52 protein-coding genes, 1 tRNA gene and 1 pseudogene (2 of these 54 running past the window's edge) are annotated in these 56,754 nt (G+C 71.0%); 31 read left to right on the plus strand and 23 right to left on the minus strand.

The genetic code is table 11. The annotated features are described in order from the left end of the window. Positions 1-186, minus strand: the 5' portion of a protein-coding gene (locus tag EDF33_RS05265; RefSeq protein WP_131846964.1) for a GNAT family N-acetyltransferase. The gene continues 99 nt to the left of window position 1, outside the view; only the first 186 of its 285 coding nucleotides appear in the window; its start codon is at positions 184-186; the stop codon falls past the left edge of the window. A 55-nt stretch (positions 187-241) separates the two neighbouring features. On the opposite strand from EDF33_RS05265, the gene EDF33_RS05270 reads away from it, so the two are divergent. The 3 genes from EDF33_RS05270 to EDF33_RS05280 all read left to right on the plus strand — a co-directional run bounded on the left by EDF33_RS05270 (position 242) and on the right by EDF33_RS05280 (position 3,556). After that, complete coding sequence (locus EDF33_RS05270) at positions 242-1,096, plus strand: site-specific DNA-methyltransferase (protein WP_207906629.1); 855 nt, start codon at positions 242-244, stop codon at positions 1,094-1,096. Between the two features lie 995 nt (positions 1,097-2,091). Beyond that, on the plus strand, positions 2,092-3,009 hold the full coding sequence (locus EDF33_RS05275) for an alpha/beta hydrolase (protein WP_132099459.1): 918 nt from the start codon (positions 2,092-2,094) through the stop codon (positions 3,007-3,009). A 40-nt stretch (positions 3,010-3,049) separates the two neighbouring features. Further along, on the plus strand, positions 3,050-3,556 hold the full coding sequence (locus EDF33_RS05280) for a hypothetical protein (protein ID WP_132099460.1): 507 nt from the start codon (positions 3,050-3,052) through the stop codon (positions 3,554-3,556). A gap of 107 nt (positions 3,557-3,663) precedes the next feature. On the opposite strand, the gene EDF33_RS05285 is transcribed toward EDF33_RS05280, so the two are convergent. The 3 genes from EDF33_RS05285 to EDF33_RS05295 all read right to left on the minus strand — a co-directional run bounded on the left by EDF33_RS05285 (position 3,664) and on the right by EDF33_RS05295 (position 8,541). Beyond that, positions 3,664-6,090, minus strand: coding sequence for an MDR family MFS transporter (locus EDF33_RS05285; protein ID WP_279388049.1), 2,427 nt, complete (start codon positions 6,088-6,090; stop codon positions 3,664-3,666). 146 nt (positions 6,091-6,236) lie between these two features. Beyond that, positions 6,237-7,481, minus strand: coding sequence for a glycosyl hydrolase (locus EDF33_RS05290; protein WP_132099462.1), 1,245 nt, complete (start codon positions 7,479-7,481; stop codon positions 6,237-6,239). Positions 7,482-7,494: 13 nt separating this feature from the next. Further along, on the minus strand, positions 7,495-8,541 hold the full coding sequence (locus EDF33_RS05295; protein ID WP_111085521.1) for a LacI family DNA-binding transcriptional regulator: 1,047 nt from the start codon (positions 8,539-8,541) through the stop codon (positions 7,495-7,497). Between the two features lie 121 nt (positions 8,542-8,662). On the opposite strand from EDF33_RS05295, the gene EDF33_RS05300 reads away from it, so the two are divergent. Genes EDF33_RS05300 through EDF33_RS05320 form a run of 5 tightly spaced genes read left to right on the plus strand, consistent with a single transcriptional unit; the run spans position 8,663 to position 15,428 of the window. Further along, complete coding sequence (locus EDF33_RS05300; RefSeq protein ID WP_123937564.1) at positions 8,663-9,952, plus strand: ABC transporter substrate-binding protein; 1,290 nt, start codon at positions 8,663-8,665, stop codon at positions 9,950-9,952. 30 nt (positions 9,953-9,982) lie between these two features. Continuing rightward, entirely contained in the window at positions 9,983-10,921 is a 939-nt protein-coding gene (locus tag EDF33_RS05305) for a sugar ABC transporter permease (RefSeq protein WP_123937565.1), read from the plus strand. 33 nt (positions 10,922-10,954) lie between these two features. Further along, positions 10,955-11,809 carry a carbohydrate ABC transporter permease gene (locus tag EDF33_RS05310; RefSeq protein WP_123937566.1) on the plus strand — a complete coding sequence of 285 codons (855 nt, stop codon included), beginning with the start codon at positions 10,955-10,957 and terminating at the stop codon, positions 11,807-11,809. After that, complete coding sequence (locus EDF33_RS05315) at positions 11,806-14,157, plus strand: glycoside hydrolase family 3 N-terminal domain-containing protein (RefSeq protein WP_132099463.1); 2,352 nt, start codon at positions 11,806-11,808, stop codon at positions 14,155-14,157. The genes EDF33_RS05310 and EDF33_RS05315 overlap by 4 nt, the downstream gene beginning before the upstream one ends. Beyond that, positions 14,154-15,428, plus strand: coding sequence for a glycoside hydrolase family 125 protein (locus EDF33_RS05320; protein ID WP_243692362.1), 1,275 nt, complete (start codon positions 14,154-14,156; stop codon positions 15,426-15,428). Before EDF33_RS05315 ends, EDF33_RS05320 begins: the two co-directional genes overlap by 4 nt. A gap of 39 nt (positions 15,429-15,467) precedes the next feature. Here the strand turns inward: EDF33_RS05320 and pgm are convergent, their stop codons facing one another. The 7 genes from pgm to EDF33_RS05355 all read right to left on the minus strand — a co-directional run bounded on the left by pgm (position 15,468) and on the right by EDF33_RS05355 (position 21,880). Further along, complete coding sequence (pgm, locus tag EDF33_RS05325; protein WP_123293700.1) at positions 15,468-17,087, minus strand: phosphoglucomutase (alpha-D-glucose-1,6-bisphosphate-dependent); 1,620 nt, start codon at positions 17,085-17,087, stop codon at positions 15,468-15,470. A 104-nt stretch (positions 17,088-17,191) separates the two neighbouring features. Next, positions 17,192-17,437, minus strand: coding sequence for a hypothetical protein (locus tag EDF33_RS05330; RefSeq protein ID WP_131846972.1), 246 nt, complete (start codon positions 17,435-17,437; stop codon positions 17,192-17,194). 59 nt (positions 17,438-17,496) lie between these two features. Next, positions 17,497-18,159 (minus strand): methyltransferase domain-containing protein, encoded by a 663-nt coding sequence (locus EDF33_RS05335; RefSeq protein WP_123293702.1) that lies wholly within the window; start codon positions 18,157-18,159, stop codon positions 17,497-17,499. Beyond that, the gene (locus EDF33_RS05340; protein WP_131846973.1) at positions 18,156-18,788 is read right to left on the minus strand and encodes a DUF2064 domain-containing protein; all 633 of its coding nucleotides are present in this window, start codon (positions 18,786-18,788) and stop codon (positions 18,156-18,158) included. The genes EDF33_RS05335 and EDF33_RS05340 overlap by 4 nt, the downstream gene beginning before the upstream one ends. Then, positions 18,785-19,570, minus strand: coding sequence for a glycosyltransferase family 2 protein (locus EDF33_RS05345; protein ID WP_323742915.1), 786 nt, complete (start codon positions 19,568-19,570; stop codon positions 18,785-18,787). The genes EDF33_RS05340 and EDF33_RS05345 overlap by 4 nt, the downstream gene beginning before the upstream one ends. Before the next feature lie 298 nt (positions 19,571-19,868). Further along, the gene (locus EDF33_RS05350) at positions 19,869-20,939 is read right to left on the minus strand and encodes an NAD-dependent epimerase/dehydratase family protein (RefSeq protein ID WP_132099465.1); all 1,071 of its coding nucleotides are present in this window, start codon (positions 20,937-20,939) and stop codon (positions 19,869-19,871) included. Further along, complete coding sequence (locus tag EDF33_RS05355; protein WP_132099466.1) at positions 20,936-21,880, minus strand: MTAP family purine nucleoside phosphorylase; 945 nt, start codon at positions 21,878-21,880, stop codon at positions 20,936-20,938. The genes EDF33_RS05350 and EDF33_RS05355 overlap by 4 nt, the downstream gene beginning before the upstream one ends. Positions 21,881-21,985: 105 nt before the next feature. Here EDF33_RS05355 and glp point away from each other — a divergent pair, with 105 nt between their 5' ends. The 8 genes from glp (at position 21,986) to EDF33_RS05400 (ending at position 28,564) form a co-directional block, all read left to right on the plus strand. Beyond that, positions 21,986-23,212 (plus strand): gephyrin-like molybdotransferase Glp, encoded by a 1,227-nt coding sequence (gene glp / locus EDF33_RS05360; RefSeq protein ID WP_132099467.1) that lies wholly within the window; start codon positions 21,986-21,988, stop codon positions 23,210-23,212. Continuing rightward, positions 23,209-23,724, plus strand: a complete 516-nt coding sequence (gene moaC / locus EDF33_RS05365; protein ID WP_132099468.1) for a cyclic pyranopterin monophosphate synthase MoaC — start codon at positions 23,209-23,211, stop codon at positions 23,722-23,724. The genes glp and moaC overlap by 4 nt, the downstream gene beginning before the upstream one ends. Then, entirely contained in the window at positions 23,721-24,233 is a 513-nt protein-coding gene (locus EDF33_RS05370) for a molybdopterin-binding protein (RefSeq protein ID WP_132099469.1), read from the plus strand. The genes moaC and EDF33_RS05370 overlap by 4 nt, the downstream gene beginning before the upstream one ends. Then, positions 24,230-24,697, plus strand: coding sequence for a molybdenum cofactor biosynthesis protein MoaE (locus tag EDF33_RS05375; protein WP_132099470.1), 468 nt, complete (start codon positions 24,230-24,232; stop codon positions 24,695-24,697). Before EDF33_RS05370 ends, EDF33_RS05375 begins: the two co-directional genes overlap by 4 nt. 34 nt (positions 24,698-24,731) lie before the next feature. Further along, positions 24,732-25,355, plus strand: a complete 624-nt coding sequence (locus tag EDF33_RS05385) for a hypothetical protein (protein WP_165918720.1) — start codon at positions 24,732-24,734, stop codon at positions 25,353-25,355. 75 nt (positions 25,356-25,430) lie between these two features. After that, a complete protein-coding gene (locus tag EDF33_RS05390; RefSeq protein WP_132099473.1) occupies positions 25,431-25,829 on the plus strand; it encodes a PLDc N-terminal domain-containing protein in 399 nt (132 codons plus the stop codon). 65 nt (positions 25,830-25,894) lie between these two features. Next, complete coding sequence (locus EDF33_RS05395; protein WP_132099474.1) at positions 25,895-26,506, plus strand: hypothetical protein; 612 nt, start codon at positions 25,895-25,897, stop codon at positions 26,504-26,506. 210 nt (positions 26,507-26,716) lie between these two features. Then, positions 26,717-28,564 (plus strand): ABC-F family ATP-binding cassette domain-containing protein, encoded by a 1,848-nt coding sequence (locus EDF33_RS05400; RefSeq protein WP_132099475.1) that lies wholly within the window; start codon positions 26,717-26,719, stop codon positions 28,562-28,564. Positions 28,565-28,570: 6 nt separating this feature from the next. Here EDF33_RS05400 and EDF33_RS05405 read toward each other — a convergent pair whose 3' ends face one another. From EDF33_RS05405 to EDF33_RS05415, 3 genes are all read right to left on the minus strand, one after another. Continuing rightward, on the minus strand, positions 28,571-29,011 hold the full coding sequence (locus EDF33_RS05405; protein WP_132099476.1) for a VOC family protein: 441 nt from the start codon (positions 29,009-29,011) through the stop codon (positions 28,571-28,573). A 10-nt stretch (positions 29,012-29,021) separates the two neighbouring features. Further along, positions 29,022-30,347, minus strand: coding sequence for a D-alanyl-D-alanine carboxypeptidase/D-alanyl-D-alanine-endopeptidase (dacB, locus tag EDF33_RS05410; RefSeq protein WP_243692363.1), 1,326 nt, complete (start codon positions 30,345-30,347; stop codon positions 29,022-29,024). 102 nt (positions 30,348-30,449) lie between these two features. Then, positions 30,450-30,944: a MarR family transcriptional regulator gene (locus EDF33_RS05415; protein ID WP_131921214.1), complete on the minus strand. Its 495-nt coding sequence runs from the start codon at positions 30,942-30,944 to the stop codon at positions 30,450-30,452. Between the two features lie 79 nt (positions 30,945-31,023). On the opposite strand from EDF33_RS05415, the gene EDF33_RS05420 reads away from it, so the two are divergent. After that, positions 31,024-31,095 (plus strand) — tRNA-Gln (locus EDF33_RS05420). 174 nt (positions 31,096-31,269) lie between these two features. Here the strand turns inward: EDF33_RS05420 and EDF33_RS05425 are convergent. From EDF33_RS05425 to EDF33_RS05435, 3 genes are all read right to left on the minus strand, one after another. Beyond that, positions 31,270-32,520, minus strand: coding sequence for a sugar ABC transporter permease (locus tag EDF33_RS05425; protein WP_131846981.1), 1,251 nt, complete (start codon positions 32,518-32,520; stop codon positions 31,270-31,272). Positions 32,521-32,573: 53 nt separating this feature from the next. Then, positions 32,574-33,338, minus strand: a complete 765-nt coding sequence (locus tag EDF33_RS05430; RefSeq protein WP_131847029.1) for an ATP-binding cassette domain-containing protein — start codon at positions 33,336-33,338, stop codon at positions 32,574-32,576. 104 nt (positions 33,339-33,442) lie between these two features. Next, on the minus strand, positions 33,443-34,552 hold the full coding sequence (locus tag EDF33_RS05435; RefSeq protein WP_131846982.1) for a substrate-binding domain-containing protein: 1,110 nt from the start codon (positions 34,550-34,552) through the stop codon (positions 33,443-33,445). Positions 34,553-34,767: 215 nt separating this feature from the next. Between EDF33_RS05435 and EDF33_RS05440 the strand changes: the two genes are divergently transcribed. The 10 genes from EDF33_RS05440 (at position 34,768) to EDF33_RS05485 (ending at position 46,928) form a co-directional block, all read left to right on the plus strand. After that, a complete protein-coding gene (locus EDF33_RS05440) occupies positions 34,768-36,246 on the plus strand; it encodes a sugar porter family MFS transporter (protein ID WP_131846983.1) in 1,479 nt (492 codons plus the stop codon). A 21-nt stretch (positions 36,247-36,267) separates the two neighbouring features. After that, on the plus strand, positions 36,268-37,299 hold the full coding sequence (locus tag EDF33_RS05445; RefSeq protein ID WP_165901473.1) for a LacI family DNA-binding transcriptional regulator: 1,032 nt from the start codon (positions 36,268-36,270) through the stop codon (positions 37,297-37,299). A gap of 119 nt (positions 37,300-37,418) precedes the next feature. After that, positions 37,419-38,648, plus strand: a complete 1,230-nt coding sequence (locus tag EDF33_RS05450; RefSeq protein ID WP_279387371.1) for a Gfo/Idh/MocA family oxidoreductase — start codon at positions 37,419-37,421, stop codon at positions 38,646-38,648. Beyond that, entirely contained in the window at positions 38,645-39,547 is a 903-nt protein-coding gene (locus EDF33_RS05455) for a sugar phosphate isomerase/epimerase (RefSeq protein ID WP_131846985.1), read from the plus strand. Before EDF33_RS05450 ends, EDF33_RS05455 begins: the two co-directional genes overlap by 4 nt. After that, complete coding sequence (locus EDF33_RS05460) at positions 39,544-40,599, plus strand: Gfo/Idh/MocA family oxidoreductase (protein WP_131846986.1); 1,056 nt, start codon at positions 39,544-39,546, stop codon at positions 40,597-40,599. The genes EDF33_RS05455 and EDF33_RS05460 overlap by 4 nt, the downstream gene beginning before the upstream one ends. 59 nt (positions 40,600-40,658) lie before the next feature. Further along, positions 40,659-41,669, plus strand: coding sequence for an inositol 2-dehydrogenase (gene iolG / locus EDF33_RS05465; RefSeq protein ID WP_131846987.1), 1,011 nt, complete (start codon positions 40,659-40,661; stop codon positions 41,667-41,669). After that, the gene (locus EDF33_RS05470; RefSeq protein ID WP_131846988.1) at positions 41,666-42,553 is read left to right on the plus strand and encodes a sugar phosphate isomerase/epimerase; all 888 of its coding nucleotides are present in this window, start codon (positions 41,666-41,668) and stop codon (positions 42,551-42,553) included. The genes iolG and EDF33_RS05470 overlap by 4 nt, the downstream gene beginning before the upstream one ends. 92 nt (positions 42,554-42,645) lie before the next feature. Then, complete coding sequence (gene iolB / locus EDF33_RS05475; RefSeq protein ID WP_131846989.1) at positions 42,646-43,485, plus strand: 5-deoxy-glucuronate isomerase; 840 nt, start codon at positions 42,646-42,648, stop codon at positions 43,483-43,485. Between the two features lie 24 nt (positions 43,486-43,509). Next, positions 43,510-45,426, plus strand: a complete 1,917-nt coding sequence (gene iolD / locus EDF33_RS05480) for a 3D-(3,5/4)-trihydroxycyclohexane-1,2-dione acylhydrolase (decyclizing) (RefSeq protein ID WP_131846990.1) — start codon at positions 43,510-43,512, stop codon at positions 45,424-45,426. Next, positions 45,423-46,928: an NAD-dependent succinate-semialdehyde dehydrogenase gene (locus tag EDF33_RS05485; protein WP_131846991.1), complete on the plus strand. Its 1,506-nt coding sequence runs from the start codon at positions 45,423-45,425 to the stop codon at positions 46,926-46,928. The genes iolD and EDF33_RS05485 overlap by 4 nt, the downstream gene beginning before the upstream one ends. Positions 46,929-46,981: 53 nt before the next feature. On the opposite strand, the gene EDF33_RS05490 is transcribed toward EDF33_RS05485, so the two are convergent. Together EDF33_RS05490 and EDF33_RS05495 are read right to left on the minus strand one after the other, a co-directional pair. Next, complete coding sequence (locus EDF33_RS05490; protein ID WP_131846992.1) at positions 46,982-47,752, minus strand: IclR family transcriptional regulator; 771 nt, start codon at positions 47,750-47,752, stop codon at positions 46,982-46,984. After that, entirely contained in the window at positions 47,745-48,530 is a 786-nt protein-coding gene (locus EDF33_RS05495) for an IclR family transcriptional regulator (protein WP_131846993.1), read from the minus strand. Before EDF33_RS05495 ends, EDF33_RS05490 begins: the two co-directional genes overlap by 8 nt. A gap of 114 nt (positions 48,531-48,644) precedes the next feature. Between EDF33_RS05495 and EDF33_RS05500 the strand changes: the two genes are divergently transcribed. Genes EDF33_RS05500 through EDF33_RS05515 form a run of 4 tightly spaced genes read left to right on the plus strand, consistent with a single transcriptional unit; the run spans position 48,645 to position 53,410 of the window. Beyond that, positions 48,645-49,535: a transketolase gene (locus EDF33_RS05500; RefSeq protein ID WP_131846994.1), complete on the plus strand. Its 891-nt coding sequence runs from the start codon at positions 48,645-48,647 to the stop codon at positions 49,533-49,535. Further along, positions 49,532-50,482, plus strand: a complete 951-nt coding sequence (locus EDF33_RS05505; RefSeq protein WP_131846995.1) for a transketolase C-terminal domain-containing protein — start codon at positions 49,532-49,534, stop codon at positions 50,480-50,482. The genes EDF33_RS05500 and EDF33_RS05505 overlap by 4 nt, the downstream gene beginning before the upstream one ends. Next, positions 50,479-51,522 (plus strand): PfkB family carbohydrate kinase, encoded by a 1,044-nt coding sequence (locus EDF33_RS05510; RefSeq protein ID WP_131846996.1) that lies wholly within the window; start codon positions 50,479-50,481, stop codon positions 51,520-51,522. The genes EDF33_RS05505 and EDF33_RS05510 overlap by 4 nt, the downstream gene beginning before the upstream one ends. A gap of 46 nt (positions 51,523-51,568) precedes the next feature. Continuing rightward, positions 51,569-53,410: a phosphoenolpyruvate carboxykinase (GTP) gene (locus tag EDF33_RS05515; protein ID WP_131846997.1), complete on the plus strand. Its 1,842-nt coding sequence runs from the start codon at positions 51,569-51,571 to the stop codon at positions 53,408-53,410. Positions 53,411-53,433: 23 nt separating this feature from the next. Here EDF33_RS05515 and EDF33_RS05520 read toward each other — a convergent pair whose 3' ends face one another. The 4 genes and pseudogenes from EDF33_RS05520 to EDF33_RS05535 all read right to left on the minus strand — a co-directional run. Continuing rightward, positions 53,434-54,372 carry an ABC transporter substrate-binding protein gene (locus EDF33_RS05520; protein ID WP_131846998.1) on the minus strand — a complete coding sequence of 313 codons (939 nt, stop codon included), beginning with the start codon at positions 54,370-54,372 and terminating at the stop codon, positions 53,434-53,436. Continuing rightward, positions 54,372-55,151 (minus strand): ABC transporter permease, encoded by a 780-nt coding sequence (locus EDF33_RS05525; RefSeq protein ID WP_131880800.1) that lies wholly within the window; start codon positions 55,149-55,151, stop codon positions 54,372-54,374. The genes EDF33_RS05520 and EDF33_RS05525 overlap by 1 nt, the downstream gene beginning before the upstream one ends. 136 nt (positions 55,152-55,287) lie before the next feature. Then, positions 55,288-55,779: pseudogene (locus EDF33_RS05530) on the minus strand (ABC transporter permease subunit); the annotation flags it as partial. A 178-nt stretch (positions 55,780-55,957) separates the two neighbouring features. Further along, a protein-coding gene (locus tag EDF33_RS05535) for an alpha-L-fucosidase (RefSeq protein WP_132099478.1) crosses the window boundary here: on the minus strand, positions 55,958-56,754 show its end. It continues 805 nt past the right edge of the window; only the last 797 of its 1,602 coding nucleotides appear in the window; the start codon falls outside the window, past its right edge — the gene reads right to left on this strand; it ends in the stop codon at positions 55,958-55,960.

Genomic DNA, 56,754 nt, shown 5'->3' on the forward strand with positions numbered 1-56,754 from the left:
GTCGAGCGCGTGCTGCACGAGGATCGACGCGTGCCCGCCACCGCGGTGCGACGGGTCGACTTCGGTGTGCACGAAGCGGATTTCGTCGCCGTCGACCTCGTACGCCGCGAAGCCGATGACCTCGCCGTCCTCGACCAGGGAGTACTGCTGCTTGTCGGTGTCGTTGCGGACCTCGGGTGCTGCCATGCGGTGAGGCTACGCCGCGAGGCCGAGTCGCCGCTGGCTGCGCCAGAATGGTCCCGTGCACACGGGAGACGACCGAGGCCCGGACCGCGTCGTCCTCGGCGACGCCCTCGACGTGACCCCGGCGCTCGCCGACGGCACGTTCACCCTCGTGTACCTCGACCCGCCGTTCAACACGGGGCGGTACCAGCGTCGGCATGCTTCGTCCGCGGTACCCAGCGCCGACGGGCCGGTGATGGGGTTCCACGGACGGACCTACGAGCGGGTCCGCGGCGACCTGATGCGGTTCGACGACCGGTTCGAGGACTACTGGACGTTCCTCGAACCCCGGCTGATCGAGGCCTGGCGACTCCTCACCACCGACGGCACCCTGTACCTGCACCTCGACTACCGCGAGTCGCACTACGCGAAGGTCCTGCTCGACGCGCTGTTCGGCCGCGAGTCATTCCTCAACGAGATCGTCTGGGCCTACGACTACGGCGCCAAGTCCAAGTCGCGGTGGCCGACCAAGCACGACACGATCCTGGTCTACGTGAAGGACCCGTCGCAGTACTGGTTCGACTCGTCGGCGGTCGACCGCGAGCCCTACATGGCACCCGGGCTCGTCACGCCCGAGAAGCGGGAGCGCGGCAAGCTCCCCACCGACGTCTGGTGGCACACGATCGTGTCGCCGACCGGCAAGGAGAAGACCGGCTACCCGACGCAGAAGCCCGAGGGGGTGCTGCGGCGGATCGTGCAGGCGTCGTCGCGCGAGGGGGACTGGGTGCTCGACTTCTTCGCCGGCAGCGGGACGACCGGCGCGGTGGCGTCGGCGCTCGGGCGGCGGTACGTGCTGGTGGACGACAACCCGGCGGCGATCGACGTGATGCGGAAGCGCTTGCCGGGGGCGTCGTTCGAGGCAGCGGCAGTCTGAGGCCGACGGCGGGTTCCGGGACCGGAACGTCCGCCTCTCGTCGTCGATGGGTATGGTGGGGAGTCTCGGCCGTGGATGGACGGACGCGAGCATCACGGGGGCGATGTTGGGGACCATACCGTTCGACGAAGGCGCGGCGAAGAGCCTGATCAAGGCGGCGACGGCAGCGGACATCACGTTGCTGTTCGCAGCGTCCGCCCGTCGATCAGCCGCCGAGGACGCCGCAGCCGACTTCTCCGGCGCCTACGCGGACCGCTTCGCCGACGCCGCGGTGGCCGAAGCCGGTGACCGTGTCCGCCTCGCCGGGGCGCTCGGTCGACTCGCCGACGCGGTGCAGGTCGTCATCGGTGAGGCCCAGCGAGAGCGCGAACGGCTGGCGAACGTCGACGCCTGGCAGGGGCGCGAGACCGCGCGACAGCAGGCCGACGACGAACCGCTGGGGATCTTCGAGGTCGAACCGACACCGATGTTCGACCCGAAGCCCTCGGACGTCCCGATCCGGCCCACACCGATCTCGGCGTCGTTCTCCGCGTCGGACCGCCCGCGAACCGCCGGCGGGTCGAGCATGGGCCGGAGTTCGGCGGACCCGGAGCGGCTCCGGACCTTCGTGGCGTCGGCGCGCGCCTCGGATCGCGGGTTCTCGGAGCGTGCGGAGCAGCTGCGGACGGCGTGGTCCGGCTTCACGGCCAACTGTTCCTGGGCGGAGGTGTCCAGTTCGACGCTCCTCACGGGGTTCGACCGGTACCTGCAGGAGAACGCTTCCGATGCCGATTGGATCGAACGGATCGCGTCCGCGTTCGAACGCGCCGGCGGGAGCAACGGTCTCTCGAACACCGTCCTCGACTTCGCTGCGGCCGCGACGATCCCCCCCGTCGTTCCGGACCCTGCTCACACCAGGGGCCACGCCGGTCGAGGTCGCGGCGACCTGGGCGGGTCTCGGCCTGACGAAGGGGGACGAGGCGGACCTCCAGGCGTTGCCGCTCGAGGTGCTCGCCATGCTCGGGAACCTCGAGGGGATCCCGTACTGGGCGCGGGACACCGCGAACCACGAGGTCCTCGACGACCGACTCGCACGGAAGAACCTCGATCCCGACGAGCGCGAAGCGCTGAAGAGCATCCGGGCCAGCTTGGGGGAGAACCGGTTCCTCATCTCCTTGACGGGAGACGTCCCGCCCCTGGCCGCCGTCTCGATCGGCGACCTGGACACCGCGACCAACGTCACCTGGGCCGTTCCCGGCATGGCATCCAGTACCAAGACGATGACGGGGTGGGTCCAGGCCGCGCAGAACGTCGCGGACGAGCAGTTCAAGGTGGACGGCCCGGGAAACCGTGCGGTGATCGCCTGGATGGGCTACGACGCACCGCCAGCACCGCCCGACCTCGGCGTCTTCAACGAGGACGCGGCCGAGAGCGGCGGGGCGAAGCTCGCGGCATCGATCCGTGGGCTCGACGCCGCTCGTGCGGGCGACATGCCCTGGACCAACGTCCTGGCGCACTCGTACGGCACCACGACGGCATCGATCGGGCTCACGGCACCTGGCGTCCACGTCGACTCGTTCACGTCGATCGCTTCCGCCGGCATCCCGCAGACCATCCCGACGGCGGAGGACATCCATGCCGACCACGTCTACGCAGGGCAGGCCCAGGACACGATGGTCGGCATCCCCGGGCTGGGCGACCAGTACGCGTACATCGGCAGAGGGTTCAGCATGCCCTACCGACTGGACCCGACGAATTCCAGCTTCGGCGCGGAGACCTTCGGCGCGGACGGCACCGACGGCTTCGAGCCGGTGAAGGACCACGGCGTGCACACGGAGAGCGGCAACGGCTACCTCGACCCGGGAACCGAGTCGCTGCGGAACGTGGCGAAGACGACGACCGGGCACGGCGACCGAGTGACACCGGCAGAGTGACATGCTGGACACCCGACGACCGGACGGAGAACCGACACCGATGACCGCTCTGAAGCAGTGGATCGCAGTCACCGTGACCACGATCGCGATCGTCGGCGCAACCGCCGGCTGTTCTGGAGGACAGATGCAGAACCAACCGACCCAGGAGCCGGCGGATGCGAAACGCAGCATCCAGCAGCTCGTCGACGACACGACCGACGCGCTCGGCGGGACGTGGCAGGTCGAGGAAGGGCCGCGGCTCGGCACGTGCGAGGACGAGCGCGGCGTCGGCGAGGGCGTGAACTACACGTACATCAAGTCCCGTGCCGATCGCGGCGACGTCGAGCAGGGGATCCGAACGGTCGAGAAGCTGTGGGGCGAGCGCGGACTCGACACGAAGCGGTTCTCCGATGCCGACGGGTCCTACAGCGGTGTCGACGGCAAGGGGGACGGCGTGGCGAACATCGGTTTCCAGTCCTCCGACCTCGGCGGGGGTGACACGGTCAGCGGTACCTCGGCGTGCGCTGCCGGTGACTACGTCGAGATGCGCGAGCGAGAGCGCTCCTAGCGTCCGCTCCGTTCACGACGTTCCACGAGTCGTTCGACGCGTGGAACGTCGGAACGGGCGCATCACGAGCGCTGGCAGGCGTGCGGGCAGACCAGCCCGCCCGCGCACTACTCCGCCGAGTGCCGCCCGTGCGGGTGCTCCGCGTCAGCGTCCGGGTCCACTGCCGCATGGGCAGCCCTGGTCCGGATCGCACCGGTCGTCGTCGGGGGCTCGTCCACCGGCGCGGCCGCCGAGTGGGCGCCGTGCGTCGTGGCGTCGGGCAGCGGCGCGCGGGTGCCGTCCGTGGCGACGTCGTTCGGCAGCACCGACACGTCTGACGATCCCGCAGCGCGTGCTGACCGGGGCTGGGCGGGCACGTCGGGCGAGGTCGGCACCGAGTCCGACGACGCGACCGCGGCTGAACCCGATCCGTCGCCGGCAGCCGAACCGGCACCGGCACCGGCAGCCGCAGCCGCAGCGTCAGCGGTCCGTGCGGCGTCCGCCTGCTCCTGCAGCGCCGAGGTCTTGCGCAGCGGCGGCACCCGGAAGAACCAGGTCAGCACGAACGCGAGCAGGATCACCGCGAGGCCGACGTAGTACACGCGAACGGCCGAGTCGCTGAAACCGACCAGGAACGGACGGGTGAGTCGCTTGTCCGCGCCGTTCAGGAACGAGGTGTCGCTCGTCGCCGCGGAACCGGACGAGCTCGCACTCGAGTCGCCGCTCTTCAGCTGCTTGATGAGCGTCGGGGCGACCTCGTCGACGACGTTCTCACGTTGCGCCTTGTCCGAGTAGTCGACCTGCAGCGTGCCGTCGACGACGGTCGCGTTCGCCTTGGCTGCAGCCGTCTCGAGGGCCTGCTGCTCCGCGGCCGGCTTGGCGTCGTCGACCTGCTGGGCGATGACGGTGTCGGCTGCGGCGGCGGGGAGCTTGCCGGCCGCGACCTGCTGCTGCACGGCGGCGGTGACCTGCTTCGTGACGGCGGCGTCGGCGGCTTCCTTCGCCTGCACGGCGCCGTCGTTCAGGCCGTCCTGCACGTTCTTCTGCACGGGATCGACGATCTTCGTCCAGATCTGGTCCATCACGCCCTTGTTCTCGGACGCGTTCGCGACCGAGGGGGTGAGCGCGGCGTTGAGGGCGCTCTTCAGGTCGGTCTCGTTCTGCATCGCCGCGGTGATGTTCGTCGGCATCAGGGTGAACAGGACGGACAGCAGCACGGCGGTGCCCATGGTGCCGCCGATCTGCCGGAAGAACGTCGCGGCGCTGGTGGCGACGCCGATGTCACGCGGGGACACCGAGTTCTGCGCCGCGAGGGTCAGCGTCTGCATGAGCTGCCCGAGCCCGAGCCCGATGCCGAACATGCCGAGCATCAGGAACCAGAGGGGGCGGTCGGCGGTCAGGAACGTCAGGACCGTGAAGCCGATGGCCGTGAACGCCGTGCCCGTGATCGGGAAGACCTGGTAGTTCCCGGTCCGCGAGATGATCTGGCCCGAGGCGATCGACGAGATCATCAGACCGAGCACCATCGGGAGCATCGCGAACCCGGACTCGGTCGGGGTGACGCCCTTCACGATCTGCAGGTACAGCGGGATGGTCAGCATCGCGCCGAACATGCCGAAGCCGACGAGCACGGACAGGATCGCGGACATCGAGAACACCCGCGAGCCGAACAGCTTCATCGGCAGGATCGCGTCGCTGCCCATCGCCCGTTCGACGATGATGAACGCGATCAGGCCGGCTGCACCGATGCCGTAGCAGGCGAAGGCGCCGGGGGAGCTCCAGCCCCACTCGCGACCCTGCTCGGCGATCAGCAGCAACGGCACGAGGGTGACGATGACGAGCGTCGCACCCCACCAGTCGATCCGGGGCTTGCCGCGGTCGCCGAACTTCGGCAGGTGCAGGAACGTCAGCACCATGAACAGCGCGATGACGCCGATCGGCACGTTGATCAGGAACACCCAGCGCCAGCCGGAGATGAACAGCAGCTCGCTCGCGCCGGCGAAGACGCCACCGACGAGCGGACCGATCACGGACGAGATGCCGAAGACCGCCAGGAAGTAGCCCTGGTACTTCGCCCGCTCGCGGGGAGCGAGCATGTCGCCCATGATCGCCAGCGGCAGGGACATCAGGCCACCGGCACCGAGACCCTGCAGCGCACGGAACCCGGCGAGCATGAGCATCGAGGTCGAGAACGACGCGAGGAACGACCCGACGATGAAGATGCCGATCGCCGTGATGAACAGCGGCCGCCGACCGAAGATGTCGGAGAGCTTGCCGTAGATCGGCGTCGTCACGGTCGAGGCGATCAGGTACCCGGTGGTGACCCAGGCCTGCTGGTCGAGGCCGTGCAGGTCGTCACCGATGGTGCGGATCGCGGTGCCGACGATCGTCTGGTCGAGGGCTCCGAGGAACATCCCGGCCATCAGGCCGTAGATCACCAACAGGATCTGTCGGTGGTTCATCACGACGTTGGACGCCGTGGTGGGGGCCGCGGGTGCGGTCGCCGTCTGGGTCATGAGCAGGGTCTCCCGGTACCGATGCGCTGGCGAAACGATTTTTGCGCTGCCTGCAAAGTTACATCTGCCGCAAGTGCTCGGTTGCTCAGGAGCGGCTTCCTGTGTGGATCGGCAGTCACGGTACGCCCGGATCGCGGGCTCGGTGACGATCTCGGTCCACGGCCAGGAGGCCCGGCTCGGCCCCGTCAGACCGCTGCGGTCTCCACGACCCGGGTCACACCGCGTGCCGCCAGCGCCGCGGGGTCGGCTGCGGTCCGGCTCGTCACGACGGTCACGGCCTCGCCGGCGGCGCGCAGGCGGTGCCAGCGCTCGAAGACGGTGCCGCCCGGTGCCAGGTCCGCCCGACGGATCGGCAGGTCGGCCTCGTCGACGTCGACCACCACGGCACTCGTCCGCGGGGTCGGGATCGGGGCGGAGCGCCGTGCGTCGGCGACGACCTCGGCGTAGCGGCGGCCGAGCGGCTTCACGCGGTTGTCGACGTCGAGCAGGCCGAGCGAGTACTCCAGGTCCTTGAAGTCCCCCAGGTCGCGGGAGACGTCGTGGGAGCACCACCACGTGACCGCGTGGAGGCGTTCGGTCGTGAGGGCTGCGGCGACCGTGCGTTCGAGGAACTCGGGCATCTCGGACTCGGCGAGGTGCCGGTCGGGCGCCCCGACCTCCTGCAGCCAGACGGGCCGCTCGAGGTCGGTGGCGAAGGCGCGAGCGAGCTCGATCATCCACTCGGCGTGCCGGACGGACTCGTCGGAGAGTGCGCCGTACCGACCGGCCACTCCGTTGAAGATCCAGGAGTGCACGGTCGTGACGTCGCCGAGCCGGCTGGCGTGCGCCGGCACGAACGGGTGGCCGTCGCGGTACCAGAGGTGGTCGTTCTCGGAGTGCGTGACGACGTGCCGCGGGTCCTTGTCGCGGGGTGCGCCGAGCAGGGACTCGAGCCAGTGCGTCACCTGCGCGGTGTCGGCGGGCATCGCGGCGGGGTTCGGTGGCTGGAACTGGTTGAGCTCGTTGCCCAGGGTCAACCCGGTGAAGTTCGGGCGGTCGCGCACCGCGTCGTACACGGCGGCGACCAGGGCGGCCTGCGCGTCGATCGCCGGCTGGTCCGTGAACATGTTGCCGTCGTGCCAGTTCACGAGCCACGCGGGGACGAAGTCGAAGCCGGACATGTGCCCCTGGACGACGTCGACGCTGGCGTCCAGCCCGAACTCGGCGGCGATGTCGACCACCAGGGCCACGTCGTCGAGGGCCCGTCGCCGGATGAGCGTGCGGTTCGGCTGCAGGGTCGGCCACAGCGGGAACAGCCGGACGTGGTCGAGGCCGAGGGCGGCGATCGCCTCGAGGTCGCGGCGGATCGCGGATTCCTCCACCGACTGCCACTGGAACATCCAGTCGGTCGAGGGCACGTAGTTCACGCCGAAGCGCGTGGCGGTGGTCATCGGTCTCCTTCGGTCAGGGAACGGTGGCGGCGGCTGGGGCGGGGCCGGTCGAGCCGCGGACGTGCAGGGCGCGCCCGCCGACCTCGGCATCGGTGACCTCGTCGCCGCGGACGAGTCGTTCGACCAGGGCGACGGCGGTGCGGGCGGACTCCTCGACGGGGGCGTCCAGGGCGGTCAGCGACGGACGCACGATCGACGAGACCCACGAGTCCTCCCACGCGACGACGGACAGGTCCTCGGGCACGCGGACGCCGAGCTCGGGGGCGTGCGCGATCACCTCGGCCGCGATCGCCTCGCCGTCCAGGACGATCGCGGTGGCGCGGTCCAGTCGGGCGAGCAGGTCGGCCACCGGGTCCTCGGCGTCGGCTCGCCACCCGAGCACGAGCGCGTCCACGCCCCGGCGCGCGGCTGCGGCGGTGAAGCGGGCGTCGCGGGCGCCGGTGTGCGCGAGTGCCGGGCCGTCCCCGACGCGGGCGATCCGGCGGTGGCCGAGCGAACCGAGGTGGTCGAGCAGGGACTCGGTCGCGTCGGCGTCGCCCACCGTGACCGCCGGGACGGTGCTGCCGGCGATCGGTGCGCCGAGCATGACGGCCGGGGCCGCCAGGTGCTGCAGCATCGGGATGCGGGGATCGTCGGTACGGACGTCGACGAGCAGGAAGCCGTCGACCCGCTGCTCGGTCCACCACTGCCGGTAGACGGCGGCTTCGTCGTCGGCCTGCACGAGGGTGACGGACAGCGACCACCCGATCGCGGCGAGGGGTTCGGTCAGCCCGGCGATCAGCCGCATCGTGAACGGGTCGCGCTGGAAGGTGTCGCGTGAGCGGGCGAGGACCAGTCCCAGGCTGTGCCCCGCGTTGCCGGAGAGCTTGCGGCTCGCCAGGTTCGGCCGCCAGTTCAGGTCGTCGGCGGCCTTGCGGATGCGGGCCGCGGTGGCGGCGGACACGTTCGGCCGCCCGTTGAACACGTGCGAGACCGCCGAGGTCGAGACGCCGGCGCGCTTGGCGACCTGCGCGATGGTCACGCGGCGTCGGTCGACGGCTCCGGCGGTGGTGTCGCTCATGCCGTCGAGCGTAGAGGCTTGACCACGTCGTGTAAAGCGGTATACGTTGCTCGTCACCTGAAGTACACCGCTGTACCAAATGCATCGCGATCGCTCCACCATCCACTGCCAGGGAGGCACCGTGACGGACGGCATCAGTAGGCGCACCCTCATCGGGGCCGGGCTCGGCGCCGGCATCCTCGCGCCGATCCTGGCCGGGTGCAGCGCCCTCACCCCGGCCTCGAGCGGCCCCGGCACGCTGAGCGTGCACACCCAGCTCAGCGGCGCGGTCGCGGGCGCGCAGACGTTCACGGACGTCGTCGCCGCCTACCGCCGCCGCACGGACCGCAAGGTCGCCCTGCTGTCGAACGGGTCCGACCTGCCGATCGTCTTCGAGACGAGTTCCCTCGCCGGCAAGGAAGCCGACGTCGCCATCGTGAACATGGTCGGGCGGACGTTGTCCTGGACGGGTGAGGACGCCACGATCGACGTCTCCCGGTACCTCGACGAGTGGGACCTGCGCGACAAGATCATCCCGGAGGCGCTCGAGGAGTGGACCGACGACCAGGGCCGGCTCCGGGCGTTCCCGTTCACCCGGACGAACTGGCCGGTGTCGTTCAACACGGCGCTGCTCGAACAGGCCGGTGTCAGCGAGATCCCGACGACCTCGGACGCGCTCATCGCCGCAGCCGACCGCCTGCGCTCCGCCGGCATCGGGCCGGTCACCGTCGGCGGGTCGGACTGGAGCGGGCAGAAGCTCCTCATGCAGGTGATCCAGGGGTTCGTGTCCCAGGACGAAGCGGCGAAGGTCTTCTCCACGGGCAGGATCTCGGAGAGCGCCGGTGCGGTCCGCGGCGTCGAGCACTTCGTCGAGCTCCGCGACGCCGGGGTCTTCGTGGACTCGGTGCAGGGGTTCACCTCGGACTCCGAACTGACGCAGTTCACCACGCGCAAGGCCGCGATCGTCCCCGCGATGTCCTCCGCCCTGGCGCTGGTGTCGAAGGAACGCGCGAAGGAGGTCACCGTGGGCGGCTGGCCGGTCCCCTCGCAGCACGCGGCCATCGCGCACCCGAGCGTCATCAAGAGCTACAACGGGCACGGCATCTGGATCAGCGAGAACGGGCGGGCGAAGCTCGACCTCATCAAGCCGTTCGTGCAGTACCTGTACTCGTCGGCGGTGACGACCGAGTTCGTCCTCGACTCCGGCCGCGACATGAGCCGGATCACCGACACCGTCAGCCGCGACTTCCCGCTCGTCGCCCAGGCGTCGAAGCTCACCGACGACCAGGTCACCCCGGTGATGCTGCCCGACCTGCTCGTGCCCGACTCGGCGTACGAGCCGATGATCCGTGCGACCAGCCTGGCGTACGGCTCGGGCACCTCGGCCGACCGCATCATCGACCTCTTCGAGCGCGCCTACACGGCCGCCTGACCCACCCGACCCTGCGAGAAGGAGCTCCCCATGGCAGTGCTCGTCGAGGAACCACCCGTCCGGTCGGCGTCGACCCCGCCCGGACCTGTCCGCCGCGGATCCCGCGCCGTCGGCAGCACCCGCGGCAGCTTCCCGACCTTCGCGATCCCGGCGCTGGTCTGGTACGGCCTGTTCATGATCGGGCCGGTCGTCGCGATGATCGTGATCGCCTTCCTGAGCTGGCCCGGCATGCTCGTCTCACCGACGTTCGCGGGGCTCGACAACTTCCGGGTGCTGTTCTCCGACGAGACGTTCTGGGCCGCGGTCCGGAACAGCACGGTGCAGATCGTGGTGGGGCTGCCGATCATGATCGTGCTGGCGTTCCTGCTCGCCTTCCACGTCGTGCAGAAGCCGCGCGGGCACAAGGTGCTCCGCTACCTGCTCTTCATCCCGGCGCTCATCTCGGCACCGGCCACGGCGATGATGTTCTACGCGATGCTCAACCCCGACGGCCTGGTCAACGGGGTGCTCGCGACGCTCGGCATCGGCGGCAAGGCCTGGCTGGCCGACCCCGCGACCGCCCTCGGCGCGCTCATCGTCGTCGACCTGTGGGCAGGCATCGGGTACTCGGCGGTGCTCATCGCGAGCCGGCTCGACGGCGTCGACACCGAGGTCGTGCAGGCCGCCCGCATGGACGGCGCCGGATCGTGGCGGCTGGCGTGGGGTGTGTACTGGCCGATCGCCCGCGACTTCATCGGGGTGGTGGCGATGCTGCAGTTCCTGTCGATGCTCTTCAGCTCGGCGCAGAACGTGCTCCTGCTGACCCAGGGCGGCCCGGGCACCGCGACCACGACGTTGTCGTACCTCGTGTACCAGAAGGCGTTCGTCGACACCGACCTCGGCTACAGCCAGGCCGTCGGCGTCGTCCTGTTCGTGCTCGGACTCGCCGGGATGTTCGTCATCCGCCGGGTCCTGCGCAAGACCCACTGACCGCCCCTGACCGACAGACCCCGGGAGACCACCATGGCGAAACCCACCGCCGGCATCCGGCTGCGTGACCGGATCGGCTCCATCACGAGCGGCACCGTGGCGTGGATCTACGCCGCCCTGCTGATCCTGCCCTTCTACTACTTCGTGGTGTCGTCGTTCAAGGACAACGACGGCATCTTCGAGTCCCCGTTGGCGCTGCCCGCGTCGTGGGACCTGACGAACTTCACCGAGGCGATCCGCCAGGCCTCGCTCGGACCGGCCATCGCGAACTCGGCGATCACGACGGTGGCGGCCCTGGTGCTGACCCTCGTCCTCGCGCTGCCGGCGTCGTTCGCCCTCGCCCGGGCCACCGGCCGCGCCGGACGCATCGTCGAGGGACTGTTCTCGCTCGGGTTCCTCATCCCGTCGTTCGCGGCGCTGTTCCCGACGTTCCTGCTCGCCGCCGGGATGGGGCTGTTCCACACCCGGACGTTCCTCGTGCTCCTGTTGCCCGCGACCGCGATGCCCCTGGCCGTCGTGATCCTGACCCAGTTCATGCGGACGATCCCGCGCGAGCTGGAGGAGGCCGCGTCGATGGACGGCGCCTCGGCGTGGCAGGTGATGCGCCAGGTGTACCTGCCGATCTGCATCCCGGGCATCGCCACGGTGCTGCTGCTGAACTTCCTGTCGTTCTGGAACGAGTACCTCTACGCCCTGGTGCTCATCGGGCCGGACACCGCGCAGCGGACGATCCAGGTGGCGCTCCCGACGCTGAAGGTCGATGCCGGCACCGACTACGGGATGCTCATGGCCGGCACGCTGTTCACGCTGCTGCCGGTGTACCTCGTCTACTCGATCCTGCAGCGCCAGATGCAGCGCGCCCTGGTCTCCGGAGCGATCAAGGGATGACCGAGCACCAGACCGCGCACCCGACCGAGCCGCCGACCGGCCACCCGACCGCGAGGAGCCTCGACGTCCGCGCCCGCATCGGCCAGCTCAACCAGCGACTGAAGGGCTGGGAGGCCGTCCGCTGGGTCGACGGCCGCCCGCGGATCACCGACGTCCTGCGCGCCGAGGTCGACCGGTGGGGCGGGATCGGCGCGGTCTACGGCGTGCTCCGCGCCGACCCCTGGTCCGGCGTGCACTGGGGCAACGGCATCCCACCCGAACGCTCCGCCGAGGCCTACGCCGCCGTGCAGGACCACGTCGTCGCCCACAGCGACGGCGGCGTCCCGACGCTCTTCGTGGAAGAGGTCCCGCACGGGCTGCAGGCCCTCGGTGGCACGACGGTGCCGGTGAACCTCGCGCTCGGCGCCGCGATGGACGAGCAGCTCGTCGAGGACCTCGCGGCCGCGGTCGCCGCCGAGGTCCGCGCCCGCGGTACCCACGTCGCCCTCGTCTCCGGGCTCGACGTCCTGCGCGATCCCCGGTGGGGTCGGAGCGAGGAGTGCTGGTCCGAGGACGCCGCGCTCGCCGCGATCATGGTCGCCGCCACCGTCCGGGGCATGCAGGGCGGCGGTCCGGGCACGATCGACGACCGACACGTCGCGGTCGTCGCGAAGCACCTGGCCGGGCAGGGCGCCGGCATCGGCGGGCGGAACGGCTCCGGTGCTCCGATCGGCCGCCGCGAGCTCGCCGAGGTGCACCTGCCGCCGGCGCTCGCCGCGGCACGCGAACACGTCGCCGGGTTCATGGCGGCGTACAACGACGTCGACGGGGTGCCGTGCTGCGGCAACCGCGACCTGCTCACCACCACGATCCGCGACACCTGGGGCTGGGACGGGCTCGTGATGGCCGACGGCACCGCCATCGACCGGCTGCGCGACGTCACCCCCGATCCGGCCTCGGCGGCTGCGCTCGCGCTCCGTGCCGGGGTCGACCTGAGCCTGTGGGACGAGTCCTACACGCACCTCGACGAGGCACTGGACCGGGGCCTGATCAGCACCGACGACCTCGACCAGGCGGTGGACCGCGTGCTCGCCCTGAAGCGCCGCGTCGGCCTGCTCGCGACACCGACAGCACCACCAGCGACACCTGCAGCTGCATCTGCACCAGCACCCGGCCCGGCCGAGAACGCCGAGCCACTGGAACGCGCGACCATCGCGCTCGCCGAACGTGCCGCTCACCGCGCCGTGGTCGCCCTGGGCGGAGCGCTGCCCGCGATCGCACCCGACGCCGTCGTCGCCGTGGTCGGCCCGAACGCCGACGACGTCGACGCCCTGCTCGGCGACTACTCACCTCCGCGGCCGCCCGACGACCCCGGTGCGTCCACCGTCCGCTCCGCCCTGGAGGCCCGGCTCGGCCCCGCCCGGATCCGCACCGCCCGGGGCGGCGGGCTCCGACAGCCCCTGCCGGGCCCCGACGGGCTCCTCGCGGTCCGCACGGCGCTCCTCGGCGCCGACGTGGCGGTGGTGGTGCTCGGCGGCTCGAGTCGTCGCGCGTACGACGACGGCTTCGAGGACAACGGCGCCGTCAGCGGTCCGGCACCGGACACCACGAACGGCGAGGGGGTCGACCTGGCCTCGATCGCCGTGCCCGACGCGCAGCTCGACGTGCTCCGCGCCGCCCGCGAGAGCGGTCTGCCGGTCGTCGCGGTCGTCGTCGACGGTCGACCACGGGTCCTGACCGAGGTGCTCGCCCTGGCCGACAGCGTGCTCGTCGTGCCGTTCCCGGGGCCCTCCGGCGGTCGAGCCGTCGCGGACGTGCTGTTCGGCGCCCCGGCCGAGGGGCGACTCCCCGCGACGTGGCCCGGCGCCGACGGCGTCCTGCCCGTGGCGCACGACGAACGCCTCGAGACGGCGCGCGGCTACGTCGACGTGACCAGCTGCTCGACCGTGACCGGTGCACCCGGACCGGGTGGCGGGGTGGACGTCCGCCTGGCGGAGGGGAGCGACGCGGTGACTGCTGTGCGCCTCCTGGCCGGGGGCACGGTGACCGTCCCGGTGACGGTGCGCAACACGTCGGACGCACCCCGTCGGGTCTCGGTGCCCCTGTGGGGGCGGCGGCGTGAACCCGGTGTCCGTCCGCGGCGACGACGACTGCTCGCCCTGGTGACGGTCGATGTGCCCGCCGGTGGGACCGTCGACACCGCGTACGCGCTCGGACTCGATGCGCTCGGCACGTGGGACGCTGGTCTCCGGCTCGGTGCACGGCCGCTCGAACTCGACTGCTGGACGGACGACGTGCTCGATCCACCCGGGTCGACGCGGACCGTCCGCGTCACCGACGGACAGGAGTCAGTGCGATGGGTGTCGTGACGCAGACGCAGCTCGAGGAGATCACGCCGACGCTGGTGGCGGCCGCCGACCGGGTCCGGGCCGCGGTCGGCACCGAGGTCGGCGACCGGGTCGAGCGTGCGCTCGTCCGGACCCTGCGCGACACGATCTCGCTCGACGACGACGGCGCCTTCGTGATCACGGGGGACATCCCGGCGATGTGGCTCCGCGACTCGACGACGCAGATGACGCCGTACCTGCGGTTCGTGGCGGACGACCCGGCGCTCGCGGACCTGCTCTGGGCGGTCGTGCGGCGGCAGTTCCGGCTGATCGAGCACGACCCGTACGCCAACTCGTTCAACCGCGAGCCGAACGGCGCGCACTACGACCCCGACGACCTGAACGCCGACCCGCTGGTGTGGGAGCAGAAGTACGAGGTCGACAGCCTGGCCTACCCGGTGACCTTCGCGCACGCGCTGTGGCGGGCGACCGGGTCGACTGCGGTGCTCGACGAACGGGCCCATCGGGTGTTCCGGACGATCGTGGCGCAGTGGCGGACCGAGCAGGACCACGACGCCTCGGCCTACCGGTTCGTGCGCGACGGGGTGATCCCGACCGAGACCCTGATGCGCGACGGCCGCGGCACCCCGGTCGCGGTGACGGGCATGACGTGGTGCGGGTTCCGCCCGTCGGACGACGCCTGCACGTACGGCTACAACGTGCCCGCGAACCTGTTCGCCGCCGAGGCGCTGCTCGCCGTCGCCGCGATCGCCCGGGACGTCTGGTCCGACACGGGCCTGGCGGACGACGCCGACGTGCTGCGCGCGAGCATCCTGGACGGCGTCCGGCAGCACGGCGTCGTGCCCGGGCCCGCGGGGGAGGACGTCTACGCCTACGAGGTCGACGGGCTGGGCGGCGTGCTGCTCATGGACGACGCGAACACCCCGTCGCTGCTGTCCCTGCCGTTGTCGGCGCCGTCGGTGCTCGACGACTCGGTGTGGGCGGCGACGCGGGACTTCGTGCTGTCACCGGCGAACCCGTACTGGTTCAGCGGCACCGCGGCGGCCGGCGTCGGCAGCCCGCACACGTTGCCGCAGCGGGTGTGGCCGATCGCCCTGGCGGTGGAGGGGCTCGTGTCCGGGTCGCCGGAGCGTCGCCGGGAGCTGCTCGACGTGCTCGTGGCGACCGACGGCGGGACCGGCGACATGCACGAGTCGTTCGACGTCGAGGACCCGACGCAGTTCTCGCGCCCGTGGTTCTCGTGGGCCGACGCGATGTTCTGCGAACTGGCGCTGGCGGCGGCCGAGGACTGATCCTCGACCGCCGCCAGTGCGGGTCGTGCGGGTGATCGACTAGGCGCCGAGTGCGGCGTCCACGATCTCCTTGGCCTCGCGCTGCACCTGCTCCAGGTGCTCCTGCCCGACGAAGCTCTCGGCGTAGATCTTGTAGACGTCCTCGGTGCCGGACGGCCGTGCGGCGAACCAGGCGTTGTCGGTGACGACCTTGACGCCGCCGACGGCCGCGTCGTTGCCGGGGGCCTTCGACAGCTTCGCGGTGATCGGGTCGCCCGCCAGGGTCTCGGCGGTGATGGCGTCGCCGTCGAGCTTCGACAGGCGGGCCTTCTGCTCCTTCGAGGCCGCGGCGTCGACGCGCTGGTAGACCGGGTCGCCGAAGCGCTCGGTCAGCTCGACGTACAGCTGCGAGGGGGTCTTGCCGGTGACGGCGACGATCTCGGACGCCAGGAGCGCCAGGATGATGCCGTCCTTGTCGGTGGTCCACGCCGTGCCGTCGGTGCGCAGGAACGACGCCCCGGCGGACTCTTCGCCACCGAACGCGACGGAGCCGTCGATCAGGCCGGGCACGAACCACTTGAAGCCGACCGGGACCTCCCAGAGACGGCGCCCGAGCGATTCTGCGACGCGGTCGATGATGCTCGACGACACCAGGGTCTTGCCGATGGCGGCGTCGTCGCGCCAGGCCGGACGGTGTGCGTAGAGGTACTCGATCGCGACGGCGAGGTAGTGGTTCGGGTTCATCAGGCCGCCGTCGGGCGTGACGATGCCGTGCCTGTCGGAGTCGGCGTCGTTGCCCGTGAGGACGTCGAACTCGTCCTTGTGCGCCAGGACCGAGGCCATCGCCGAGGGGCTCGACGGGTCCATCCGGATCTTGCCGTCCCAGTCGAGCGTCATGAACGACCAGGTCGGGTCGACGTCCGGGTTCACGACGGTCAGGTCGAGGCCGTAGTGGTCGCGGATGAGGTTCCAGTACGGCAGCGATGCACCACCGAGCGGGTCGGCGCCGATCTTCACCCCGGCACGCTTGATCGCGGCGATGTCGATGATGTTCTCGAGGTCGGCGACGTAGGTGTGCAGGAAGTCGTAGCGGTCGGGGGTGGCGTGCTCGGTGCGCTGCACCTCGGCGTTGCCGCCCTCGATGATCGCGTTCGCCCGGTTGGCGATCCAGCTCGTGGCGTCGCTGTCGGCGGGGCCGCCGTGCGGCGGGTTGTACTTGAAGCCGCCGTCGCGGGGCGGGTTGTGGCTCGGCGTGATGACGATGCCGTCCGCCGTGTCGGGGTTGCCGGCGCGGTTGTAGCGGATGATCGCGTGGCTCAACGCGGGGGTCGGCACGTAGCCGTTGTCGCTGTCGGCCAGGACGTGCACGCCGTTGGCGGCGAGGACCTCGAGCGCGGTGCGCTCGGCGGGGCCGGACAGGGCGTGGGTGTCGCGCCCGATGAAGAGCGGGCCGTCGGTGCCCTGCGACTGCCGGTACTCGACGATCGCCTGCGTGATCGCGGCGATGTGGGTGTCGTTGAAGGCGGAGTCGAGCGAGGAGCCGCGGTGGCCGGAGGTACCGAACACGACCTGCTGCTCGGCGACGGAGACATCGGGCACACGGTCGTAGTAGGCGGCGACGAGCGCGTCGATGTCGACGAGGTCGTCTGCGGTCGCGGGGGTGCCGGCGCGGTCGTTCATGGGTCCATCCTGGCATCGCGCACCCGGACGCGTCCGGCCGGCGCACAGCCCGGGCCGCAGAGCGCGGCCGGAGCCGTGTCCGCCGACCGGGTCGACGGCACGGCTCAGGCGGTGCGGAACGAGCCGGTCGCCGTGCGGAACGAGCCGGTGGCCGTGCGGGTGGAGGCGGTCCAGGTGCCGGGACGCGACCGCTGCACGTCGGTGAAGCGCCCGAGGCGTCCGCTGATCGGCGCACCCGTGTAGGTGCCGACCGAGTCGGTGGAGCGGGTGCCCGTGAAGGACCCGCGCTCGTCACGGCCGCGGAGTCCGGACACGAAGGTGCCGCCGAGCGGGAAGGTGCTGTTCGTCATGCGCTCGACCGTACGTGACTGTCTTGCACGATGCAAAACAAGTGCACGAACGTGCGTGATCAGGCCATGAGCTCGCAGAAGCTCCGGCCCGCGACCGTCCAGCTCTGCCGCGCCACGAGGCCGGCGTCTGCCGCGTGCCGGTGCAGCGCGTCGAGTCCGACCTCGGCCCAGGGGAACCCGGCGCTCTCGTGGCCGTCGGCGTCCACCACGCGGGCGGTGTACACCCGGTCGGCCAGCGGGTCGGGGTTCGTCTCGACGATCACCCGGCCACCGGCGCGGACGATCTCGCCGCAGCGCTCGAGCAGGGCGGCGGGGTCGCCACCGATGCCGATGTTGCCGTCGATGACCAGGGCGGTGTCCCAGTGGCCCTCGTCGGGGACCGCGTCGAACACCGATCCCTGGATCGCGGTGCCACCGGACCGCTGGGCGATCGCCACGGCCTCGGCGGAGACGTCCACGCCGAGTGCGGGGATGCCGCGGTTGCGCGCGGCGACGAGCATCCGCCCGGGGCCGCAGCCGATGTCGATCACGGGGCCGTCGGCGTCGTCGAGCAGCGAGCGGTCGACCCGGTCGGCCGCGGCGCTCCACCGGCCGACGTCCATCGTCGTGACGACGTCGGGACGGTCCGGGTCGGTCAGCCGGAGCCGTCCGTCCGAGCGCAGTGCCCGGGCGTACGGCTCGCCGCCGCCGGCGCCGAAGGAGACGGGTGCGTGCATGGTCATCGGAGACTCCCCGCGGTCTCGGCACGGAGTGCCTGGGTGAAGCCGGAGTCCGGCGCGAGTTCGGCGACGCGTTCGGCGTCGGGCATGGTGTCGACGTCGAGCAGTTCGCCGAGGATCCCGACGTCGAGGCCGGCGTCGGTCAGGCGTGCGAGCTGGACGGCGCCGGTGTCGTCCTGCGACATCGGGACGCCGCGGAGCAGGTCGCCGGTCGGGGCCTGCACGTACAGCGACCAGAAGCCGCCGTCCTCGGCGGGGCCGAACCACGCGTCGCGCTCGGGCCGGTCGAACACCGGGGCGAGCGCGTCCGTGGACACCTGCGGGGTGTCCATCCCGACGAGCAGCAACGGGCCGTCGATCGCGTCGAACAGGAAGCCGAGGCGCTCGTCGAGCCCGCCGCCGGGCTGGTGGAGGACGTCGAAGCCCTCGGCCGACTCCGGGACGACGTCGCCGTCGAAGAACAGCACGCGGCGCTCTGCGGGCAGGGCGCGGACGGTCGACAGGGTGTCGGCGAGGCTCGCGGACGCCACACGGGCGGCACCCTCGGGTGAGAGCGCCGGGGTCAGGCGGGTCTTCACCTTGCCGGGCAGGCACTCCTTCGCGACCACGGCCACGGTGATGCCGGCGGTCATGCGCGCGTCCCCTCGACCGAGGCGGTGACGGGTGCGGAGTCGGGCCGTGCCGCGGAACCGGTCGCGGCGGTGGAGCCGGCCACGTGGCGGACGGACGCCGGGGCGACGACCCGGACACGGGCCTCCCGGCGGTACGCGCGCAGCAGGCGGGTCATGTCGCGGACCGCGTTGATGGTGCCGCGGAGCGTCCCGGTCACCTTGCTGTCGCCGATGCGCTGCGCGTAGCCGATGTCGGACTCGTCGACGCGCCAGCCTGCCGCGTGCGCGGCCAGGACCATCTCGAGCGGGTAGCCGCTGCGGCGGTCCTGCAGGTCCAGGGCGACGAGGTCCTCGCGGCGCATGACGCGCATCGGGCCGAGGTCGCGCAGGCGGTAGCCGGTCGCGCGGTGCATGAGGACGGCGAGGACGCGGTTCGCGAACCGGGCGTGCGGCGCCCACGCGCCCTTGCTCGTCGGGACACGTCGTCCGAGCGCCAGGTCGACGCGGCCGCTCGCGACGCGGTCGACCAGCGGCGGCAGTTCGGCGGGGTCCATCGAGGCGTCCGCGTCGCAGAAGGCGACGAAGTCGGCAGTGGCGGCCGCGACGCCCGCGGCGCAGGCGGAGCCGAAGCCCTTCACCGGTTCCGTGACGACGAGGGCGCCGTGGGCGCGGGCGACGTCGGCGGAACCGTCGGTCGAGCCGTTGTCCACCACGATCGCGCGGTAGCCCTCCGGCAGGCGAGCGATCACCTTCGGCAGGGCATCGGCCTCGTCGAGGCACGGGAGGATGACGTCGACACTCATGTCCGTCATTCGGTGCCGGTCGTCAGATCGACGGGTCTGTCCTGTCATGCACTCGACGTAACACGACGACGCGCGTCGGGGTACAGGAAATCTGTACCCGCTGGTCAGTCAGCGCACTGTTTCGGGGTTGGGTCCCCAGAACGGGGGACAGGCGGACGGGAGGCCCGTGGCGGGCGTTCGTGTCCGGTCACGTCCGCCGCGTGGTCGCGCGGGGCGCGGGGCGCGGGGCGGGCGCTTCGTGAGCAGGAATGGTCGGGTCGCGTCCGGTGACCCGACCATTCCTGCTCACGAAGTGGGGCTACTGGACGGCACTCCGGAGGGGAGCGGTCGCGAAGTCGCGCATGCCGGCCGCGAAGTCGACCTCGGCGCGCCAGCCGAGCTCGGCGGCGATGCGGTCCGAGCTCGCAGTGACGTGGCGGACGTCGCCCAGGCGGTACTCGCCCGTGACGACCGGCTGGGGGCCGTCGGGGCCCGCGATCGCCGCGGCCATGTCGCCGATCGTGTGCACGACGCCGGACCCGACGTTGTACGCGCGGAACGAGTCGGCGGGCAGGTCAGCGGTCGCGGCGATCGAGGCGGCGTTCGCTCCGGCGACGTCGTCGACGTGCACGAAGTCACGACGCTGGGCGCCGTCCTCGAAGACGCGGGGGGCCTCGCCGCGGGCCAGCGCCGAGCGGAACAGTGAGGCGACACCCGCGTAGGGGGTGTTCGCGGGCATGCCGGGTCCGTAGACGTTGTGGTAGCGGAGCGCGATCGCCCGTCCACCCGTCGCGCGCGCCCAGCTCGAGGCCAGGTGCTCCTGCGCGACCTTCGTCTGCGCGTACACGTTGCGGGGATCGAGCGCGGCGGACTCGTCGATCAGTCCGGGCAGCAGGGGGTGACCGTCCGGGCCGATCGGGTCGAAGCGACCGGCGTCGAGGTCCTCGCGGCGGCGGGCCGGCGGCCGGACGGGCTCGCCGTCGGACGTCGTGTACGCACCCTCGCCGTAGACGACCATCGAGCTCGCGACGACGAGTCGGCCGATGTCGTGCCGGTCCATGCCGGCGAGGACGTACGCGGTGCCGGCGTCGTTCGACGAGACGTAGTCGGGGGCGTCCTGGAAGTCGACGCCGAGGCCGACCTTGGCGGCCTGGTGGCAGACGACGTCGACGCCGTCGAGCGCGGCGTCGAGCGAGACCCGGTCGCGGATGTCGCCGTGCACGAACTCGATGCCCTGCTGCTGGTGCGCGCGCACGACCTCGCCGGGATCGCCGTGGACGTCGTCGCGGAGGGAGTCGAGGACGCGGACCTCGTGGCCGTCGGCCAGCGCGCGGCGGACGATCGCGGAGCCGATGAAGCCGGCGCCGCCGGTGACGAGCAGGCGGGTCATGCGGTGGTGCCCGCGGTGGTGGTGGGACCCGTGCTGGCGGCGCTGGGCTGGGTCTGCATGATGCTGGCGCTGGCGCTCGCCGGGACGAGTTCGCGCGGCGTGAAGTCGGCGGGGATCGCGCCGACGATCCCGCCGATGGCGCGGACGATCACCTCGTTCGCGCGGGCGAGACGCTCCATCACGAGGGCGTGGGTGACGGGGGCGCCGGCGTCGTCGGCTGCGTCGCCCGTGGCCGCTGTGTCCGCCGTGGCCGCGTGGGCGGCCGCTGCGGCGGCTTCGTCCTCGGTCGGGGCCAGGCCGGCGTCGGCGTCGGTGACGAACGACAGGTTGACGGTCGCGATGCCGAGCTCGGCGGCGAGCGGGACCTCGGGGGTCATCGTCATGTTGATGGTGTGGCCACCGGCCTCGCGCAGCCAGACGGACTCGGCGCGCGTCGAGAAGCGGGGGCCCTGGATGACGACGCACGTGCCGGTCGGACGGAACGGCACGTCGAGTGCGGCGATCGCGTCGACCGCGGCACGGCGCAGCGTCGGGTCGAACGGGTCGGCGAACGACAGGTGCTGGACGTCGTCCTCGAAGAACGTGTCCGCGCGGCCGAAGGTGCGGTCGATGAGTTGGTCGGTCACGACGAAGGTGCCCGGGGCGTAGTCGGGGTGCAGACCACCGACGGCGCTCGAGGACACGATCGCCCGGACGCCCAGGGAGCGGAGCGCCCAGAGGTTCGCGCGGTGGTTGATGCGGTGCGGGGCGACGGAGTGCTCACGACCGTGCCGGGTGAGGAACGCGACCCGACGTCCGGACATCGTGCCGATGCTGATCGGGCTCGACGTCGGGCCGAACGGCGTCGGCACGTCCAGCTCCTCGGCGGTCCCCTCCTCGAACAGCTGGTAGAGGCCGGAGCCCCCGATCACACCGATCGTCACGGCTTCGTCGTTCTCCACAGGTCCTCCGAAAGGTCGTCGGCGCGGTCTGCGCGCTGGATACGCTACTGACGCCGGCCCCGGACGAACCGGGAGCGGCGACACCATCCCTGTTCGGAGGCACCTGTGCGAACGATCGGTCAGCACCGCGACGACCTGGCGGCGCTGCTCGCGCCGGTCTTGGCGGGCCTCGGGGGTGCGTCGTGGCGGGTCGACGACCTGGCCATCGACGGCCGTGCCGGTCACGGGCACCGCGTGCTCGCTGCACCCGTCGCTTCACCGGTCCCGTTGCCGCCCTTCGACAACAGCCAGATGGACGGCTTCGCGGTCCGGGTGGCCGATGCTGGGCAGGACGTCCGGGTCGTCGCGCCCATCCCCGCCGGGGTCGTCCCCGCACCGCTCTCCGCCGGCACAGCGGCACCGATCATGACCGGCGCGCGGATCCCCGACGGTGCCGATGCCGTCTTCCCGGTTGAGGCCACGTCGCCGGGGTCCTTCCCGGCTGCGCTCGAACTGGGGCACGTCACGGTGCCCGCTGACCTCGTCCCGGGCACCTTCGTGCGAGCGACCGGCAGCGACCTGACCCTCGGTGCGTCCATCGCTCCGACCGGTGCGCCGATCACCCCAGCCCTGCTCGGCGCGCTCGCGTCCGCCGGTGTGTCCACCGTGCAGGTCCGTCGACCACTGCGGGTGCTCGTGGTCTCAACGGGGTCCGAGCTGCAGGGAGCCGACACCGACGCGGCGACGATCGGCGACGCGAACGGCATCGCGCTGCAGGCGGCGCTCGCCGAGGTCGGTGCTTCGTCCCGCACGGTCCGGGTCCCCGACGACGTCGACGCGTTCGTCACCGAGCTCGACGACACCGTGGGGGACTGGGCCGACCTCGTGCTCACCACCGGGGGCATCAGTGCCGGTGCGTACGAGGTCGTGCGGCAGGCACTCGAACCCCGCGGGCTCGCCGTCACCCCGGTCGCGATGCAGCCCGGCGGGCCGCAGGCGTTCGGCAGCGTGGAGCTCGCCGGTCGACCGGTGCCGGTGGTGTCGTTCCCCGGCAACCCGGTGTCGGCGCTCGTCTCGTTCGAGGTCTTCCTCCGTCCGCTGCTCGCGCCCCTCGTCGGGCTGCCGGCCGACCGCCCCGTGCTGCACCTGCCCGCTGCTTCGGCTGCGCGGTCACCGGGCGGCAAGCACCAGGTGCGGCGTGGACGGGTGGCCGACGGGGTGGTCCACTTCGTGGGCGGACCGAGCTCCCACCTGCTCGCGCACTACGCCGCCGCCACGCACCTCGTGCACGTCCCGGTGGGGGTCGACGCCGTCGAACCCGGTGACGTCCTGACCGTCTGGAGCCTCCGATGACCGAACCCGCCATCACGTCCGATCAGGCCGATCCGTCCGACGCGGCCGAGCTGTCGCACGTGCGCGCCGACGGGTCCGCGCACATGGTCGACGTGTCCGCGAAGGACGTCACCGACCGCTCGGCGACCGCCACCGCCACGCTCGTCACCCGGCCCGACGTCGTCGCTCGCATCCTCGACGGCTCCATGCCGAAGGGCGAGGTCATCGGCACCGCCCGCATCGCCGCGATCATGGCCGTGAAGAAGACCTCCGACCTCATCCCGCTCTGCCACCCGCTCCCCATCGCCGGGGTGCAGGTCGACATCACCGGTGCCGACGACCGCGTGCTGATCGAGGTCTCGGTCCGCACGACCTCGCGCACCGGCGTCGAGATGGAAGCGCTGACCGGCGCGAGCATCGCCGCGCTGACCGTGTACGACATGGTGAAGGCCGTCGACCGGGCGGCCGCGATCACGGACGTCCGAGTGCTCGAGAAGCACGGCGGTCGGTCCGGAGACTGGAGCAACCGATGACCTCGCAGCCGACAAGGGGCCGTGCCGCCGTCGTGGTGGTGTCCACGCAGGCTGCCGTCGATCCGGCACTCGACCGCACCGGGCCCGTCATCGCGGGGTGGCTGCGCGAGCGGGACTTCACCGTCGCCGAGCCCGTGATCGTCCCCGACGGCGGGGCCATCACCGAGACCGTGACCGCCGAACTGCTCGCCGGGGCCCGGATCGTCATCACGACCGGCGGCACCGGCGTCACCCCGACCGACCGGACGCCCGAGGCCGTCGCGCCCCTCATCGACCTGGAGCTGCCGGGTGTCCTCGAAGAGGTCCGTCGTCGCGGGCTCGCGGGGGCCGGTCCGACCGCACTGCTGAGCCGCGGCATCGCCGGCATCAGCACCCGCGGGTCCCTGATCGTCACGCTGCCCGGGTCTCGCGGCGGGGTGGCGGACGGACTGGCCGTGCTCGACGGGCTGGTCGAGCACGTGCTCGCGCAGGTGCACGGCGAGGGCCATGCGCCGCGGAGTGCGTCATGACGGCGGCGCCGGCCCCGTCCCCGTCCCCGTCCCCGGCACCGGATGCGCGCGTCGTCCTCGCCGACGTCGTCGACCGGGGGATCACCGTCGACGAGGTCTCCGCCGTCGTCGCCACCGACCAGGACGGCGCCGTCGTCACCTTCGCCGGCGTCGTCCGCGACCACGACGGCGGCAAGGGCGTCACCGCGCTCGACTACGAGCGGCACCCCAGCGCCGGCGACGTCATCGCCGAGGTCGCCCGCACCGTCGCCGACGCGCACCCCGACGTCCGGATCGCCGTACTCCACCGCGTCGGGTCGCTCGGCATCGGGGACGTCGCGCTCGCCGCAGCGGTGGCGTCGTCGCACCGGGCGCAGGCGTTCGCGGCGTGCGGGGAGCTGGTCGACCTGGTGAAGGAGCGGGTGCCGATCTGGAAGCACCAGCAGTTCACCGACGGCACGGACGAGTGGGTCGCGGCCCTGTGACGGATGCTCAGGTCGAGCTGGTTCACTCAGATCGGTGACCGAAGCACAGACGGCCGCCGATCGGCGGTGGGCCGACGCGGAGATCCGGGCGAAGGCGTACCTCGCGCAGCCGCGTGACCGTCGTGTCCTGCCAATCCGCGGGTTCGTCCTGGCGGTGGCCCTCGTGATCGCGCTGCTGGTGCTCGTCGGCGTCGCGCTGCCCCCGGACTCCGATGCACGGCTGATGCTCTCGACCGTCGGACTCAGCATCGCGGTGCTCATCCTGGTGGTGGAGATCATCCGAGCGGTCCGGTTCCGGCGCCGTGCAGGACGCACCGTCGTCCGTGAGCAAGTCGTCGCCTCCCTGTTGCAGCGTGAGCAGCGTGCGGTCTCCCGTGCGGCGGTCGGCCAGGCTGACGCGCCGGCGGATCGACGGATCGTGGTCGACGCCGTCGCGACCGACCTGGCGAGCGGTGCCGCACTCCCGATGCAGGCCGGGTTGCTCGTCGTCTGGTCGTCGATCGCCGTCGCGGGGACGGCCTTCTGGCCGGTCTACCTGACCGGAAGTCTGTTCACGGTCGCCCAGTTCTTGTGGTCGGTGCGTCGCACCGTGCTCGCCCGGCGCTGTCTCGTAGCCCCGCACCGCACGGACGTCGACCCTGTACGGCCCCGCAGCTGACCGTGTCCGGATCGCAACACCGGCACGCGTTCGGGGCGTGGCGACAGCCCTCAGGTTCTCCATAGAATCGCGAACATGAGCGTATTGCTGCCCGGGATCACCGTCATCCTGCTGGTCTTCGCCCTGATCGACATCCTGACGAAGAACGACGACCAGATCCGCGGACTCCCGAAGATCGCGTGGGTGATCCTCGTGATCCTGGTCCCCGTCGTCGGCAGCATCGTCTGGTTCGCCATCGGCCACGACTGGGCCCCGGGTGAGCGGAACCACGGCCGCTACATCGAGCCCGCCCGTCACGAGGACCGGTACGCCACCCTCGGCGATGCCCGGAGCGCCCACGGCGCCAAGCGCATCAGCGGCACGGAGCAGGAGCTCGCCGAACTCGAGCGCGAGATCGAGTACTGGGAGGCGCAGGCCCGCCTGAAGCGTGCCAAGGAAGCCGCGGGCGAGGGCGACACCGCCCCCGCGAGCTGATCGTGTCCACGCCGGCCCCGCATGAGTTCGCCGGAGCCACGGTCTCTGAGGAGACCTGGCAGCAGGTGGAGGACCGTCTCGCGGGGGCGCCAGTCGAACTGCGTGTCCGCCGTTCGATGGTCCGGCGGGTCATCTGGATCGTGCTGGCCGTGGTCGCCGCGGTTGCAGCCGGGTGGCTGAGCGCCGAACACCTGCCGCGCTTCGAGCTGCCCTCGACCGGAAGTGGCCTGCCGGACTGGGCGTTCTTCGTCATCGTCCCGCTCATGATCGTTGGCCCGGTCTGCTGGGTGATCGCCATCGTCCGGGGCGGTGGGCAGTTCCAGAGCGCGATCTCTGACCCAACGTTCGGGCTTCCCCGTGCCGACCGCCGACGGATCGAGCGCATGGCTCGTGGGCAGCGGCCCGCCGACCCGCAGCACCGGACCGCGCTCGTCACGCTCGCCGGCCGTCGACTCAGCCAATCGACATCGACGTTCTGGCTCGCCCTCGGGTGGACGCCGTTCGCGTTCGCCCAGCTCCTGCTCAACTGGATGACGTGGTTCGGGCTGCTGTACGCACTCCTCACCGTGTTCTTCTTCGCGATGCTGCTCTGGACCGTCCGCAAGCGGCGGCAGTGGCGAGCGTTCCTGCAGGAGACCGAGCCCCGCGCCGGAGCCGAGCCGGCCCCGGGGAGCTGACCCGGGCCTCCAGGCCGACGTGCCGACGCGCCAGCGCACCGTGCGCGGTCCGTCGGCTGGTGCGAGGTTGTGCGCTCCGTGCGCCGCTACAACCTCGCACCGAGCGGTCAACCTCGCACCACCCGAACAAGCGCGCACCGTGCGACCAGCCGGACGACCAGAATCACCGCCCCGCACCGACCACCCCGCCACGCCGCCTACCCTTGACGCGTGGCTCATCTCCTCGGCGCCGAGAACCTGCATCTCGAGTTCCCCACCAAGGTCGTCTTCGACAACGTCACCCTCGGCATCGACGAGGGGGACCGGATCGGCGTGGTCGGACGCAACGGCGACGGCAAGTCGACCCTCCTCGCGCTGCTGTCCCAGCGCCTCGAACCCGACGACGGCCGCGTCACGCACCGCCGCGGGTTGACCGTCGGCTACCTGGACCAGCGCGACATCCTGCCCGAGGGCGCGACCGTCGGCAGCACCGTCGTCGGCGACCTCGACGAGCACGAGTGGGCCGGCGACCCGAAGATCCGCGACGTCATCGGCGGCCTGGTGTCGGACATCCCGTGGGACGTCAGTGTCGACGAGCTGTCCGGTGGCCAGCGCCGCCGTGTGGCACTCGCGCGGCTGCTCGTCGGCGACTGGGACGTCCTGTTCCTCGACGAGCCCACGAACCACCTCGACGTCGAGGGCATCCAGTGGCTCGCCGAGCACATCAACCGTCGCTGGTCGTCGAACCAGGGCGGCATGGTGGTGGTGACGCACGACCGGTGGTTCCTCGACGCCGTGTCGACCGACACGTGGGAGGTCCACGACGGCGTCGTCGACCCGTTCGAGGGCGGCTACGCGGCGTACATCCTGCAGCGCGTCGAGCGCGACCGGCAGGCAGCCGCCAGCGAGCAGCGCCGCCAGAACCTGGCCCGCAAGGAGCTCGCGTGGCTGCGCCGCGGCGCACCGGCCCGGACGAGCAAGCCGAAGTTCCGCATCGACGCCGCGAACGCCCTGATCGACGACGTCCCGCCGATCCGCGACACGGTCGCGCTGGCGAAGACGGCGACCGCCCGCCTCGGCAAGGACGTCGTCGACCTGCTCGACGTCAGCGTCTCGTTCGACGGCACCCAGATCCTCGACCGCATCGAGTGGCGCATCGCACCGGGGGAGCGGACCGGCATCCTCGGCCCGAACGGTGCCGGCAAGTCGACGCTGCTCAACCTCGTCTCGGGCACGCTCGCGCCGACGAGTGGCCGGGTGAAGACCGGCAAGACCGTGCAGGTCGCGATCCTCGACCAGCAGCTCGCCGACCTGGCCCAGTTCGCGAACGACCGCGTGCGCGAGGTGGTCGCCCGCAAGAAGACGAGCTACGTCGCGGACGGCAAGGAGATGACGCCGGCGCAGCTGCTCGAGCGCCTCGGCTTCACGGCCGAACAGCTCTCCACACCGGTCAAGGACCTGTCCGGTGGGCAGAAGCGCCGCCTGCAGCTCATGCTCATCCTGCTCGACGAGCCGAACGTGCTGATCCTCGACGAGCCCACCAACGACCTCGACACCGACATGCTCGCCGCCATGGAGGACCTGCTCGACACCTGGCCGGGCACCCTGCTGGTCGTCTCCCACGACCGGTACCTGCTCGAGCGCGTCACCGACCAGCAGTACGCCGTGCTCGGCGGGCACCTCCGGCACCTGCCCGGCGGCGTCGACGAGTACATGCGGCTGCGTGCGGCCGGCACCGGTGGCGGGACCGCTTCTGCGGCTGCCGCCGCGTCTGCCGGGAGGCCCGACACCGCTGGCGGGACCGGCTCGGCCGGTGCCGTTGCCGGGTCGACTGCCCCTGCCGCGCCCGGTTTGTCGGGTGCGGACAGGCGCACCGCCGAGAAGGAGATGTCGGCGCTGGACCGCAAGATCGCGAAGGTCGGCGCGGACCGGAAGAAGCTGCTCGACGACTTCGCCACCCACGACCAGTCGGACTACGCCGGGCTCGGGGAGCTGCAGGCGAAGCTCGCCGCGCACGAGGCCGAGATCGAGCAGCTCGAGGAGCGCTGGCTCGAGGTCGCGGAGCTGCTCGGGGTCTGAGCGGGTCTACTCCGCTGGCTTCGCATCCTCGGGAGCCCCGCCGCCGGGGTTCGCGACGACCTCCCACAGGTGCCCGTCCGGGTCCTGGAAGAAGCCGGACCACATGCCCCACGGCCGTGTGTACGGCGCCGCGAGCATCGTCGCGCCGGCGATCCGGGCCCGGTCGAGGAACGCTTCGGCGTCGGCCTGACTGTCGACGAAGTGCCCGATCGTCGCCGCGGGGCCGTCGGCGAGGGCAACACCAGAGTCCTTCGCCATGTCGTCCCGCCCGTAGACGCTGACGATCAGACCGTCGTCCAGGGTGAACATCGCCGTGGTGCCGCCCGCTTCGGTCTCGGTCGGCGGGTACTCGGTGCCGATGACGCCGCTGCCCTCGATCCCGAGCAGTGCGCGGTAGGAGTCCGCCGATCGTGCGACGTCGGCGACGGCCAGGGTGATCGCGTGCATGGGCGGGAGGCTACCCCCGGTGCGCGGAGGCGTCTCCGCCGCAACGCCACAACGCCGCGGCCAGGGCGTCGATCTCCTGCCGTGCGCTCGGATCGTTCGTCCCCTCGGCGAAGACCGTGAACACGACACGGTCCCCGGCGACCTCGTCGGTGACTCCCGTCAGGCCGTACATGTCGTCGAGCGTCCCGGTCTTGCCCCGGACGTGCCCGCGGGCGTCCGCTGCTGCGCCGGCGAAGCGGCCGTTCTCACCGAGCGTGCCCGTCCGTCCGGCCACGGCGAGTCCGGCGTCGACCGGTGCGAGGCCGTCCCGCTTCGCGGCGACCGCCCGCATCAGCGTGGTGAGTGCCGAGGCGGGCACCCGGTTGTCCGGGCTGAGACCGGAGCCGTCCATGAGCCGCAGGCCCTCGGTCGGCACGCCGTAGTGGACGAGTGCCTTCGCGCTGCCGGCCTGCACGGCGTCGAAGGACCGACCGGCACCCTCGGCGATCGCGACGTGGCGGGCGAGCACCTCGGCGAGGGTGTCGTCGGAGTCGGTGAGCAGCATCCCGACGAGCTCCGACACCGTCGCGGACCGCACCGTTCCGAGCACCTGCCCGCCGGACGGCGCCGCCACCGAGGCCGTGTCCACCCGGACGTCCGGCCCGAGGAGCGCCGCGAACGCCGTCGCAGCGCGGGCGACCGCTCCGTCGCTCCGCATCGAGTACGACTCCGTCGGGTCGTCGCGGTCGCCGTCGACCATGAGCGCCGTGATGTTCGAGACGCTGCCGCTCGTGCGGGCGCTCTCCGGCCAGCTCGGGTGCCACGCCGGGCCGTCGAACAGGGCGGTGTCGACCTGCACCACGGTCACCGGTCGTCCACCGCGGGCGGCCAGCACCTGCTCCGCCAGGTCGTCCAGGTGCGGTGCGTGCGGGTAGACGCTGTCCTGACCGGACGGCAGTCGACTCAGTGTCGGGTCCCCGCCGCCGACCAGGACCACGGCCCCGGGGCGGGTGCCGTCGACCACCGAGGTGGTGAAGCGGTGATCGGGTCCGAGGGCGGACACCGCGGCGGCGGCCGTCACGACCTTCATCGTGCTGCCCGTCTGCGTCGGTTCGTCGCCGCGGTGCGTCAGGACCGGCTTCCCGGTCCGGGCCGATCGCGCATCGAGGAACAACGAACCGGCGTGCCAGCGGGCGGCGAGAGCATCGGCGGTGCAGCGCTCACCTGCCGCCGTCGCCTGGCGCTGCGCTCCGATGGCCGTGGCCGTCGCAGTGATTCCGGCGGCCAGCAGCAGGAGCACGACCGCGAACACGATGGTGTGTCGGCGGCGACGGATGAGGGCACGGAGTCTGGGCACGGGACCATCGTGGCGAGCATAGGGTTCGGCACACATCGAGCCGACGACCGAAGCGTGGCCATGGGCTTCGGTCCAGCGGGTGAAGCGGTCGCAGCGGTCGGTTCAGTCGCCGAGGCCGAGGATGAGTCGCCGGAGCAGCCCGGCCAACTGGTCCTGCTCGGCGTCGGACACCCCGGACAGGATGTCCCGCTCCGCCGTCAGCAGGTCCGCGATGGCCGCGTCGACCGCGATCCGGCCTTGGCTGGTCAGTGACACGAGGATGCCGCGGCCGTCCTTCGGGTCCGTCCGACGCCCCACGAGCCCACGCGCCGTCAGACGGTCGACCCGGTTCGTCATCGTGCCGCTCGACACCAGGGTCTGCTGCAGCAAGGTCTTCGGACTCAGCTCGTACGGCTCACCCGCCCGTCGCAGGGCCGACAGCACGTCGAACTCCCACGGCTCCATGTCACCCGCGTCGAACGCTGCTCGCCGCGCGCGGTCCAGGTGCCGCGCGAGCCGGTCGACGCGGGACAGGACCTCGAGCGGGCCGAAGTCGAGGTCGGCACGCTCACGACCCCACGCCGCGACGATCCGGTCGACCTCGTCCTGGTGCGGCATCCCTCCATCTTGGCCGAACCCGGGGCGGACGGCCAGCCTCGTCGGTCATGGGAGGATGGACGTGCACCCACGGGTGCGTTCCGCCTTGGTGTAATGGCAGCACGACGGCCTTTGGTGCCGTTAGGTCCGGGTTCGAATCCTGGAGGCGGAGCCGAGGCTTGATCCGGGTTCGCCGCGTCGGCGTTCTGGGAACGGGTCTCACCGACGCACGTCGCGTGGTGATCGCTGCCGAGGCTCCGGAGCGCTGACGCGCGGACGGGAGGCCCGGTGCCAGCTGGCACCGGGCCTCCCGTCCATCCGCGGCCCGTCTTCGGGCCACGCGCGGTCAGGCGGCTCCGTGGCTCGCTCGGGAGCGGCGGGAGAGGGAGTCGATGATCACCGCGAGGAGCAGGACGGCCCCGGTGACGATGTAGCGGGTGTAGTCCTCGAAGTTCAGCAGGTTCAGGCCGTTCGCGATCGACTGGATCACGATGACGCCGAGCAGTGCGGACCAGATGTTGCCGCGTCCACCGAAGAGGCTGGTCCCGCCGATGACCGCCGCTGCGATCGCGTTGAGGTTGACGTCGCCGCCACCCGAACTCAGCGTCGCGGCCGAGAGGTGTGCCGATGCGAGGAGCCCGCCGATGACGGCGAACACCGAGCAGAGCATGAACACCGAGATGTACACGAGGCGCACCTTGATGCCGGACCGGCGGGCGGCTTCGACGTTGCCGCCGACTGCGTAGATCGACCGGCCCCACTTCGTCCGCTTCACCAGGTAGTTCATCACGACGACCAGCAGGACGAAGAACACGAAGGACGTCCCGGTGCCGCGGTCGGTCGAGAGGTACCAACCGATCGCGCTGAGTCCGATGAGCAGCAGCGCCGCCTTGAGGACGACGAGCGACTTCGAGCCCGTCGACAGCCCTGCCCGGGCTCGTCGGGCATCTCGCCGGAGGTCCGCGAACAGGGTGCCGCCAGCCGCCAGCGCCGCGAGCACGTAGACGAGCCAGGGTGGCAGGTAGGAGAACAGCGCGAACTGCACGATGAAGGACTCCGTCGGCAGGTTGATCGAGCCGTTCTGGCCGAGGACGAGCAGCTGCACACCGAGGAACGCGAGGAGCCCAGCGAGTGTGATGACGAAGCTGGGGACACCGAACCGCGTGTACAGGAGGCCGTACAGCAGGCCGATGAGGGCTCCGACGCCGAGTGCGACTGCGATCACCGCGATGAGCGGCCAGTGCAGCTGTGTGAGCCCGACGCCGAGGATCGCTGCGGCGAGACCACTGACGGAACCGACCGAGAGGTCGATCTCGCCGAGCAGGAGCACCAGGACGATCCCGATGGAGATCGTGCCGGCCGCGGCGCACTGGACGGCCAGGTCGACGAGGTTCGTCGCGTAGAGGAAGCTCCCGCCGGGCGTCAGGAGACCGAAGGCGACCCAGATGACGACGAGCCCCACCACGACCGGGAGACTTCCCAGGTCGCCTGCGCGGACCCGGCGACTGAAGCTGGTGATCGCGCCGCGAACGCCTTCTTCGCGCAACAGCCGTTCGTCCTGCAGGTCTGCTGCGGCGCGGGAGGTCGGTGTGCTCATGGTGACGGGGTCCGGAGAGGTGCCTCGTGGCCGCTTGCTCTGGCGGGTGCTGCTCATCGGTCTGTCTCTCGTTCGGATTGCGCGGCGGCGCGACGGGTGACGGCGTTGTCGGTGGCGCCGGTGATCGCGGCGATGATGTCCTCGTAACTGACGTCGGCAACGGTGAAGTCACCGTTGTTGCGGCCGAGGCGGAGCACTGCGACGCGGTCGGCGACGGCTCGGACGTCGGCGAGGTTGTGGCTGATCAGCACGACGCCGTGGCCGCGGTCGCGGAGGCGTTCGACGAGGTTCAGGACCTCGGCGGTCTGCGCGACGCCGAGCGCGGCCGTCGGCTCGTCGAGGATGACGATCTTCGGGTCGCCGATCAACGACCGGGCGATCGCGACGGTCTGCCGCTGACCGCCGGAGAGCGACGCGATGGGAATGCGGACGGACGGGATCCGAGCCGAGAGCTGTCGGAGCAGCTCCCAGGACTTCCGCTCCATCTCCTCTTCGTCGAGGACGAAGTGCGAGACCTCGCGCCCGAGGAACAGGTTCGACACGACGTCGAGGTTGTCGGCGAGTGCGAGGTCCTGGAAGACCGTCGCGATCCCGAGCGCCTGCGCAGCCGCCGGCGAACCGATGTGGACGGGCTCGCCCTCGAAGGTGATGGTTCCTTCGTCCGGGGTGTAGACGCCGGCGAGGATCTTGACGAAGGTGCTCTTCCCCGCGCCGTTGTCGCCGACGAGGGCGACGACTTCGCCCGCGTGGACGTCGAAGTCGATCCCGGAGAGCGCCTGGACGGCACCGAACCGCTTGCTGATGCCCTGGAGGGACATCACCAGGTCCTTCTGGACGGGGACGGGTGTGGGTTCCGCGATGGTCACGGGGGACTCCTTGGCTTCAGGGGAGGGAGACGGAAGTGCGTCCCCCTCCCTGCGGGTCACTTGATGCCGTACTTCGTGCATGCGTCGGCGAGCTGCGTGGTGCAGATGTCCTTCGCGGTGAAGAGTCCGTCCTTCACGACCGTGTCCTTGATGTTGTCCGCGGTGACGGCCACCGGCGTGAGGATCACCGACGGCACGGTCTTGCCGCTGGCGGTCTTCACGGTGCTCGTGGTGGAGGCCTTCTTGCCCGCCGCGAGTTCCAGTGCCAGGTCAGCCGCTCCCTCTGCCTCCGGCTTGAACGCCTTGTAGACGGTCATGTACTGCTTGCCGGCGAGGATCCGCTGCAGTCCTGCGAGCGTCGCATCCTGGCCGGTGATGGGCGGGAGATCCGTCGCGCCCGCCGCCTGCATCGCGGAGATCACGCCGCCCGCGGTGTCGTCGTTCGCCGCGTAGATCCCCTTGATGTTGTCGACGCCGACCTTGGAGATCTGGCCCGCCGCCCAGCTCTGCGCCTTGGCAGGGTCCCAACCGGGGGTGTCGTACTCGCCGAGGACGTCGTAGCTGGTGGTGGAGAGCACCGATTGCGCGCCGGCCTTGAACTGGGAGGCGTTGTTGTCAGTCGGCGAGCCGTTGACCTCGAGGACGCCCGCATCGTCTGCGATGCCGAGGTCCTTCATCCGGTCGACGAGCGCGGTCGCCTGCAGTTCGCCGACCTTGTTGTTGTCGAAGGAGATGTAGGCGCTGACATCGCCCGAGTTGATCAGCCGGTCGTACGAGATGACCGGGACGTTCTTCGACTTCGCCAAGCTGACGATCGAGGCGGCTGCCTCGCCGTCGAACGCATCGAGGACGAGCACCTTGACGCCCTGCGTGAGCATCGCCTGGGCCTGCTGTTGCTGCTTCGACGCGTCGCCGCCGGCATTCTGGTAGAGCACCGAGCAGTCCGGGCACTTCTCCTTGATGCGGTCGGTGAAGAGCGGACGGTCGGCACTGGCGAACCGTGCCGTGACCGAGTCGGGCAGCAGCAGCCCGATCTTCGCGTTCGTCGCGGATCCGCCGCCTCCCGACGACGATGCCTGGGATCCGTTCGAGCACGCGGTGAGCGACCCCGCGAGGAGCGTGATTGACGCGGCAGCGATCGCTGCTCGTGTGACGACTTTCTTCATTGAAGGCCTCCATCTGCCACCTCCATTGGTGGCCTGGATCCGCTGGTTACTACCCAACGAACAACTTGTCCGCCGAACGATACGACACGCGCTCACCCCTCCACAAGCACCAAATCGAGAACTGGCCGGGCTGCGACGAAAACCGCCGCCTGCTACCGTGTGAACAGTCCGTCCGCGAAGTGATAACTGCGGGAGTCGATGACGAAGGAGTCAACATGTCTGGACAGGGTCAACCGCGCGAGGCGCTCGAACTACCTCCCTTGACAACGGGACCGCACCGGAAACGGATCGGCCTCATCTCGGTCGTCGCCTGCCTCGGGGGGCTCCTGTTCGGCTACGACACCGGCGTCAGCAACGGTGCCGAGATCTCGATCCAGTCGCAGCTCGGGCTCGACGACATCGGGCTCGGCGTCGTGATCTCGTCCCTCGTCTTCGCCGCGGCCGTTGGCGGGCTGATCGGGGGCCCGGTGTCCGACCGCATCGGCCGGCGCTCCACGATCCTCGCGATGGCGGTCTTCTTCTTCTGCGGCACGCTGCTCGCCGTGTTCTCGCCGAACTTCGAGGTGCTGCTTGCCGGGCGCATCGCCGTCGGCCTGGCGGTGGGAGCCGCGTCGATCGTCGTCCCCGTGTACCTGGCTGAACTCGCGCCGCTCGAGATCCGCGGCATGATCACCGGCCGCAACGAGCTCGCGATCGTCAGCGGGCAGCTCGCGGCGTTCGTCATCAACGCGATCATCGGGATCATCCTCGGCGACGAGGGTGGCGTGTGGCGCGTCATGTTCTTCATCTGCGCGATCCCGGCCGCCGCACTGTTCATCGGCATGCTCCGGATGCCGGAGTCCCCGCGCTGGCTCGTCGAGCACGGTCACGACGAGCGTGCGCTCGCGATCCTCAAGACCGTCCGCAACGAGGGCCGCGCCGAGGTCGAACTCGAGGAGATCCGTCGCGTGACGGCCGAGGAGCCGAGCGAGACCCGCCTGAACGGTCTGAAGGCCCTGCTCTCCAGTCGTTGGCTCATCCGCATCGTCCTGATCGGGTGCGGCGTCGCCATCGCCCAGCAGGTCACCGGGATCAACTCGATCATGTACTACGGCCAGCGCATCCTGATCGAGTCCGGGTTCGGGGCGAACGCCGCTCTGATCGCGAACATCGCCCCGGGCATCCTCGCCGTCGTCGGCGGGCTCATCGCCCTCCGGAACATGGACCGCGTCGACCGCCGGAAGACGTTCATCCTCGGGCTCTCCCTGACGACCACCTGCCACATCCTGATCGGCGTCTCGTCCCTGGTCATCCCGGACGGCAACCCGATCCGCCCCTACGTGCTCCTGTTCTTGATCTGCGCCTTCGTGCTGTCGATGCAGTCATGCCTCAACATCGCGGTCTGGGTGTGGTTGGCCGAGATCTTCCCGCTCAACATGCGCGGCCTCGGGACCGGGATCGCGGCGTTCGCCGGCTGGCTGATGAACGGTGTCCTGGCGCTCTACGTGCCGTCGCTCATCGAAGGCGTCGGCATCACCGGAACGTTCTTCCTGTTCGCCGTGATCGGTGCGATCGCGTTGGCCTTCATCGTGACGCAGGTGCCGGAGACCCGAGGTTGGTCGCTCGAGCGGCTCGAGGAGGAGGTCACGACCGGCGCGATCTACATCGACACGATCAAGGGCAAGGCGAAGCGGGCAGTTCGCGACGAGCGGTGACCGTGCTGCAAGATGTGGAGCATGGCTGACGACGGGTCCACCACGGCGGCGCGGCGCGCGACCATGCGGGACGTCGCCGACCGTGCCGGGGTGTCGAAGTCGCTCGTCTCGCTCGCGTTCAGCTCGCCCGCTTCGGTCAGTCCGGAGCGGCGCGCACGGATCCTCGACGCCGCCGACGCGCTGGGGTTCCGGCCGAACCGCGTGGCGCGCTCGCTCAACGGTGCCCGGGATGACTTCGTCGGCATCCTGGTCGCAGACTCGCGGAACCCCGTGCTCGCCGAGGTCGTCGACGCGGCGCGGGTCTCCCTGGCGGCGGGCGGTCGCCTCGGGCTGATGACCAGTGCGGTGCTGCCGAACGGTTCCTCACGCCCGCGCCTCGACCTCGATGCGGTCGCCATGCTCGGGGACCTGCAGCCGTCGGGGCTCATCGTCGTCGGGTCGGTGCCCACCATGGACCGGGTGGTGCAGGTGATGGGTGCCGCACGCATCGTGATCGCCAGTGCCCGACCCGGTCGACTCGCGGGAGCGGCCACGGTCCGGGGGGACGACGAGGTCGGGATCCGGCTCGTCGTCGACCACCTGGTCGACATCGGGCACCGGCGCATCGGGCACGTGGGCGGAGCCGGGGGTCGCGTCGCCACCGGACGGGCGGAGGCCTTCCGTGCCGCGGTCCATGAACACGGGCTCGACGGGGCGCTGGACGGGGGGCTGGTTGCCGAGAGCGACTTCTCCGAGGCCGCCGGCTACCGAGCGGCCCTCGAGCTGCTCGACCGGGACGAACCGCCGACGGCGATCACGGCCGTGAACGACCTGGCCGCGATCGGCGTGACAGCGGCCGTCCGGCAGCGCGGACTCTCCGGCTCGGTCGCGGTCACCGGGTACGACAACACGTACCTGGCGGCGCTCGGGGCAGTGGACCTGACGTCCGTCGACCCGGACAACGCTGCGATCGGGCGGCGTGCCGCGGAACTCCTGCTCTCGGAGGAGAACCCCGGCGAGGTGCTCATCGCGCCGACGCTCCGCGTCAGGTCGTCATCGGTGCCGCGCGACTGACAGTGCGCGACCGGCGCGTGATGCGCCGAGGTTGACACCGGCGAAACCGCGGTCGTACATTGAACCGGTCCAGATTTTGGACCGGTTCAAAATCCTCGCCAGGAAGCAAAGGAGCACCCGTGGCAGAGAACAGCGCACCCCGCTCGGTCGGAGTCGGGCTCATCAGTGTCGGCTGGATGGGGCGCCTCCACTCGCGCTCCTACGCCCTCCTCCCACTCGTCTACCCGGAGCTCGGGATCCGTCCCCGCCTCGTCGTCGCCGCCGACGTGGCACCGGCCGGTCGCGACTACGCGAAGGACGTCCTCGGCTACGAGAAGGTCGTCTCCGACTACCGCGAGGTCCTGAACGACCCCGAGGTCGACGTCGTGTCGATCTGCGCTCCGAACTCGCTGCACGCCGAGATCGGCATCGCCGCGGCCGAGGCCGGCAAGCCGTTCTGGATCGAGAAGCCCGTCGGCCGCGGGGCCTCCGAGACCGAAGCCGTCGCCGCAGCCGCCGACGCCGCCGGTGTCGCCACCACGATCGGCTTCAACTACCGGCACGTCCCGGCCGTGCAGCACGCACGCCAGCTCGTCCTCGACGGTGCCCTCGGCCGGATCACGAACGTCCGTGGCCGGTTCTTCGGCGGCTTCTCCTCGAACCCGGCGGACCCGCTGACGTGGCGCTTCGTCCGGGCGACCTCGGGCAGCGGGGTCCTCGGTGACCTGATGGGGCACCTCGTCGACCTCATGCACTACGTCCTCGGCCCGATCGGCTCGATCTCGGCTGCGACCGGCACCTACCTGACCGAGCGCCCCGGGCTGCCCGGCACGCCCGACGCCGGCAAGCTGCTGCCCGTCGAGAACGAGGACTACGCCACGATGCTCGTCCGATTCGGCGACTCCGCCGTGGGCGCGGGCGCGATCGGCAACCTCGAGGCCTCCCGCATCGCCGTCGGTCCGCGTTCTGAGTACGCGTTCGAGATCTTCGGCACCGAGGGGTCGGTCCGCTGGGACTTCGAGCGGCTCAACGAGCTCGAGGTGGCCCTCGCCCGCACCGGGCAGCACGTCGGCTACACCCGCGCGTTCGCCGACGGGTACTTCCCCGACTACTCCCGGTTCCAGCCGAGCTCCGGCACGAGCATGGGCTACGACGACCTCAAGGTGATCGAGGCGGCGAAGTTCCTCACCGCGGCCACCGGCGGCGAGGCCACCGGATCGAACATCCACGACGCCGTCGCCTCGGCCCGCGTGCTGAGCGCCGCCGAGGAATCGGCGGAGTCGGGTCTGTGGGTCGACCTGCCCGTCGAACCGGGCACCACCGCCAACACCAGCGCCGTCGCAGCCGAGATCGACGGGGTGCGCGCATGAGCCTCCGCATCGCGACCGCACCGATCTCCTGGGGTGTCAGCGAGGTCGACGGCTGGGGCCACCAGCTGCCGCCGGAGCGCGTCCTCGCCGAGATGACGTCCCTCGGCTTCGAGGCCACCGAGCTCGGCGCCCAGGGGTTCCTGCCCCCGGCGCCCGAGGACAAGGCGGCCCGGCTCGCCGAGTTCGGCATGACGGCGATCGGCAGCTTCGTGCCGGTCATCGCACACCAGCCCGGCACCGACCCGCTGCCCCGGATCGAACAGGAACTCGCCGACTACGCGGCCTCCGGAGCGACCGTGCTCGTGGTCTGCGCGGACAGCGAGCAGACCGGCTACGACGCCCAGCGCGAGCCGCTCACCGACGAGCAGTGGGCGACGCTGTTCACCAACCTCGACCGGATCACCGAGGCTGCGGCCGCGGTCGGCGTCACGGCGACCCTGCACCCGCACGTCGGGACCGTCGTCGAGACGAAGGACGACGTCGACGCCGTGCTCGCCGGCTCGACGATCCCGTTCTGCTTCGACACCGGGCACCTGTTCCTCGGTGGCACGGACCCCGTCCGCTTCGCCGCCGAGCACAGCGACCGCATCGCGTACATGCACCTCAAGGACGTGTCCCTCGAGGGTGCGCAGTGCGTGGCGGACGGCGAGATCAGCTACTTCGACGCGATCAAGGCCGACCTGCTCTACCGGCCGGTCGGACAGGGCGACGTGGACATCCGCGCGATCCTGACGAGCATGGTCGAGGCCGGCTTCGACGGCTGGATCGTCCTCGAGCAGGACAAGGTCGTGCTCGACGAGCCCGCTCCCGGCACCGGCCCGATCGAGGACGCCCGTGCGAGCGTCGATTTCGTCCGTGCCCTCGTCGCCGAGCTCGAGGCCGCCGAGGTCACCCGGTGAGGGTCGGCGTCGCCGGCCTCGGCCGCATCGGAGCGATGCACGCTCGGAACCTCGCCAGGACCCCGGGCGTCGACGAGGTCGTGCTGATCGGCCGCGACGCCGGCCGGACCGAGGGCGTGCGCACCCGGCTCGACGAGCAACGCGGGGCCGAGACCGGCTGGGCGTCGGTGTCGACCACCGTCGATCCGCTCACGGACGTCCTGCCCTCGCTCGACGGTGTCCTCGTCGCGTCGGCGACGGACACCCACGCCGACCTGGCCCGCGTCGTCGCGGACTCGCACACCCCGCTCCTGATCGAGAAGCCCCTCGCGCTCGGCGTGGACGAGCTCACCGAGCTCTCCCGCGACCTCGACGCGACGGGGACCCCGATCATGGTCGCGTTCCACCGCCGCTACGACCCGGGGTACCAGCGGTTGCGGCAGCACGTCCTCGACGGTGACGTCGGCACGCTGCGACTCGTGCAGGCGACGGAGAACGACCACCACGCCCTGCCGGTGGACTACATCCCGCAATCGCACGGCATGTGGCTCGACCTGCTCGTCCACGACTTCGACATCATCCCGTGGGTCGTCGGCGACCCCGTCGTCGAGATCTCGATGATCGGGTCCGTCCTGGACGAGCCCGTGTACGGCGACCACCAGGACACCGACACGGCGATGGTGACCCTGCGGTTCGCGTCGGGTGCCGTCGGCAGCATCGGAGCGCTCCGCCGGAGCGGCGCCGGCCAGGACGTCCGGCTCGAGGTCACCGGCACGAACGGCGCGTTCGGCGCGGGCTACGGACCGCGCACGCCGATCACGTCGACCGAGCCCGGCGGCGTCGCCCCGGCGAACCCGTACGACACCTTCGGCGACCGGTTCGTCCCGGCGTTCGAAGAGGAGATCGCGCACTTCGTGCGGATGATCCGTGGCGAGTCGGAGAGTCTCACCCCGCCCGCGGCCGGGCTCGTCGCCACGGCGCTCGCCGAAGCGGCTGCTGAGTCGTTCCACACCGGTCGTCCCGTGCGACCACGCAGTACCGCGTCGACCACGCGGACCACCACCACCGCGTAGACCACGCGGACCACCACCACCGCGTAGACCACGCGGACCACCACCACCTGGAGATTGCAATGACGCAACAGATCCGGATCGGCCTCTTCGGCACCGGGCGCATCGGACAGGTCCACGCCATGAGCGTGGCCGCCATCGAGGACGCGGAGCTCGCGTGGGTCTGCGACCCCTTCGTCGAGGGCGCCGAGCGAACGGCCGCCGAGTACGGCGGCAAGGTCAGCACCGACCCGGCCGAGGTCTTCGCCTCGGGGGAGGTCGACGCGGTCATCATCGCGGCACCGACCGCCACCCACGTCGACCTCATCGACGCCGCGATCGACGCGGGCGTCCCGGTGCTCTGCGAGAAGCCCATCGACCTCGACCTCGAGCGGGTCGACCGGCTCCGCGCGAAGGCCGCGGCGGCCACCGTCCCGATCGTGCTCGGCTTCAACCGGCGGTTCGACCGACACTTCGCCGAACTGCACCGCCGGGTGAGCGCGGGGGAGATCGGCACGCTGGAGCAGGTCCTCATCACGAGCCGCGACCCCGCTGAGCCACCGGCCGGGTACCTGGCGTCGTCCGGCGGGATCTTCCGCGACATGACGATCCACGACCTCGACATGGCGCGCTTCTTCGTGCCGGACATCGTCGAGGTGACCGCCCGCGGCGCGAACACGTTCAGTGCGACGGCCCGCGAGCTCGGCGACTTCGACTCCGCGGTCGTCACGCTCCGCGGTGCGGGCGACGAGCTCGTGGTGATCACGAACTCGCGGCACGCGGCGTACGGGTATGACCAGCGCTTCGAGGTGTTCGGGTCCGAGGGGCTCCTGCAGGTCGGCAACCAGACCGACACCCTCGTCCGGCACTGGGGTGCCGGTGCCGTCGAGGCACTGGAGCCGTACCAGAACTTCTTCCTGCAGCGGTACGCCGAGGCGTACCGGCTCGAGGTCGTCGAGTTCCTGAAGGCGGTTCGGGGTGAACCCTCCCGCAGCCCCGGGTTCGAGGACGGCCGCGCCGCGCTCGTCCTCGCCGACGCCGCCGACCGATCGGCCCGCACGGGCGGATCGGTCACGGTCGACCTGTCGCGATGACCGGGATCAGCCACGACCTCGTCGCCACCTGCTGGACGACGTCGGGGACCGCGGTGCCGGACGGCCCGTCGGAGCGCAGCTCGTTCTCGGCACGGGACCGGGTCAGTGCCACGGCGGACGCCGGGTTCACCGGGCTCGGGTTCGTCGTCGACGACCTCGAGGTCGTCCGGGACACGATCGGGTTCGACGCGCTCCGGGCCCACGCCGACCGCCTCGGCATCGGTCACCTCGAGGTCGAACTCGTCAAGGACTGGTGGCGCGACCCGTCGGACGCGCCGTGGCGTGCCCGATGGGACCTGCTCCGCGACGCCGCGCAGGCCTTCGACAGCCCGATGGTGAAGATCGCGCCGCCACCGGCGCCGACGGTCGCCTCGGTCGAGCCCTACGTCGGACCGTTCCGCCGGCTGGCCGACGAGGCCGCGGCGATCGGCACGCGACTCGCGCTCGAGCCGCTGCCCTTCGCCGGGATCTCCTCGCTGCCGCAGGGATCCGAACTGGTCAGGGCGGTGGACCATCCGCACGCCGGCCTGGTCGTCGACTCCTGGCACGTCTTCCGCGCCGGGACCTCGCTCGACGAGCTCCGCCGCACCCTGGACCCCGCGACGGTCGTCGGGGTCGAGGTGAACGACGCGGACGCCCTGCCCGAGGCCGGCCGCACCCTGTTCGAGGACACCCGGGACAACCGGCGCTACCCGGGCGAGGGTGCGCAGGACGTCGTCGGCTTCTTCCGCACGATGGCCGAGGTCGGCTGGTCCGGCCCGTGGGGCGTCGAGATGCTCTCGATCGAGCACCGCGCGAAGTCGCTGGCCGACGCCCTGGACGCCGCACGCGACACCACCCTGCGGTGCATCCGGCTCGCTGAAGCCGGTCTCCGCCTCGCCTGAGCACTTTTCTCACAGCGGACGATTCGTCCGGCCAGCGAGAAAAGCGGTATGCTCTTTCCATCCGAACGCAACGACGCAGAGAGGATCACAACATGGTCGACCCGCAGGTGCTCAAGCACGGCGCATGGGACGTCATCACCCCGGAGATCGCCGGTTGGGAGTTCATCACCTTCCAGGTGAAGACCTTCGGCGACGGCGAGACGGTCGAGCTGCCCGCCGACGGCAACGAGCGGGCGTTCGTGAACCTGCACGGCGACCTCGTCCTCACGGTCGCCGGCGAGGAGTACCGCCTCGGTGGCCGGGACACGGTCTTCGACGGACTCGGGCACACGCTCTCCGTCCCGCGCGACACCGCGGTGACGATCACCGCCACCCCCGGAGCCGAACTGGCCATCGCGACCGCGCCGGCCACCGAGCAGCACGAGGTCGTCCTGGTCACGCCGGACGACGTCGGATCCGCCACCCGTGGTGCCGGCAACGCGACGCGGCAGGTCTCCACGCCGATGTCACCCGACTTCCCGGCCGACCGCCTGCACATCGTCGAGGTGTGGACCCCGGGCGGCAACTGGTCGAGCTTCCCGCCGCACAAGCACGAGCACGACGTCGACGGCGAAGCGCAGCTGGAGGAGGTCTACTACTACCGCCTCCGCGACCCGGAGAACGGCTGGGCGCTGCAGCGGGTCTACAGCCCGGAGCGCGACTTCGACCTCGACGTCCCCGTCCGCGACGGCGACATCTGCCTCATCCCCTGGGGGTACCACACCACCGTGGCCGCCCACGACCAGGACCTCTACTACCTCAACGTCCTCGCCGGCCCGGCGCTGAAGCGCACCCTGCAGGCCGCAGAGGACCCCGCGCTCGCCCCGGCCCGCGCCAGGTGGGAAGCCCTCGGCACCGATCCGCGTGTGCCGTTCGTCCCCGTCCGCCCCTGACCCACCACGAAAAGGAAGTTCGCAATGGTGCAACACCCTCAGCCGACCCGCCGCCTCACGGTGGGCCAGGCGATCGTCGAGTTCATGCAGGCCCAGCACGTCGAACGTGACGGGGTGACGCAGCCGTTCTTCGGCGGCGCGTTCGGCATCTTCGGCCACGGCAACGTCGCCGGGCTCGGACAGGCGCTCCTGCAGTACCAGGACGTGTTCCCCTACTACCAGGGCCGCAACGAGCAGGGCATGGTCCACATCGCGACCGGCTACGCGAAGACGAAGAACCGTCTCGGCGCGCTCGCCGTCTCGACCTCGATCGGGCCCGGCGCGACCAACATGGTCACCGGTGCCGGTACCGCGACGGTGAACCACATCCCCGTCCTGCTCTTCCCGTCGGACGCCTTCGCCACCCGGTCCACCGGCGCGGTGCTCCAGCAGCAGGAGCACCCGTACGCGATGGACGTCACCGCGAACGACTCGTTCCGTGCGGTGTCGCGGTACTTCGACCGGATCAGCCGACCGGAGCAGCTCGCCTCAGCCTTGCTCGAGGCGATGCGCGTGCTGACGAGCCCGGCCGACACCGGCGCCGTCACCATCGCCCTGCCGCAGGACGTGCAGGCCGAGGCGTTCGACTTCCCGGAGACGCTGTTCTCCGAGCGGGTCTGGCACGTCGCCCGCAACCGTCCCGACGCCGCGGCGATCCAGCGTGCGGCCGAGCTCATCAAGGGTGCGAAGAAGGCCGTCGTCATCGCCGGCGGTGGCGTCGTGTACTCCGAGGCGACCGGGGAGCTCGTGCGCTTCGCCGAGTCGACCGGCATCGGCGTCGGTGTGACGCAGGCGGGCAAGGCCGGCATGCCGTGGGACCACCGGCTCGCCCTCGGCGCGCTCGGTTCCTCCGGCTCCGCGTACGCCAACGCCATCGCGAACGACGCCGACGTGGTCATCGGCATCGGGACCCGCTACACCGACTTCACGACGGCCTCGAACACCATGTTCCAGAACCCCGACGTGGCGTTCGTCAACATCAACGTCGCCGAGATCGACGCGTTCAAGGAATCCGGCATCCCGCTGGTCGGCGACGCCCGCGAGACGCTCGCCGAACTCCGTGCCGCGCTCGACGGCTTCACGCTCGACGCCGACGTCGTAGCCGCGAACGAGCAGGCCGCCGCGGACTGGCGTGCCGAGGTGGACCGCATCATCGAGGTCCAGGACAGCCGGACGCTGTCCCAGGCCGAGATGCTCGGGCTCCTCAACGCCTCGGCCGAGCCGGACGACGTCGTGGTCAACGCCGCCGGCTCGATGCCGGGCGACCTGCACCGCCTGTGGCGTCCGGGCAGCCCGAAGGGCTACGACATCGAGTACGGCAACTCGTGCATGGGCTACGAGGTCGCCGGTGGCGTGGGCGCACAGCTCGCCGCACCCGAGCGCCGCGTGCACGTCCTGGTCGGTGACGGCTCGTACCTGATGATGTCGCAGGAGATCATGACCGCGGTGCAGGAGCACCTGCAGATGACCATCGTCATCGTCGACAACTTCGGCTACGGCTCGATCGCCGCACTGTCCGAGACCCTCGGCTCGCAGACGTTCGGTACCCGCTTCAACGAGCGCGGTGAGGCGCTCCGCCACGACGGCCGCCGGCTCGAGGTCGATTTCGTCGCCAACGCGGCGAGCTACGGTGCCGAGGTCTTCTCCGCCGACACCGCGGACACCTTCCGCTCCGCACTCGACGCGGCCCGTGCACACGACGGCACCAGCGTCGTGTACGTCCGCGTCGACGCCCAGGGCCGCTTCGGCGGCTCCGGCGCCTGGTGGGACGTGCCGGTCGCCGAGGTCTCGACGCTCGACAGCACGAAGGACGCTCGCGCCACCTACGACGAGCACAAGCGCGAGCAGCGCCTCTACCTGACGCAGTCCGCACCCCGCGTCCGAGAACTGGAGCACTCATGACCGACGTGACCGACGTCCGCGGCGCCACCGACGCCGTGGACTCGACGACCGACCGGGCGATCATCACCGCCGGGGTCCCCACGGGCCTCCTGATCGGCGGGGTGGAACGCGCAGCGTCCGACGGCGCGACGTTCGACGTCCACGACCCCGTGGACGGCCGCGTCATCGCCACCGTCTCGAGCGGGACCCGGAACGACGCCCAGGCGGCCGTCGACGCCGCGGCGGACGCCGCTGCCGACTGGGCCGCGACCCCACCCCGCAAACGGTCTGAGGTGCTGTCGCGGGCGTACGACCTGATGGTCGAGCGCGCCGACTGGTTCGCGCGGCTCATCACGGCGGAGAACGGCAAGGTCTTCGCCGACGCCCGTGGCGAGGTCCTGTACGCCGCCGAGTTCCTCCGCTGGTACGCAGAAGAGGCCGTCCGGATCCCGGGTGCGCTGCAGACCGCACCGGGTGGCACGAACAAGATCCTCGTCGAGCACCGTCCGATCGGCATCGCGATCCTCGTCACCCCGTGGAACTTCCCCGCGGCGATGGCGACCCGCAAGATCGGACCGGCGCTCGCCGCCGGGTGCACGACGGTCTTGAAGCCCGCGAGCGACACCCCGTTGACGGCCCTCGCGATCGGTGCACTCTTCACCGAGGCGGGACTGCCGGCCGGGGTCCTCAACGTGCTGCCGAGCCGGTCCTCCGGCACCGTGGTCGAGCAGATGGTGCGCGACCCGCGCGCCCGGAAGCTCTCGTTCACCGGCTCCACCGAGGTGGGCGTGAAGCTCATGAAGCTCGCCGCGGAGTCCGTCGTCAACACGTCGATGGAGCTCGGTGGCAACGCGCCGTTCGTGGTCTTCGACGACGCCGACCTCGACGAGGCGGTCGCCGGCGCCATGATCGCCAAGATGCGGAACGGTGGTGAAGCGTGCACCGCGGCGAACCGCTTCTACGTGCAGGAGGGCATCGCCGAGGCGTTCTCGGCACGTCTCGCCGAGGCGATGGGCGCGCTCCGGACGGGCGACGGCCTCGACCCGCAGGTCCAGCTCGGCCCGATGGTGAACGAGACCGCCCGCGACGACATCGCCCGGCTCGTCGACGGCGCGAAGGAGGACGGCGCCACGGTGCTGACCGGCGGAGCGTCCCCCGACGGCCCCGGCTGGTTCTACCCCGCGACCGTCCTGACCGGGGTGCCGGAGCACGCGCGCATCCTCAAGGAGGAGATCTTCGGGCCGGTCGCGCCCGTCGTCACCTTCCGCACCGAGGACGACGCCGTCCGGCTCGCGAACGGGACCCCGTTCGGCCTGGTCTCGTACGTGTACACGCAGGACCTCGCGCGTGGGCTGCGGGTCAGCGGACGGATCGAGTCCGGCATGGTCGGGCTGAACCGTGGTCTGGTGTCCGACCCGGCGGCGCCGTTCGGCGGGATGAAGGAGTCCGGCATCGGTCGCGAGGGCGGCGCCGAGGGGCTCCTGGAGTACATGGAGTCGCAGTACATCGCCGTGAGCTGGTAGCGCTCGCGCCACCGCAGGCCCGGCCCGGGCCCGCCGACGGCACTGCGTGCGCGTCAGGACAGCGGGGTCGCCAGTTCGCTGGTGGCCCCGCTCGTCAGTTCCGCGACGGCCGCGCGCGCGGCGTCGGTGAACTCCTGCTGTCGGTCTCGGACGTCTACCGACCGTCCGGCGACCGACAAGCACCCGAGCAACGCCCCGTCGGCCCCGAGCACGGGGAACGCGAGCGCGCCGATCCCGATCGTGGCGTCGTCGAGTGAGAGCGTGTACCCCTGGGACCGCGTGCGCTCGACGTCCTCGCGGAGCGCGTCGGCTTCCACGATGGTCGCACTCGTCAGCGGTCGGCGCTCGGGCCCGTCGGCCAGGTACTCGTCGACGTCGCGGGTGTACGCGAGCACGAGGCGTCCGGCTCCGCCGGCGTACAGCGGCAGGGAACGGCCGGGCGCCAGGGTCAGGACGCCGATGCCACGGCCGGGCGCCCAGTCGACGCACACCGCCTCGTCGCCGCGTGGCACGGTCAGGAACGCGGTCTGCTCGGTGCGCTCGGCCAGGGCGTCGAGGATCCGTCGGGCGCCGGACCACTCGGTCATGGCGTCCCGTGCGGCGTCGGCCAGGTGCAACCACTTCACGCTGAGGCGTGCACGGTTCTCGTCCGTGGTGGTCGCCATGCCGACGGCACGGAGCCCGTCGATGAAGCGGTAGACACTCGGGCGGGGGAGGCCCGTCGCCTCGGCGAGTTCAGCGGGCGAGAGGTCCCCGCGCTCGGCGAGGGCCTCGACCACCGCCATCGAGTTGGCGAGCACCCGCATCGGTTTCCGCTCAGCCACGTCGACCTCCGTCGTGCCCCAGGTCCGCACTGATCGCGGCGGCGGTGGACATCACCAGTTCCGCGAGCTCGGACTCGCGGTCGACGAGCCGTTCGCGGAGCCCGCTGATGGACACCGCGGCGACCAGCTCGCCGCGGTGGTTGAAGACGGGGCTGCCGAAGGCGGCGATGCCGATCGTGACGTCCTGGTCGGACCGGGCGTAGCCACGCGTCCGGGTCGCCTCGAGCTCCGTCTGCAGCTCGCTCCGGGGTGGGACGGCGTACGGCAGGTCGGGCGTCGCCAGGAGTTCGTCGACCACGGCGTGCTGTTCGCCGGCGGCCAGGAACGCCAGGAGTGCGCGGGGTGCCCCGCCCACGTGGAGCGGCAGCGAGTCGCCCACCTGCATCGCCACCGAGCGGACGTCGTGTCCCTCGAGGCGTTCGACGCACACGGCACGCGTCCCTCGGCGGTAGCAGAGCAGTGCGGCAACGCCGACGCTCGACCGGAGTTCGCGGAGCCGCGGCAGTGCGAGCCCGCGCACGTCGAGCGAGTCCTCCAACACGCCGCCGATCTGCATGCAGGCGAGCCCGAGCCGGTAGGTCCCGCGTGCCGGGGCGGCGTCGACCCAGCCCATGGCGGTGAGGCTCTGCAGCAGGCGGTAGGTCGAGCTCGTGGGTTCCCCGACCGCATCCGCCAGCGCGCTCACCGTCAGCGCCTCGGTGTCGGCCAGTGCGTCGATGATCGCGCCGGCCTTGCTGAGGATCTCGATCCCGCCGTCGTCGGAGGCGCCGTCTGCCATGTCGTCATCCTCCCACGCCGACCCTGCTGATCGAATCCACTTAATCTCACGCAGTAGACACACCGTTCACCGAGTGATAGTTTAGTGGCACCACCGCAGAACGAAGGAGTCGCCGTGACACGCAACGACGCGAGAGACGTCGAACACCTGGAGACCGTCGCCCGAGAAGGACGCTGGCGTGTCCTCGAGACGGTCGCGACGAGCAAGGCGGGGCACATCGGTGGCCCGATGTCCGCCATGGACCTGATGGTCGCCCTCTACTTCCACCAGCTCCGGATCGACCCCGAACAGCCGCAGGACCCCGACCGCGACCGGTTCATCCTGTCCAAGGGGCACTCGGCGATCGGGCTGTACTCGGTCCTGGCCCTCCGGGGGTACTTCCCCGTCGAGGAGCTCGCCACCTTCGACCATGGCGACTCCCGACTGCAGGGCCACCCCGACATGAAGCTCACGCCGGGGGTGGACTCGTCCACAGGGTCCCTCGGGCAGGGGCTCTCGGCTGGCTCCGGCATGGCGATCGCCGCGAAGATGCAGGGTAAGGACTTCCACACCTGGGTGGTGCTCGGCGACGGCGAGATCGAGGAGGGCATGGTCTGGGAGACCGTGATCCACGCCCCCCGCTACGGCCTCGACAACCTCACCGCGATCGTCGACCTCAACGGCCTGCAGCAGTACGGCTGGCCGGCCGGCGACCACGACCGCTACGACCGCAGCGAACCGATGGGGCACGTGAACCTCCCCGCCGTGTTCCGCGGGTTCGGCTGGAACGTCATCGAGATCAACGGCCACGACTTCGAGGAGATCCTCGACGCGTACGCCGAGGTCGACGCCGCCCGCGGCACGTCCGGCAAGCCGACGGCGATCATCGCCCACACCGTCAAGGGCAACGGTGTCTCGTTCACCCGCGCCACGTTCAAGTGGCACAACGGCGTGCCGACCGCGGAGCAGCTGGACACCGCCCGCACGGAACTGCTCATCGACCAGAAGACGGAGGCCCTGGCATGAAGGCGCAGCGCGCAGTGTGGGGGGACACCCTCACCGAACTCGCACGGACCGACGACCGCATCGTCGTCGTCGACGGCGACCTCGCGACCTCGACCATGGCGGTCACGTTCGCCGAGGCCCACCCGGACCGCTTCGTCCAGGCCGGCATCGCCGAACAGAACATGGTCGGTATCGCGTTCGGCATGTCGACCCTCGGCTACCGCCCCTGGCTCTCGTCGTTCGGCGTCTTCCTGACGAACCGCGCGCTCGACCAGGTGCGCATGCTCGTCTCACAGACCAAGGCCCCCGTCCGCCTCGCCGCCGCCTACGCCGGGCTGCTCAACGGTGCGAGCGGCAAGACCCACCAGGACATCGAGGACCTGTCGGTGATGCGCGCGCTGCCGAACATGACCGTCCTCGCGCCGGCCGACGAGACCGAGGCCGCCGCGATGATCCGCTGGGCCGCCGACCACGACGGCCCCGTGTACCTCCGTCTCGCCCGCGACGCGGTCGCCGACGTCTTCGACGACGGCTACGAGTTCCGCGTCGGTGCCCCGGTGCTGCTCCGCGACGGGGGGAGCGACGCTGACGTGACGGTCGTCTCGACCGGCGTCCAGACCTCCCGCACCGTCGAGGCGATCACCGCCGTCGAGGCCGAGGGACACCGCGTCCGACACGTGCACCTGCCGACGATCAAGCCCCTCGACGACGACGCCCTCTGGGCGCTGCTCGACGGCGCGGCCCAGGTCGTCACGGTCGAGGAGCACAACGTCGTCGGCGGACTCGGTGACGTCGTCGCGGCGGTCCTCGCCGGCCACGCCAGCGGAGCCCGCCTGCACAAGGTCGGGCTCGCCGACTCCTGGGCCGAGTCGGGACCGAACGACTTCCTGCTCGACAAGTACGGACTGTCGGTCGAGCGCGTCGCGGACCGCATCCGTGCCGTCCTCGGGGAGCGAGTCGCCGCATGAGCACGCTGCGTCCGGACGCTGCGGCGTGGACGGGGACCCGGACGGGACGCACGATCGTCACGCTCACCCCGGCGCCCGCGATCGACCGGACGTACTCCGTCGACACCCTGCGGGGCGGGGCCGTGCACCGCGCCCACACCGTCACCGAGACACTCGGGGGCAACGGCGTGAACGTCACCCGTGCGCTCCTCGCGCACGGCGCGGCGTCGCACGCGGTCGCCCCGTTGTCGCCGGAGGCGCTCGCGCCCCTCGACGACGACGCTCGCACCGGCCTGACGCCGGTGGACCTCGGGGTGCGCACCCGGGTCAACACCGTCGTGACCGGGTCGGACGGCGTCACCACGAACGTCAACGAGGCCCCGGCCCCGCTGACACGTGCGCAGTGGACGACGCTGACCGTGGCCGTGCTCCGCACCACGCTGGAGACCGACGCCCGATGGCTCGTGGTGACCGGGTGCCTCCCGACCGTCGCCGGTGGCGACCACCTCGTCGACGTGCTCCCGCTCGTCGTCGCGGCCCGCGCCGTCGGACTGTCGGTCGCGTTCGACGTCCCCGGGCACCAGCTGACGGCGGTGCTCGACCCGCTCGCGCCGGTTGATCTCGTGAAGCCGAACGTCGACGAACTCGCGCAGGCCGTCGGACACCCCGTCACGACGGTGGACGAGACGGTGCGTGCAGCGCGCGCCCTCCTCTCGCGGGGCGCACGACGCGCCCTCGTCACGATGGGTGCCGACGGGGCGCTCCTCGTCGACGCCCACCGACACGAACTGGTACCCGGGGTCGCGACCGACTGCGTCGACACGACCGGGGCCGGTGACGCGGCGCTCGCCGGGTACCTGTCCGCCGAGGCCGACGGTGCGACGCCGTCGGCCGCCGCACGACTCGCGGTCCGCTGGGGCGCGGCGGCGGTCGCCCAGCGGGGTGCTGCACTCCGCGCCACACCGGCCACCCGTGGCGACGGCGCTCCGCCGTCCCGCGCACCCCACCTCACCGACCACTCCGCCTGGCTCCGCGTCGACTCGCTCGCCGCGACCGGCTGAGCGCCGTCCGCAGGACCCCGCGGGCGCCCGACCTCGAAGGACCAGCATGACTGTCATCACCGAGACGATCGGATCGACCATCGAGCCAGGAGCCGGTCTGGAGGCCCTGCGCCGGTGGGTGGACCAGGTCGCGTCCCTGACGGAACCGGACCAGGTCGTCTGGTGCTCCGGCAGCGAGGCCGAGAACCGCGGACTGCTCGCCGAGATGGTCGCCGCCGGCTCCCTCATCGCGTTGGACCAGGGCCTGCGCCCGGGCAGCTTCCTCGCCAGGAGTGACCCCGCGGACGTCGCACGGGTCGAGGACCGCACCTTCATCTGCTCCGCCACCGAGGCCGACGCTGGCCCGACCAACAACTGGCGGGCACCCGACGTCATGCGCACCGAGCTCACGGCGCGCTTCCGGGGCGCGATGCGCGGGCGGACGCTCTACGTCGTACCGTTCTCGATGGGGCCGGTCGGCGGGGCGATCTCGCAGGTCGGCGTCCAGATCACGGACTCGCCCTACGTCGTGGTGTCCACCAGGATCATGACCCGGATGGGCGCTGAAGCCCTGGCGCAGATCGCGCCGGACACGGTCTGGGTCCCGGCCCTGCACACCGTGGGCATGCCGCTCGTGGACGACGACGGAACCAGGATCCCGGACGTGCCGTGGCCGTCGAACTCGACCAAGACGATCGCGCACTTCCCGGAGACCCGCGAGATCTGGTCGTACGGCTCGGGGTACGGCGGCAACGCGCTGCTCGCGAAGAAGTGCTTCGCCCTCCGGATCGCGTCGTCGATGGCCCGCGCGGACGGCTGGCTCGCCGAGCACATGCTGCTCATCCGCGTCACCACGCCCGCGGGGAAGGTCCTGCACGTCGCGGCCGCGTTCCCGTCGGCCTGCGGCAAGACGAACTTCGCGATGATGACGCCGACGCTGCCCGGTTGGAAGGTCGAGACCATCGGTGACGACATCGCGTGGCTCCGCCCCGGTGCCGACGGCCGTCTGTGGGCGATCAACCCCGAAGCCGGGTTCTTCGGCGTCGCGCCCGGGACCGGCCCGGACACGAACCCGGCGGCGATGACCACCGTCCGCTCGAACACGATCTTCACGAACGTCGCGATGACGCACGACGGCGACGTCTGGTGGGAGGGCGCCTCGGAGGAGCCGCCGCGGCACCTCATCGACTGGCGCGGACAGCCGTGGGAGCCGGGCAGTGCGACGCCGGCGGCGCACCCCAACGCGCGCTTCACGGTCGCCGCCGACCAGTGCCCGACGATCTCGTACGACTGGGACAGCCCCGACGGTGTGCCGATCGACGCCATCGTCTTCGGCGGTCGCCGCGCCACCAACGTCCCGCTCGTCGCCGAGGCCGAGGACTGGGAACACGGCGTGTTCTTCGGTTCCACGATCTCCAGCGAGCAGACCGCGGCGGCGGAGGGACCCGTCGGCGAACTCCGCCTCGACCCCTTCGCGATGCAGCCCTTCTGCGGCTACAACATGGCGGACCACTGGGCACACTGGCTCGAGATCGGTGACCGGCTCGGCTCGAAGGCGCCGCGCGTCTTCCGCGTGAACTGGTTCCGCAAGTCCTCGGACGGCGGCTACCTCTGGCCAGGGTTCGGCGAGAACGTCCGGGTGCTCGAGTGGATCGCCGGACGGCTCGACGGCTCGGCGGACGTGGACTGGAGCCCCGTCGGTGGGCTGCCCGCGGTGGGGGAACTCGACCTGGCCGGGCTCGACCTCGACGGCTTCGCCATCGACGAACTGTTCGCCGTCGACCCGACGGCCTGGTCAGCCGAGGCCGAGCAGCTGCGGGCACACTTCGACCGCTTCGGAGACCGCGTGCCGGAGCGGCTGCGGGCACGGCTGGACCAGCTCGTCCGTCGGTTGCGGGACGAGGCGTGACGACGGCCCTGCCGGTCCCCGAGCTACTTGAGCAGCCCCTCCTTGGTCAGCCAGTCCTTCGCGGCGGTCGCGGCCTGCGCCTTCTCGCTGCCCTCGACACGGTTGCGCAGCTCGATGAGGTCATCGGTCGTCAGCTTCTCGGACAGCTTGTTCAACGTCGACGCGAGCTTCGCGCTGTAGATGTCCTTAATCAGGAACGGCAGGATGTTCTGCGAAGCGATCAGGTTCTCGGGGTCCTTCAGCACGAGCAGCTTCTTCGTCACGAGGTCGGGTGACGTCGTGTAGATGTCGGCCACCTGCACGGTGTCGTCGACGAGTGCCTTGACCGTGTCGGGCCCGCCGTAGTCCTCGATCGACTTGAACGTGACCTTGTCCACGCCGTACGTGGACTTGAGCCCGGGGATGCCGTACGGAAGGGTGCCGAACTGCGGGTTGGCACCGAGCGAGAACGGCTCGATCTTGGAGAGGTCACCGATCGACGTGAGGCCGTTCTTCTCGGCCTCGGCCTGGGTCACGACGTAGGCGTCCTTGTCCTCGGCCGGAGACGGCTCGAGCACCTGGAAGTCCTTCGGGATCTCGGTCTTCAGCGCGGCGTCGACCTCCGCTGTCGTCTTCGCGGTGGCCTTGGTGTCGTAGAAGAACAGCAGGTTGCCGTTGTACTCCGGCATGAGGTTGATCGAACCGTCCTTGAGCGCGGGGATCGTGGTCTGCCGCGGGCCGAGGTTGAACTTGGTCGTCACGTCGAAGCCGGCGTCCTTCAGGACGAGCGCGTACATGTTGCCCAGGATCTCGCTCTCCGGGAAGTTGAACGAACCGACCACGATCGGCGTGCTGCCCGATCCGTCGCCCCCGCCCGATGCCGGCTTCGTGGGGTCCGAGGTGGAACAACCGGAGAGTGCCACGATCGCCCCGACCGCGATCACACCCGCGAGGATGCGTGTCCTGGTGCCTGCTGTGAACATCAGTGGTCCCTTTCGTCGACGGAGAGTGCCGTCACCGCGCGGCGCCGGAGTGGCAGCGCGCGGACGTGTGTGCGGCGCCGGCGGGTCTGCCCCTCGGGGCCGCGGCGGGTGAGGTGTTGGGCGAGGGCGAACAAGCCGTCGATCACCAGGGCGAGGACCGTCACGAGCAACGCACCACCGAGGATGAGGTCGTTGTCGTTCAGGCTGATGCCCGTCGAGATGATCGCGCCGAGGCCGCCCAGCGAGATGTACGACGCGATCACGACGGTCGCGATGACCTGGAGCACCGATGCGCGGATCCCGCCGATGATCAGCGGCAGCGACAGGGGGACCTCGACCTTGAGCAGGATCTGCAACTCGGTCATGCCCACCGAGCGCGCGGCGTCCACCGTCTGCGGATCCACGGACTCCACACCGGAGTACGCCCCGGCGAGGATCGAGGGGATCGCCAGGACGACGAACGCGATGATGGACGCGATGAAGGCGGTCTGCGTGAACGGCACGGTCATCCCGATGATGACGAAGAGGGTGCCGAGCAGGCCCAGCGTCGGCAGCGCGCGCATGGACCCGCTGAAGGCGATGACGAAGCTGCGCCCGCGCCCGGTGTGACCGATGTACAGGCCCAGTGGCAGCGCGATCAGCGCGGCGATGGCGACCGAGATGAACGTGTACAGCAGGTGTTCGCCGATCCGGTCCTGGATCGGGAGCGGGGTCTGCAGGCCGGGGCGGTAGTTCGTGGGGTCGAGGAGCCAGGCGACTGCGTGGAGGAAGAACTGCACGGTCAGGCCCCCGTTCGATCGTCGCCAGCGCAGCCCGACGGCGCGACCGACGCGACCGCACCTGGATCCGTCGCGACCACGGCATCAGGACGCGCCCGAGCGCCACCAGGACGGTGTCGAAGACCAGCGCGACGAAGAGACTCGCTGCCACGCCGACGAGGATCTCCTCGAGGAACTGACGCTGTCGCCCGTCCGTGAACAGGAACCCGATGTTCGCGGACCCGACCAGGGCGCCGACCGAGACCAGGGCGACGGTGCTCGCCGAGACCACCCGCATCCCCGCGAGGAGGACGGGACCCGCCAACGGGAGCTCGACCGTCCAGAAACGGCCCCACGCGGAGTACCCCACCGAGGTGGCCGAGTCGACGACGTCCGCCGGGACGGCGGCGAACGCATCAGCTGCCAACCGCACCATGATGGCGACCGCGTACACCGACAGCCCCACGACGATGTTCACGGGATCCGTGATGCGGGTGCCGAGCAGGTAGGGCAGGATCACGAAGAGCGGCAGGGACGGGATCGTGTAGAGCAGACTGCCGCCGCCGACGATGACCGATCGGACTGCCTGCCACCGGTTCGCCACCCAGCCCAACGGCACCGCCACGACGAACCCGAGGACGATGGGCACGGCCGCGAGACCCGCGTGGGTGACGGTGAGGCCCCAGACGAGACCGAAGTTCGCGATGATCCAGTTCAGGTCAGCATCCCAATCCTCGTCGGACGACCGTTCGCCTGAGAGTAGTCGCGCCGCACCGTTCTGACCGCGACGGATCGTCGCGCCGGCGTCCCCGGGCCGGCATCCTCGGTCACTGGTGCAGGAAGTCCTGCCGCTCCTGCTCGACCACCGGCGCGAGTCGCACCCGGACCACTGGACCGGAGTCGACGCTGGTGATGCCGTCGAGCGCGACCACGAGTGCGTCGGGGTGCTGCTCCCAGTCGACCTCGCCGTCGTGGCCCAGCACGGCGACGGACCGGATGGTGCGGCCGAGCAGGCCCGAGGCCGACCCGAACGCCCGGATGCGGGCCGACCCGTCGTCGGGATCGGCCAGCAGGGTCGCGGAGACGGCGTCGCCGGTGACGTCGTGGCGCGTGGTGAACCGGACGTCCTCGGCGGTGTACTCGACCGTGTCGGCGTCGACGAACGAACCCGCGGGACGAGTGGTCGGCCCCTCGCCCGAGATCGTCCACGGCCGGGTGCCGTAGATCGCCTCGCCGTTCACCGCGAGCCACGAGCCGATGCCCCGCAGGATGCGGACCTCGTCCTCGGGCAGGGTGCCGTCGGCCTTCGGCCCGGTGTTGAGCAGCAGCACACCGTTCTTCGCGACCACGTCGACGAGTTCGGCGACCAGGTCGCGGACGGTCTTGTAGTCGTGGCCCTCGATCCAGCTCCAGGCGGTCTTCGCGATCGCGGTGTCGTTCTGCCAGACGGTCTCCGGTGTGCCGGCCATCGCTCCGCGCTCGATGTCGTACACGGCGCTGCCCGGCGCGAACGTCTCCCACTTGTAGTTGATGACCACCTCGCGGCCCCACTCGGCGGCGCGGTTGTAGTAGTAGGCCGCGAGGGTGCGGACGTACGGCTGGAACGCGGGCTGCTCGATCCACC

The sequence above is a fragment of the Curtobacterium sp. PhB146 genome, assembly GCF_004342995.1.
In the GTDB taxonomy this organism is placed as follows: domain Bacteria; phylum Actinomycetota; class Actinomycetes; order Actinomycetales; family Microbacteriaceae; genus Curtobacterium.

What these genes read in the sequence shown, in the direction of transcription:
- EDF33_RS05275 (WP_132099459.1), top strand. Translation starts at nt 2,092, where the DNA reads ATGCTCGGGAACCTCGAGGGGATCCCGTACTGGGCGCGGGACACCGCG.
- EDF33_RS05280 (WP_132099460.1), top strand. Translation starts at nt 3,050, where the DNA reads ATGACCGCTCTGAAGCAGTGGATCGCAGTCACCGTGACCACGATCGCG.
- EDF33_RS05290 (WP_132099462.1), bottom strand. Translation starts at nt 7,481, where the DNA reads ATGACCACCGCCACGCGCTTCGGCGTGAACTACGTGCCCTCGACCGAC.
- EDF33_RS05295 (WP_111085521.1), bottom strand. Translation starts at nt 8,541, where the DNA reads ATGAGCGACACCACCGCCGGAGCCGTCGACCGACGCCGCGTGACCATC.
- EDF33_RS05305 (WP_123937565.1), top strand. Translation starts at nt 9,983, where the DNA reads ATGGCAGTGCTCGTCGAGGAACCACCCGTCCGGTCGGCGTCGACCCCG.
- EDF33_RS05310 (WP_123937566.1), top strand. Translation starts at nt 10,955, where the DNA reads ATGGCGAAACCCACCGCCGGCATCCGGCTGCGTGACCGGATCGGCTCC.
- EDF33_RS05315 (WP_132099463.1), top strand. Translation starts at nt 11,806, where the DNA reads ATGACCGAGCACCAGACCGCGCACCCGACCGAGCCGCCGACCGGCCAC.
- pgm (WP_123293700.1), bottom strand. Translation starts at nt 17,087, where the DNA reads ATGAACGACCGCGCCGGCACCCCCGCGACCGCAGACGACCTCGTCGAC.
- EDF33_RS05330 (WP_131846972.1), bottom strand. Translation starts at nt 17,437, where the DNA reads ATGACGAACAGCACCTTCCCGCTCGGCGGCACCTTCGTGTCCGGACTC.
- EDF33_RS05335 (WP_123293702.1), bottom strand. Translation starts at nt 18,159, where the DNA reads ATGACCATGCACGCACCCGTCTCCTTCGGCGCCGGCGGCGGCGAGCCG.
- EDF33_RS05340 (WP_131846973.1), bottom strand. Translation starts at nt 18,788, where the DNA reads ATGACCGCCGGCATCACCGTGGCCGTGGTCGCGAAGGAGTGCCTGCCC.
- EDF33_RS05345 (WP_323742915.1), bottom strand. Translation starts at nt 19,570, where the DNA reads ATGAGTGTCGACGTCATCCTCCCGTGCCTCGACGAGGCCGATGCCCTG.
- EDF33_RS05350 (WP_132099465.1), bottom strand. Translation starts at nt 20,939, where the DNA reads ATGACCCGCCTGCTCGTCACCGGCGGCGCCGGCTTCATCGGCTCCGCG.
- moaC (WP_132099468.1), top strand. Translation starts at nt 23,209, where the DNA reads ATGACCGAACCCGCCATCACGTCCGATCAGGCCGATCCGTCCGACGCG.
- EDF33_RS05370 (WP_132099469.1), top strand. Translation starts at nt 23,721, where the DNA reads ATGACCTCGCAGCCGACAAGGGGCCGTGCCGCCGTCGTGGTGGTGTCC.
- EDF33_RS05375 (WP_132099470.1), top strand. Translation starts at nt 24,230, where the DNA reads ATGACGGCGGCGCCGGCCCCGTCCCCGTCCCCGTCCCCGGCACCGGAT.
- EDF33_RS05390 (WP_132099473.1), top strand. Translation starts at nt 25,431, where the DNA reads ATGAGCGTATTGCTGCCCGGGATCACCGTCATCCTGCTGGTCTTCGCC.
- EDF33_RS05405 (WP_132099476.1), bottom strand. Translation starts at nt 29,011, where the DNA reads ATGCACGCGATCACCCTGGCCGTCGCCGACGTCGCACGATCGGCGGAC.
- EDF33_RS05415 (WP_131921214.1), bottom strand. Translation starts at nt 30,944, where the DNA reads ATGCCGCACCAGGACGAGGTCGACCGGATCGTCGCGGCGTGGGGTCGT.
- EDF33_RS05425 (WP_131846981.1), bottom strand. Translation starts at nt 32,520, where the DNA reads ATGAGCACACCGACCTCCCGCGCCGCAGCAGACCTGCAGGACGAACGG.
- EDF33_RS05430 (WP_131847029.1), bottom strand. Translation starts at nt 33,338, where the DNA reads ATGTCCCTCCAGGGCATCAGCAAGCGGTTCGGTGCCGTCCAGGCGCTC.
- EDF33_RS05435 (WP_131846982.1), bottom strand. Translation starts at nt 34,552, where the DNA reads ATGAAGAAAGTCGTCACACGAGCAGCGATCGCTGCCGCGTCAATCACG.
- EDF33_RS05440 (WP_131846983.1), top strand. Translation starts at nt 34,768, where the DNA reads ATGTCTGGACAGGGTCAACCGCGCGAGGCGCTCGAACTACCTCCCTTG.
- EDF33_RS05445 (WP_165901473.1), top strand. Translation starts at nt 36,268, where the DNA reads ATGGCTGACGACGGGTCCACCACGGCGGCGCGGCGCGCGACCATGCGG.
- EDF33_RS05455 (WP_131846985.1), top strand. Translation starts at nt 38,645, where the DNA reads ATGAGCCTCCGCATCGCGACCGCACCGATCTCCTGGGGTGTCAGCGAG.
- iolG (WP_131846987.1), top strand. Translation starts at nt 40,659, where the DNA reads ATGACGCAACAGATCCGGATCGGCCTCTTCGGCACCGGGCGCATCGGA.
- EDF33_RS05470 (WP_131846988.1), top strand. Translation starts at nt 41,666, where the DNA reads ATGACCGGGATCAGCCACGACCTCGTCGCCACCTGCTGGACGACGTCG.
- iolB (WP_131846989.1), top strand. Translation starts at nt 42,646, where the DNA reads ATGGTCGACCCGCAGGTGCTCAAGCACGGCGCATGGGACGTCATCACC.
- iolD (WP_131846990.1), top strand. Translation starts at nt 43,510, where the DNA reads ATGGTGCAACACCCTCAGCCGACCCGCCGCCTCACGGTGGGCCAGGCG.
- EDF33_RS05485 (WP_131846991.1), top strand. Translation starts at nt 45,423, where the DNA reads ATGACCGACGTGACCGACGTCCGCGGCGCCACCGACGCCGTGGACTCG.
- EDF33_RS05495 (WP_131846993.1), bottom strand. Translation starts at nt 48,530, where the DNA reads ATGGCAGACGGCGCCTCCGACGACGGCGGGATCGAGATCCTCAGCAAG.
- EDF33_RS05505 (WP_131846995.1), top strand. Translation starts at nt 49,532, where the DNA reads ATGAAGGCGCAGCGCGCAGTGTGGGGGGACACCCTCACCGAACTCGCA.
- EDF33_RS05510 (WP_131846996.1), top strand. Translation starts at nt 50,479, where the DNA reads ATGAGCACGCTGCGTCCGGACGCTGCGGCGTGGACGGGGACCCGGACG.
- EDF33_RS05515 (WP_131846997.1), top strand. Translation starts at nt 51,569, where the DNA reads ATGACTGTCATCACCGAGACGATCGGATCGACCATCGAGCCAGGAGCC.
- EDF33_RS05520 (WP_131846998.1), bottom strand. Translation starts at nt 54,372, where the DNA reads ATGTTCACAGCAGGCACCAGGACACGCATCCTCGCGGGTGTGATCGCG.